We start from the raw sequence: 57138 nt of genomic DNA, 5'->3' as shown, positions 1-57138 counted from the left end.
CGTCCGCCCGTGCGGCCGGGCGTGTCCACGACGTGATGATCATGGTGGAGCTCGGCGACCTCCGCGAAGGCGTGATGCCGGCCGAACTGCACGGGGTCGTCCGTCACGTGCTCGATCGACCGTCGCTTCGGCTGCGGGGGATCGGCGCCAATCTGGCGTGCCGCAACGGCATCGAGCCGAGCGTCGAGAACATGGCCCAGCTCTCGGACATGATCGACGGGGTCGAGGCCTCGTTCGGCGTCGAGATCGACGTCGTGTCGGGCGGCAACTCGGCCAACCTCGTCTGGGCCCTCAGCGGCGAAGCGCCCGGCCGCATCAACGACCTACGCCTCGGCGAAGCGATTCTCCTCGGCTGCGAGCCGCTGCACCGACAGCCCCTTCCCGGGCTGCACACCGATGCGTTCACTCTCGTTGCCGAGGTGATCGAGTCGGCCCGCAAGCCGACCAAGCCGTGGGGCCGGGCCGGTCAGAACTCCTTCGGAGAGACCCCGGCCGCCGAGGACCGAGGTGACATCTGGCAGACGATCCTCGCCATCGGTCGCCAGGACACCGACGCCACCGACCTCGCCCCGCCCGCCGGCGTCGACATCCTCGCCGCCAGCAGCGATCACCTGATCGTGCAGACCCGAGATCGGATGACGCCGGGTGACGAGATCCGGTTCACACCGGGCTACTCGGCCCTACTGCGGTCGACGACCTCACCTTTCGTCGACCACGGGTGTCGCTGAGGTCTGCACTCGGAGGTCGTCGAAAACGTCCCCGCGGGGACGCTTTTCCACTTGTGTGTCGGCGAGACTCTGTCGGCCCTTCTGCGACAAGAAGGCTGGCGACGACGGTCAGCGCCCGAACGAGCGTCCCGGCTGCGCTGAGCGCGTTCGCGGCCAAGTTGTCTGTCGAGGTCTCGATCTGGCGTTGTCCACACCTGTGAACAACATTGTTGAAATTACAACGATGGCGGAGGGAGGGGGATTCGAACCCCCGGGGCCGTGAAGCCCGCTGGTTTTCAAGACCAGTGCATTCGTCCGCTCTGCCATCCCTCCAGGCGACAAGGGTAGCGGCGCGGGTCACTCGGCGGTGGCGACTTCGATCCGGTCCTGGTGCCATTCGCGGGCCGAGACGAGGGCGGCGTCGGCCCGTTCGATCAGGGCGCCGACGTCGAATGCGTGGGCGGGGTAGCAGGCCACGCCGGCCCACAGGGTGAGGTCGGGGTTGTCCTCGACGAGGCGACGACGCACGCGTTCCATGGTCCAGATCGCGCCGTTCTCGGGCGTGTCCTCGAGGACGACGCCGAAGCGGCCGTCGGCGAGGCGGGTGGCGGTGTCGGATTCGCGCAGCGTCTCGCGCAGCGCGTTGGCGATCATGCGCGCATTGGCCGGCGGACGTGAGTCGCCCTCGCGCCCTTCGACCACGTCGAGCAGGGCCACGGCGACCGGGCGGAGGTGACGGCGAGCGGCCGCGATGCGACTGTCGAGGGTGACGAGGAAGTAGTCGTGGTTGAACAGGCCGGTGTCGGGGTCGGTGAGCCCTTCGCTGGTGCCGTCGTCGCCGAGCACGATCGGAGCGCGGGACGAATCGCCGGCGCGCCGTTCGGCCTCGGAGAGCTGCCCGCTCAGGCTCTTGACCGCTTCTTCGGCGGTCATGCGGCCCTGGACCTGGGCGGCGACGGCGTTCTCGAGCTGACGGATCTGCTCGTTCATCGAGGCGACCCGGCGTTCGAGGTCGCGGGCTTCGTCGGCGTCACGGCGAGCGAGGAGCGCGGCGGCCACCGCGGCGCCGGCGCTGAGGAGGGCGAACTTCCGGCGACCGGTCATCGCGCTGAGCAGCCCTGTGCCCAGGCCGAGGAAACCGACTGCTGTTGCGATGTCACTGCCAGACCCCATGCGCTGCTCATTCATCCGAACTCCATCGGCCACTCGACCCCTCGAATCAAGCTTCCGGAATGCTATGTCCTGCGCCCGAGAACACGGCGGCAGCGGGTGACGCGAGGACCACGGGGAGCGCGTCGAGATAATGCCGTCGCGACCACTCCTGCACGCCCAGTGACGCAAGATGGTCGGTTCGCCACTGCACGTCGATCAACCGCGGCTCGTGACCGTTGAGGGCCGTGTCGCGCAGGGCCTCGACCAGGGCGACGAGGGCGACCTTCGAGGCGTCGGCGACGCGATGGAACATCGACTCGCCGGCGAACAGGCCGCCGATGGCCACGCCGTAGAGCCCGCCCACGAGCCGGTCGTCCTGCCACGTCTCTACGCTGTGGACCCATCCCATCCGGTGGAGGCGGAGGTAGACGGTGCGGATCCGGTCGTCGATCCAGCCGTGGGGGCGAGTGGGGTCGGCGCACGCCTCGAGCACCGCCGGAAAGTCGTTGTCGATGCGGATCTCGAAGTCGCGACAGGAGCGGCGCAGCGATCGGCTGACCCGCAGCGCGTCGAGCGGGAGCACACCGCGGGGGTCGGGCGACCACCATCCCATCGGTCCGTGCGGGTCGGTCGGCATGGGGAAGATGCCGTGGCGGTACGCGGCCAGGACGGTGCCCGGTTCGGTGTCGGCGCCCACCCCGACCAGGCCGGACTCGTCGACCGGCTCCTCGTCGAGCTGGTCGGCCGACGGGAAATGCCACGGTGTCGCAGGCGGTTCGACGGGCACTCCTGCAATCTATTTGGATCGATGACGTAGGTTGCAGGGATGGCGAGCACGCCCCTCGTGGCCTGGATGAATCCGCTGCCGATGGAGCTGGCTCCGGCCCTGCGCAGCCGCCGACGGTCGGTGGCGTCGCGCACCAGGGGCCGGGTGCTCGATCTCGGTGGCTGGGCCGATCATCTCGATGCCTATCGCCTCGGGGCCGAGGTGGAATCGGTGGTGATGCTCGACCGTCTCGGCGACGTGCGGGCGGGGACCGGCCGCGGCGACCCCGAGGGCGTGACCCGCCTCGACACGGGTATCGATGAACTCGAGGCAGCGGGCGAAGGCCCCTTCGACTCGATCGTGTCGCTCATCCGTCTTCCACTCGTGGAGAACCTCGACCGGTTCCTCCGGACCGTCATCGCGCTGATGGCCGACGACGGCTACGCCTACTTCGTGGAACCGGTGCGTCGTAGCGGCAACATCGGCCGCATGCTGGCGCTGAGTGGGTCGATGCGTCGTGCCGCCGGTGGGCTGCATCTCGACCGCGACCTGCCGGCCGACATCCGGGCCCGTGGGCTGGTCATCACCGAACTCGACCGCTTCGACGTGCCGACGCTCAGCGCGCCGATGCGTCCGTTCATCGACGCGACGGTGCGGCGTCCGACCGTCGCGGCGCCGACCGACGAGGGGTTCTAGGCCTCGACGATGGTCACCGAGTTGACGGTGACCTCTCGTGACGGGGCCCCGCCGAGACCGCTCGAGGGGTCGTCCTCGTGCAGACCGATGATCGACTGGAGCACGTCGATGCCGGCGTCGTCGGTGGTGCCGAACACGATGTAGACGCCCTGACCGTCGAGCGCGGCGGCGTTCTCGCCGGTGACGAAGAAGAACTGGGCGCCCGAGGCGTCGGGGCCCTGCGAGCGGGCCATGACGAGCTGCCCGGCCTCGTAGGAGTAGGGACCGCGGAGCTGGCCCGTCGTCATGTTGAGCGTCGGCTCGTCGACGATCGTGTAGCCGGGACCGGGGTCCGATGGCGACTCGGTGTGGGGCGACCCGCCCTGGATGATGTCGATCGACGGGTCGGTTCGGAAGATCGTGGTGCCGTCGTAGTAGCCGTAGCGGGCGAGGTACACGAAGCTGTTGACCGTGCCCGGCGTGGTGGTGGTGTCGAGCTCGACCGTCACCTCGCCCTCGGAGGTGTCGAAGACCGCGGTGTAGGACTTGGTCACGTCGATGCAGGTGGGCGGCGCGGCCTCGAAGTCGATGGTGCGCTCGGCCGAACCGTCGGCGGGCGGGCAGTCGTCGCTGATCTCCGTGTCGAACTCGGGGTACACCCAGTCGACCGTGGTGGGATCGAACACCGGTGCCGTGGTCAGCGGGTCGAGCGTGTCGGTGGGGTCGGCTGCGTCGGTGGGATCGGTCGCCGTCGCCGCGTCATCGTTGTCGGCAGCGTTGTCGTCGTCGTCGGAGGTCAGCACGGCGATGCCGATGATCGCCACCACGATGGCCAGCGCGCCGATGCCGTAGGTCATCAGCCGGCTGCGCATCCGGGCTTTGGCGTCGGCCGCTTCGGCCGCCGCCACGCGGGTCGCACGGTTGGCCTTCTGGCGGGCTCGCTTGTCGGTCGTCACGGCGTCAGACGATAGCCAAGTTGCTCAGCGAGGCGTGGTCAGGCGACCGGTTCGACGAGGACGCTCTCGATGAGCAGGAGCTCGTCGGACTCCGATGCGTCGTACACGGTCTGGAGTTCGGTGAGATCGTCGATCGTGCCGACCGGGACGTAGCGGGGGTCGGTCCGCAGCAGCTGGGCGCCGGCGTCGTCGAGCACGACCACCAGGGTGCCGGTGATGCCACCGTCCAGGCCCGGGATGGCGACCACCGACCCGACCGGGTACAGCTCGTCGATCGGGTCGGTCGGCGGCGCCACGGGCAGCGTGAATCCGGCATCGCCGGCACTGCCGATCAGCAGTAGGCCGCCGGTGGCCGCAGCGACCGGTGTCTGCTCGTAGGCCCGGTACCAGCCCAGCACCGCCGCGAGATTGGCGACCTCGGCGTTGACGGTGCTGTCGACGGGCACGGTGAACGACCCGGCGGCCGTGTCGAACGTGAGGTCGAAGGCGTCGCCGGCCTCGATGCACATCGGCGGCGGTTCCGCGAACTCGGTGGTGCGTTCGGCGGTGCCGTCGGTGGCCGGACACGGGGTCGGCCCGGTGAGTTCGGCGCCGGCGGCACCGTCGGTCACCCACGGAATGCCGCCGAACGTGGTGGTGGGGGCCGACTCGTCGCCGTCGTCGTCGCCCACCAGGAGACCGGCCGTGAGCGGGGCGATCAGGGCGAGGGCGAGAAAGCCGACGACGCCGCCGACCAGCAGCCGTTTGCGGCGCTCGGCCTTGGCTGCCACGGCCTGTTGGCGGGCTGCCTGGTTGGCCGCGGCAACGCGACGCTTCTTGGTTTCCTGCTTGTTGGCCACCCCCGGAACCTAACCCGGTTTCCCTGCGTGCCGACTGGCAGGGAAGCGCATGTCTCCCAATCCCGATCTCGAGGGGCGCGAGGCCCCCGACCCAGAGGTGTTGCGGGCTGTCGTCGACCGCCACGCCGCCGCGGTGTACCGCGTCGCGCGCTCGATCGTCCACGACCCGGCGCTGGCCGACGACGTCGTCCAGGAGACGATGCTGAAGGCGTGGCGCAACTCGCCCGTCGGTCCCGGCGAGGAGATTCCCCGCAACTGGCTGCTGAAAGTGGCGCGCAACACCGCGATCTCGCTGCTGCGGACACGTCGCGAAGACCTCCATGGCCACGACACCCTCCCCGAGGGGCCGGAGGGAGTGTCCACCACCCGCACGGTCGAGGGGCGGGCCCAGCTCGACGACCTCCTCGAAGCGTTGCATCACCTCGACGAGGACTCGCGTGCGCTCATCGTGTTGAAAGAGGTCCACGACCTCTCCTACGAGGAGATCGCCGCCGCCCTCGACCTTCCGCTGCCGACCGTCAAGACCCGCCTGTTCCGGGCCCGCAAGGCCCTGAAGAACAGCATGAAGGAGTGGCAATGAGTGCCCGACATCCGAACCCCCAGCGGCTGCAGCGCTGGCTCGACACAGGCGAACCCCGTCGTGTGTCGAACCACATCGAGGGCTGCCTTCGTTGCCAGGAACAGCTCGAGAAGCTCAGTGAACTCGACGAGGAGATGGTCGCCGATCTGCAGGCGGCGACCACCCCTCCCGACGACCTCCGCGAGCGCACCCATGGCGGCATGGACGTCCGCCTCCGCAACGAGGCGGCCTTCGGTGCCTTCCTCGACCTCTTCGCGATCGGCTGGGACGTCGCCCGGTCGATTCTCGACCCCGAACTCACCGAGGGTGACGACCCTCATGGCGCGGCCCCAGCGGCCGACGATGCCGATGGAGACCTTTCATGATCGATCCCTGGATCTACGCCACCGGCGCTGTCATCGTCGGACTTCTGTCCGGTGTCGTCGGTGCCGCGCTCGTGCGCGTCATCATCCTGAAGGGCCGCGAAGAGCGGGCCGAGATGCACGATGCCGCCCGGGCCACCGCCACCTTCCTGTTCCTGTTCTTCACCGCGCTGGGCGTGATCGTGGCCATCGGGTTCGTCAACCCCGAGACGCTCGAACCCATCCCGGCCGACATCCTGCGCAAGTCGCCGCGGATCCTCGCGGCCGGACTGATCCTCATCGCCGGCCGCGCCATCGCCTACGCGCTCGCCGGCGCGGTCAACACTGCGTTCGCCGGCTCGACGCAAAGGGTGCGCAGCCAACTGGCCGCCTCGGGGGCGTTCCTCGTCTACGCCGTGGCCACCGTGCTCGCGCTCAGCCAGGTGGGGGTCGACACCACGATCCTGAGCATCATCGCCGGCGCCGCCACCTTCGGTCTGGCCGGCGCGTTCGCGCTGCTCGTCGGCCTGGGCGGTCGCGAGATGGGCGGCGAACTGGCGGCCGGTCGCCACCTGGCCCGACTCGTGCGGGTGGGCGACGAGATCGAGGTCGACGGTGTGGCGGGACGGATCGTCGCGCTGCATCCGGCATCGGTCGAGATCGACGCCGACGGTGCGTCGCTGCACGTACCCAACACCCGCCTGTCACGAGGCGATCTGCGGGTGCAGCACCGCTGACGGGCTGGGTCATGGGCTGGGTCATAGGGCCCATTCGCGGAAGAATCCGAGAAATCCCGCGACTCAGCGGCTTCTCGTGCGTAGTACGGGTGTAGCCGCTCAGCGGCAACGGATCACCTGTCGGATTGGACTCCCGATTGTGAATCTGGAGATGGACCGCCCCAAGGGCGGTCCATCTCTCGTTTTGGCGTGTGGTTAGCCTTGGCGGATGCTTCGCCGCCTTCTCTTTCTCGTGTATGCCGCGGGCGTGTTCCTGGGCGGTTGCTCGGTAGAGGACGGTCCCGTCGGCGAGCGGGCCCCCACCACCACCCCGACGACGTCGACCGCGGGCGCGACCGATCTCACCGCGCCGACCACGTCGGTCGGGCTCACGTCCGTGGCCAGGATCGAGATCGGACCGGCGACCTACGAGCTCGACGCCCTGTGCGCGGCGGGCGGTGCGGGCGAGGTCGAGGTTGCGGTCGAAGGGGTCGACGTCAACGGCCGGCGGGTCATCGGGTTGATCCGGGCGTACCTCGGGGAGCCCTACATCGGGCTCCAGGTCGGCGAGGGCGCCAATGCGGTGCTGTTCGAACCCCGCCTCGAGGGCGTGCTGCCGTTCGAACTCGTCGACGACGTGCTCGAGTTCGAGGAGGTCGACTTCGTCACCGCGCTGGACCTGGAGACGGGCGAGTTCACGCCCGCCGGATTGGGCACGGTCGTCGTCGAGTGCCGAAGCTTCGTGCGCGAGCTGCCGGCCGTGATCTTCGATTGAGTCAGGTACAGGCCTCGGGTTCGGACACCAGCGGCACCCGCCCGGCGCGCATCGACTCGACGACGCCGTCGACGGTCGTGAAGGCCACTCGGAAGTCCTGGTCGTTCTCGTCGGTGGGCACGTAGAACACGTCGACCTGCCCACCGCCGAGATCGACCCGCTCGAGGTTCTCGCCGAAGAGCTGGTCGAGCTCGTCGCCGGTCGTGCCGATGCCCGCGCCGGAGACGGTGGTGACCGGACTCTCGCCGACGATGTCGACCCGTTCGATCGTGCCGGCGTCGACCACGAAGCTGATGCCCACCGGTGCGCCGTCGGGGGTGACCCGGTAACACTCGCTGACCGGCTCGCAGTTGATCATCGTGTGGCCCGACGCCTCCTCGGCCTGGGTCACGGTGAGACCGAACGTCACGGTGTCGAGACCGACCGTGCTGAGCGATGAGTTGCGGCCGAGGGTGGGACCGACGGCCGGGGGCGGAATCTCGGTGTCGGGATCGGTGCCGCAGTCGACCGGGATCTCGACGGCGACGGGGGCGACGGTCGTCGTCGTGCTGGTGGACGTGGTCGTCGCGTCGTCGGGAACGGTCGTGGTGCCGTCGGTCGCGTCGGTGTCGTCGTCGTCGCCGTCCCAGCTCAGCACCACCAGCGCGGCGAGCAGGATGGCGATCAGTGCGAGGAGCACCACGAAGATCTGACGGAACGGCACGACAACGATGGTAGAACGCCACGTGCTTTCCAGTGGGCCGCCCGGGGCTCGAACCCGGCACCTTGGGATTAAAAGTCCTTCCGGCCAATATTCCAAGCATCGCACAGGGTGCCATAGAGCCGCCGTTTCTAGGGGCCGGCAGCGGTTGAAGGCCACACCGTGTCGGTCGATCTCACGAGTTCCCGCAGCGCTTGAGCAACGAGTGAGCAATCAAGCTGTGCTCCTGGCCCGAGCTTGTTTCTCGAACCGGGGTACTGCCGAGGTGGTCCCCCTCCTTGGAGGGAGGTCTCCTGTGAGAAATTTCGTATACAAAACCGTCAGTTCCCGCTGAGAGCTTTCCAGTCCGCTCGGGGTGGCCATCGAAGGGGCTAGGTGGAATCCACCGTCCTCCGAAACGAGAACTCCATGGGGCTGCAGAGATGCGCCATTCACCCGGCCTGAAGGAGTGGAGATGCTCAGCCGCCTCGCGAACAACTGGCGCGAACCCGTAGAACTCCGGTGTCGAATCAACTCGCTGCCGAGACGGTTCCCGACGCTGTGCAGTAGCGCTTCTCAGGAAGGGCTGGAGGTCCGTTGAAGAGGTCGTCGCTGTCTTCGATCTGAAGGAAGTAGTCGAAGCCGACCAGGCTCGTGCCGGGCGTCGAGTATTCGAAGGTGTCGGTCAACCCAAGAGGGAACTGCAGCCCAGAGAAGGCGTCAGCGGAAAAAGTGGTGCTGTCGAAGTTAATGAATGCGCCGAGCGTTGCGTTGTTGGGCACGGGTGTAGAGAGAGAGTCTTCCTGAAGCATCACGTCGAATACGAGGTAGCCGAGTTCGGGCAGGGACGCGTCAGAAAGCTCCGCACTGCATGTCGGGGTCCATGTGACAACGAACGCGGTGACGCATTCGACCTCGGCTGATCCGACCAACGAGCACACCTCGGCCGAGACGGTATCTCCGGGTGTAACGGACAGCGATAGGGAAAAAGTCGGCCCACCGGTGAAGAAGTATTCGGTGGTTGTGGATTCATCGGAGGATGTGAGTGTGGCTCGGTGTGCCGTGACCGAGGGGTCCGTGGCTTCGGTGAAGACGAGGTCGACTCTACGAATCCCATCCTGCCTCAAGTCTGTGATGACTGGTGCGAGCGACGTCGGCGCGGTGGTCGTCGTTGTCGGGGATACCGTCGGGTAGGGATTCCACTCCGTGGTGGGCGTCGGAATCGTCGTGCCTGAACTCGCACTAGTCCCTGCGAGATCAATCGAGACAAGCTCCGCCACAAGCCGCTGCGATCCAGAGTTGAACTGATGACCGGTGCAGGCAAATACGCCGAACGAGAACTCGTTCGAGGCGGCAGTCAATGGCCCGAAGGTACCGCCGTAGATCGCTGTTCCCTGAGCTTCGCCGTTAACGAGCATGGTCGTGTAGCAGATCTCAGCCGGCTCATAGAACGAGGGACCGTTCGGGTCCGGGTGCGGCAGCGGGGCAAAATCGGCATCGAGCGGACAGAACGTACCCAGGTCCTTCTGCTGCAGTTCGCTCGTCCACTCTGCGCGTACGAAAGCGCCGGCACTGTTGGAGAAGTCCGCCTTGAGCGGTCCGACTGCCGTCGGCTCTAGCCCACGCAACTCGTGCGCCGCCTTTGGCGCGTAGCACTGCCACGAGAACGGCGTGACGCCGTCCCAGCTGTAGCACGGAGCGGACTGACTATTCGCCTCGGCGACCGAGAAGCAGAATTCGCCCAGTGAATTGATGAGTTCGCTAGGAGGCGTGTGGTCGGATGGATCGATTGTCATCGGGAATACGATCGGTTCGTCCTCAACCCATCCGATCTGCACCGACGAGTGCGAACCGACGGCCCACTCGCAGCCCGCCGCGAGAACGAGAACCGCTAGCAGCACCGCGAGTGTGCCTATCAGCGTTGTTCCCGCCCGCCGCTCTGACTCGCCCATGGCCCCCTCCGTAGATATCAGTGGCCAGTCAACCACATCGGCGCCGGTGCGATAGCCAGGCGTTAGTCTGGACGTCCCCGTTTCGTCAGACGGGAGTGGCTGTCTCGATCCAAGATTGCTACGCCTTGCCATTGGACACTCTCTTGGGAGACCGCCATCCTTGTCGTCCATGCGGCGAATCCTGAGTGTGGTGGTGACGATGTTGCTGGTGGGCAGCGGGTGTGAATGGGCTACAAGTGAGTCCTCAACTATCGACCTCGGCTGGACTGACTTCGATGAGCCGGTCGTATTCCCAATCACGGTGGACCCGTCAGACCACGACGTGCCGCCCGAGTTTCTGGACGTGTGGGGCTATGTCGAGGGATGGGATGGTCAGCCGTTCTCTTGGCAATGCTACGACCCATCTGTGGCCGCGGACCTTGGCGTTGACGTCGGCCCACAGGACATCGAACCGCTGGAGGTAACCAAGAACGTTGCCGAAGGCGACGTCCTTCGCATCGAGTACGAGACCTTCGTGAACTCACGAACCGATAGTGATCCGATCTGGTCTCCCTACCCGATCTGCTGGGCCGACACCGACTTCCTACCTGCGCAGATGGGAGAATCGTCGCTTCTTCCCATCCCGGCTGAACTCTGCTTCGTTGGGATCGCAGTCGACGGCGAGATCCTCGGCTCAGTGGAGGCGTCCAGGGCCATCAACCTTGACGTGACGACAGGAAGACTCTCGGGCGGAAGCCACACGGTGAGCATCCGCAGCGTCGACTGCGTCGGCTACCAACAGGGTCTCGGCCGCCAACAGCTCAGAGTCGAGCACTTGGAAGTGGCGCAGGGCGGCTCGACACCGCATCCTCCGATCAGCACGGTTTCGGTGCCAATTCCCTACCCAACCGTGCAGCCCTAGGGGCAGATCAGACGATCTCCTCGGCGAGCCAGAACGTAGAGAGCAGACGCGGGAAAGAAGCCGTCGATGTCGATTCGTGTGGCGAACGTTTCGTCGCCAATCTTTGGGAAGGAAATCGGCACGATGTTTGTCGTGTTCCCGTCGGCATCGATCTCTCCGTTGCAGGAGGCAAATACATCAGGGAGGGCATAGACAAACCAGCAGGTCAGGTTGGTGGGCCGCCCGGGGCTCGAACCCGGCACCTTGGGATTAAAAGTCCCCTGCTCTAACCCGATGAGCTAGCGGCCCACCGGCGAGGATAGCGATCAGCGGGGGCGGGGCACGCCGAGAATGCGGCGCTTGCGGAGATCGGCGCGACCGTGGCGGATGACCCGTCGCCACGCCTGGCCGACGTCGACCGCGGCGGCCGTGTCGCCCCTGAGCAACCGGACGACGACGAAGCCCACGTCCTGGGTGGCCGCGAAGGTGCTCACCAGCCACCAGGCGCGGGGGCCGTGGCGGACGATGTTGCGCTGGCGGTTGGCCAGCGTCGACACCCGGAACCGGCCGCGGCGGTTGGCCACCTTCGGTGCGGTGCCGTAGGAGCGCACATGCTGGGCGACGGCCGCCGGCTCGTAGTGGAAGCGCCAGCCGAGCCGGCCGAGGGTGAGGGCGAGATCGACGTCCTCGCCGTACATGTCGTAGGTCGGGTCGTAGGGACCACCGAAGAGCTCGATGACCTGGTCGAGGGCGGTCCGTCGGAAGAGGGGGGTGGCGCCGTTGAGCTTGTCGCAGGTCGTTGCGTGGTCGGTGGGCAGCGATCGGGTCCGCATCGTCGAGGTGATCTCGATCGGGCCCGACACCCCGGCCCGGGTCGACTCGACGAGGCCGCCGGCCGCCGCGGCGCGGGGTTCGCGGTGCAGCACGTCGACCAGAGTTGCGACATAGGTGGGGGACAGGGTGGCGTCGCAGTTGAGGGGCAGCACGAACTCGCCGGTGGCGACGGCGATGCCGGAGTTCATCCCCCGGGCGAACGCGAGATTGGTGTCGTTGCGGACGACGGTCACGTCGGGGTGCTCGGCCAGGATCCGGTCGAGCGAGTCGTCGGTGCTGGCGTTGTCGACCACGACGATCTCGATGTCGGGCCAGGTCTGCGCGACCGCCGAGGCGACGGCGTCGGCGCCCATGCCGTCGCTGTTCCAGTTCAGGACCACGACGCTCACGCGGCCGGCGACAGAGGGCACGGGACGGGTCATGGGGCGAGGATCGCCCGTAGCGCGGCGACCTGGTCGCGATCGCCGAGGAGGGACCCGCCGCCGAGGGCGGGAAGGAGGAGCAGGACGAACTCCCGGGCCGCCTTCCGACGCTGTGCCTCGGTGGTGCGCGGGCTGCCGAGAATCCATGCGGTGTGACGAACGAGCGCCGCGGCACCGGTCATGTCGACGCGTACCGCGCCGGCCCAGCGCAGGGCACCGACGCGGCTCGGCGCGGTCACGAGCGCGGCGAGTCCGGGCACAAACGAGAGGGTCTGGTTCGCCGTTGCCTGCTCGACCAGCTCCGGTGTCTCGGGCAACGGCCCGATCGGCACGGCGTTGCGATGCTGCACCGTGAACGGGCCTTCGGGGTCGCCGGCGAACTCCGGCGCGAACGGCGCATCGGGCAGATCGAGCGTGTCGGTGAACGCGGCGTCGAGGCCGTCGTCGAGACGCGAATAGTGGCCCCGCTGCCATTCGGTCGCGGCCCGGTCACGGGCCCGCTCGAGCAGCTGGGCGGGGTCGCGCTCGTTGTATCCCGTGATCACGTAGCCGTCGACGAGGGGGCCGTTGCGAAACGAGGTGGGGATGACCTTGCCGTGGTGCATCACGTCGTAGTCGCGGTCGCCGAAGTCGTGGAAGAAGCGCGCCTCGGGGACGCCCGGCCACATGCAACGGGTCAGGCGTTCGCGCACGGGAAGTTCGGCGTTGGTGGCCCACTCGGCCCGGTCGGCCGTGTGCAGGAACGTGTGGACGAGCCGCACCCGCAGCGACGGGTCGAGCCCGGGGTTGTGCGCGGCCAGCATCGGGCGGGGGTCCTGGTCGAGGAACTCGTCGGCGTGGAGGATGCCGATCCAGTGACCCGTGCCGAAGCGGCGGCGGGCTTCGGCCAGGAGGTGCTGGCGGGCGCCGTCACGCACCGGATGGTCCAGGTCCTCGTCGCGTAGACGGAAGACGACCTCGGGTGTGCGGTCGAGGATGGCGTCGGTTCGGTCGCGGGCGGGCCCGGCCGGGGTGCCGTCGAGCACGAGGATGCGGTCGAACCAGCGGGTCGCGGTGGCGAGCATCTCGTCGAGGATGTCGTCCTCGTCGCGCACCATGAGCAGGCCGATCAGGCGGGAGTCGTCGCCGAGTCGTTCCGCGCTGCGCACGCGGTCGACGGCCCGCCCGAACAGGCGAGGGTCCCGTCGCAGCTCGCGGAGGCGCTGTCGTCCCGGCAGACGGGTGCGCCGGCGGGGCCACCGATAGCGATCCACGATCTCACTGAAGAGGAACAGGGCAGGTATCTCACTGGTGGGCGGACGAGGGACGCCAGACTGACGGCCATGACCGGCTCGACTCGCGCAGCGCTCACCGTACTCCTGTCGACTTTCGATGGGGAGCGTCACCTCGGCGAGCAGTTGGACTCCCTGAGGGCGCAATCGTTCGACGACTGGACGTTGCTGTGTCGGGACGACGGCTCGACCGACGGCACCCGCGCGCTGCTGGCCGCCCACGCGGCGGCCGACGACCGCGTCCGCATCGTCGACGACGATCGGGGGCGATTGGGTCCGGCCGGGTCGTTCCTCGCGCTTCTCGCCCGGGTCGAGACCGACACCTTCGCATTCTGTGATCAGGACGACATCTGGGAGCCCCACAAGCTTGCGTGGTCGCTGGACGAACTCGCCGCCGCCCGCAGTCCGATCGCGGCGGTCTACACCGACGCGTTCGTGGCCGACGCCGCGGGAACCGTCGTGGGCGCGTCGGCCCTGCACGATCGCGGTGTGCGTCGGACTCCCGAGTTCGGGGAGCTGTTGATGATCAACGCGGCGATCGGGGCGACCATGGTCGGCACCCGCGCGCTGGCGGACGCCGTCGTCGCTCTCGACCACGACACGACGATGCACGACTGGTGGACGGCACTCGTCGCCGGCTACGCGGGCGAGCTCCGGCTCCTGCGCGCACCGACCATGAGTTGGCGGCGGCATCCGGCCACGGCGACCGGCGGCGCCGGCGCCACCGGCTCGATCGGCCGAACGCGACGAAACGACTACGTAGAGTGGTCCATCGCTGCCGCGACGATCCTGTCGGAGAGTGACCTCCCTCCGGCCAACGATGAAGTGTCACGGGCTGTGGACGCTCTGCGTGACCTCGGTGCGTCGGGATTCACCCTCCGAAACTCGCTGACGGCCGATCGTCGCGGGGCTCGCGCGTGGCCGCTCCGTCGCCGGTTGGCTGCGCACTGGGCGGTCGCCCGTCATCGGTGAAGTGGGAGGGACATTTTTCCCCAGCTCTTGCGCATCTCACGAACAGTGGCCACACTCAGTGTGAATCATGGCACAGCAACCACTCACCACCGATCGTCGTGGAGCCGCCGAAAGGGCGCCGCTCCGGCTCGACGGGTTGGCGCGGACCCGCACGAAGTACGAGCGTTTCGTCAAGCGTCCGGTCGATCTCGTGGGCGGCGTCGTGCTGTTGCTGGTCTTCTCACCGCTGCTCATCATCCTCGCCATCGCCGTGGCCATCGCTCTCGGCCGGCCGGTGATCTTCCCCCAGCGGCGGCTCACCCGGGGTGCGGTGCCGTTCACGATGTACAAGTTCCGGTCGATGAAGCCGGAGGAGCCGTGGGACGAGTCCGTCCTCGGCCCCCGGCCGCACCATGCGCCCGAAGACGACCCGCGCCACACCAGGTTCGGTCGCCTGATCCGGCGCCTCTCACTCGATGAGCTTCCTCAGCTCATCAATGTCATCCGCGGCGAGATGAGCCTCATCGGCCCGCGACCGGAGATGCCGCAGGTGGCGGCCGAGCACGACATCGTCCACCACCCCCGTCACCTGGTGCGGCCGGGAATGACCGGCGAATGGCAGGTGTCGGAGCTGCGGGCCGGGTTCGTGCACATGAGCGTGCATCTCGATGCGCTCTACGTCGGCGACCTCACCTTCCGTCGTGACGTCGGCATCGCGCTGCGCACCGTCGGGCTCTTCCTCGGCGTCGGTCCTCGTTCGGCTCCCACGTCATCCGAGGCAGCCGACGAATCGATCGACCCGATCGATCTCGAGCCCCGGCCCTTGCGGGTCCTCCATGTGCTCGAACCCGAGTTCTCGGGCGTGCCCGCCTACGTCCACCAGTTGGGGCAGGAACTCGCCGCCCGCGGCCTCGATCAGGTCGTCCTCACCTGTGACCGACAGACGTGGGACTTCTCGTCCTGGGCCGAGAGGGTGGTGCAGGTGCCGTGGCGCCGGCGCCCCCGCTCCGTCGTGGAGGTGGGTCGGGCGATCCGGCACACCGTGGCCGATGCCGACATCGATCTCGTGCACGCGCACGCCACCTTCGCCGGCTTCTCCTCACGAGTGCGGTCGATCGACGTGCCGGTGCTGTATCAGCCCCATGGCTGGGGTCACCTCTCCACCCGACACCCGCTCGCCCGCACGGTTGCTCGCTCGGTCGAACGCGTCCTCGACTCACGCGCCGACATGTTGATGGTGCTCAGCGACCAGGAGGCCGCCGACGCCCCGAAGCAGCGAGCCACCGAACGAGTGCGTCCCATCGTCGACCTGACCGGATTCGAGCCGCTGTCGGTTGCCGCCCGCAACCGGGCCCGTCTCGAGTTCGGTTGGCCGGTCACCGAACGCGTCTTGTTGTGTGTCGGCGAGCTCAGCCATCGCAAGAACCAGATCGCCCTCCTGCGGGCCTGGGGCAACCTCGACGTCGAGGGTCATCGGCTGGTCCTGGTCGGCGACGGCACGATGCGCGCCGGGGTCGAGGAGCTGGCCACCGACGGCGTCGAACTGCTCGGGTGGCGCGACGACGTGCATCGGTTGATGGCCGCGGCCGACGCGCTGGTCGTTCCCTCGCTCGGCGAGGGCTTCAGCCTCGTCATCCTCGAGGCGCTGGCCTCGGGCATTCCCGTGTTCACTACCCCTGTCGGTGGATCCGAGATCGTGCTCGGCGACGACGGCGCGGTCCGCGCCGACGCCGAAGGGGTGCTGCGGGCCGCCCTCGGTTCATCGCAGCTCAACCAGCCGCTCGCAGCCCGGATCGAACGGTCGGCCCGCCACGTGCAGGCGGCCTCGGTCGAGACAGTGGCCGAGACGTTCATCGAGCTCTACATGGCTGCGGTCGGTCGGCCGGGCGTCATCGAGTCGGAAGTCGCCGAGGAGACCGTCGGCGACATCCTCCAGCTCTCCTAGTTGCATGCGCGTCCTCGTCACGGGTGGTCTGGGCTATATCGGCGGTGAGGTCGTCCGGCGGCTGCTGCAGCGCGGCGACGAGGTGAGCGTCATCGACCTGGCGCGACGGCCGGCCACGGCGCCGCCGCCGCCGCACGACAACATGACGGTGCATTTCGCGAACATCACGAAACCCGAGAAGATCCGCCCACTCTTCGACGATGTGGACGCGGTCGTCCACGCCGCCGGGATCCACCATGCCGACGAGGTCGCCCGCCAGCCGAATCGCCATGTCAACGTGAACGTCGGCGGCACGCTCAACGTGCTGCGGGCCGCGGAACAGGCCGGTGTCAGGCGGGTGGTGCAACTGTCGAGCGCGAAGGTCTACGGCCAGACGGAGGTGGCATCGACCGAGAGTGATCTCGTCCGGCCCACCGATGAGTACGCGCTCGGGAAGTGCGTCGCCGAGGCCTACTGCGCGCACTTCGCGGCGAACACCACGCTCGAAGTGACCTCACTTCGCCCGTTCTCGGTCTACGGGCCGGGGATGGACCTTCGCACAGGCTACTGCGGGGCGCTACTCGATGCGGTCGTGACCGGCGCCCCGGCGGTACTCTCGGGGACGCCGGACTTCTCGCGTGACTTCGTCCATCTCGACACGGTGGCCGACGTCATCGTGGCTGCGAGCACCTCTGCGGTGCCGCCTCCACTGCTCCTGAACGTAGGCAGTGGCCGGTCCACCACGTTGAGCGAACTCGTCGAGGTGTTCGACGACCTCACGTGCCGGCGGTTGGCTGCAACGTATTCGACCCCGCGGGGAGGTACCTTGGAACGAACATTGGCCGATATTTCACTGATGAATGACGTTGCATGCCCCGAGATCCCAGATCTGCGAACCGGAGTAGAGGCGATGATCCGCTCTCACTTCACCAACCGGTAGACCCGCACACGCCGGTCGCGCTGGTCCTTGCCGCGGGCACCGGCTCCCGGGTGGGTGCCGATCGGCCGAAGCAGCTCCTCGAACTCCTCGGCCGACCGGTGGTGATCCACGCGCTCGAGCAGCACCACCGCATGGGCCACCATGTCGTGGTCGTCGTCTCCGACGGCACCAAGGGACCGATCGTCGAGATGATCGACGAACATCTCCCCGACGCCGACATCCAGATCGCCATGGGTGGCGACACGCGGCGGGCCTCGGTCATCGCCGGGGTCGAAGCGATCCCCGACGAGACCGACCCCACGACCGGTGTGATCCTGCGCAACGCAGCATCGCCCAACACGCCCGACTCGTTGATCGAGGGGTGTCTCGAGAGCGTGAAGCAGCACGACGGTGTCCAAGCCTTCGTGCGGAGCAACGAGACCACCTTCATCCGGGCCAACGACAACCTGGATTGGCTCATCGCCCGCGACATCACCGGGTTCACCGCTGATCCCACCGTGTATCGGCGTGAACTGATGGAGAGCGTGGCCCAGGAAATGAGGGTCGGCGATCTCGGGGAGACCACGCTCGACATCGCCCGGCGGCTGCACGCCAACATCGGACTCGTCGAGAGTCCGCGGTCGAACTTCAAGCTCACGACCGCCGGCGACCTCCACCGGCTCGAAGTGGCGATGACCGACCCGGCGGCCTACGACTGATCGGCCCGCGCCGCGGCGTCGGGCGGTGGCGGCAGCGTCTCGTGGAGCCCGGCCGCCTCGCCGTCGGCGACATACTCGTAGCGATACGGAAGGTTGGGATCCTGCCGCCCGTGGACGAGCGTCTCGAGCACGGCGTCGACCACGCGAGCCGATGCGTGCCCCGGCCGGTAGGTGTGGAAGTGGTCGCGGATCTGCTCGTATCGGGCCCGGTAGGCGTCGATCACTCCGCGACGAGACGCCCGCAGTGCCTCGGACAGGGTTGCCGCGTCGTGACATATCGGGCCGACCGCGATCTCCTCGAGGGTGAACATGAGGGGTCGCGCCGCCTCGAACGCTGCGCTGTCGGGCGCGTAGTAGATGATCGGGCGATCCAGCAGCATGAAGTCGAACGGTGCACTGGAGAAGTCGCTGATCATTCCGTCGGCGTGGGGATACAGACGCGATGGATCGACCGTCGGATCGACGATGCGCAGATTCTCGGCACGTTGCGCCCGCTCGATGCCGAGCACCCCACGAGTGGCGTCGACGAAGTGCAGCTTCACGGCAATCGTGACCCCGGCTCGACCGGCGGCCTCGTCGAGGGACTCCCAGTCGAAGCCCTGGCGGCCGAGTCCCTCGCGAAATGTCGGTAGATAGAGGAATACGGGCCGATCGACCGGAATCGGCTCGCCCTGGGTGGGGATCGCCGCCCGATCCTGGGGCGGCACGGGGACCAACTCGTCGTGTCGGGCGAAGCCGGTGATCCGGATGCGATCAGGTGGCACCCCGAACAACTCTCTGCCCTGATCGGCATGCGCCGGGGAGCACGACATCAGGAGATCGGGCGTGGGCACGTGCCAGGGGAGCAGGAGGCGCCAGAACGCCCGCTGCAACGGGCGCCCGTGGAAGAGTTTGTAGAGACGGTGGTCGGGCGCGTCGATGGCCCGCTCGATCTTCTTCATCCCGATGCCGTGGCGCAGGTGGACGAGGAGGGCCCCGCGGGAGAGCCAGAAGTTGATGTCCTTCGGGAGTGAGTCGTAGATGTAGATGCCGGCGCGTGCGGCGAACCACATGCCGGGAGGGGACCACGTCGTGTAGCACCGGTGGCCATCGCTGCGGAGCTGTCGGCGAATCTCGCGTTCGTTGGTGATCCACGCGGTGCGGACACCCTCGATGGGATTCAGGGCCACGTGGAGGAAGACTGCACCGGCGTTGTCGCCGAAGCGATGGCCGTCCCAGCAGCCGAATGCCCACTGGTCGCGGCGCCGAGGGATCAATCCGACCAATGCGTAGCCGAGGAACTGGACGGGCCGCAGCAGGGTGAGGAGCGCGCGTTGAGCGAGTGACCGTGTCATTGCCGCGGTCAACCCGTCGAAAGGGTCCCGTAGCTCACCTGAACAACCTCTGCGCCTCTCTGTCGATGGAACGCCAGTGCACCCAACCGAGTGTGTGGAGTCCCAGCTTGGTCGCCGCCGCCCGGATACCTTCACGTTGCGGTTCGCGCTGGCGGAGTTCCTTGTGGCCGCGAAGCGCCCGTTGTACCTCGTCGAGCGTGGTCATCGGGGCGACAGGCTCGGAGACGCCGCGGAGGATCCGTCGTTCTGGTGCGATCAGGTGCAGTCCGGGACGGGCGACCCAGCGAGAGAGCAGTCCGGCTGCGACGACGAGCGCCGCCGCATCATGAAGGGTCGTCTCGACCGTGGGTCCGAAGTCGAACACCCACAGGCGTCCGTCGGGCGACCACCCGATGTTCTTGGGATCGAGGCCCTTCCACACCAGCACTCGTTCGGGGTCGTCGTCGACCGCTCGGGCGCGAAGGATGGCGGCCATTGCATCGCCCACGCGCGTCGCAGCGTCGCTGCGTGTGGCGTCGCGTCTGGTCATCGAGTCGATCGTCGTCATCTCGATATAGGGAAACACCATGAACAGGCGCTGTTCATCACGCAACACCGGCCGCAAGACGGAGACGCCGGCCAGGTCGTCGCCCAGCGACTCGACGGTGTGGCGGTCGCCCTCGAAGCCGCGTCGGTGCCATTTGCCGACCCGATCGACGAACTGCTTCAGGAAGTACTGCTCGGTGTCGGTGGACACCTTGGCCACTCGCGACCAGTTCCGCTGAGTGACGCGTCCGACACGCGCAACTCCGAGAGGGCCCAGATCGATCGAATCGCCTCTGTTGATCGGCCTGTGGGGGGCTGCACCCATCGGCTGCCGGTGATCGCTCATCTGGAACAACAACCCCCGGACTGGGAAGGCTACGGACAGGTACAGTACGGACAAGAAAAAGTACGGACAGAGTGGGAAGGCTACGGAGTGTAGGGTGCCGCCCGCTGGTGGTCGAAATGCGGTCGGCGGGACGATAGCCCTCGGGATCGGCCCGCGCCGCGTTCCGGGGCCGGCTCGCTTTCCTGGGAATGGGCAAAACGCCCCCTGTTAGTAGGTTTCCACAGGCTGGTATCCTTCGGCGGCGAGGCGACGCGATCGAACTCATAGGAGCCCGAGTGCCTGAATCGAATATCGAAGAGCTGGCGTTGGGTGACTACCTGGCGTTGTTCCGGCGTCGGTGGCGCTGGGTGGTCGGCACAATGCTCGTCATCGTCGGTATCGTGGCGGTGGCCACCCTGATGCGCGACAAGGTCTACGCGTCGTCGTCATCGGTCCTGATTCTCACCGACGCCAACGAGGCGCTCTTCAACCAGACCAGCGATGACCTCAAGCGTCAACCGCTGGCCGAACTCGCCTATGTCGGCAGCGATCGCTACCTCAGGGCAGTCGAGGAAGCGGCGGGATTCGAGGTGGAGGTCGACGGCTCCGTGAGGACCCAGGCGCCCGACCAGGACATCGAGGATGCGTCGGTCCTTCTCCTCGAGGTGGAGGCGGATTCGGCGGAGAAGGCGCAGCAGGGGGCGACAGCCGCGGCCGAGGTCTATCTCGCCGAACGCACTGCCGAGTTCCGCCGCTCCTTCGAGAGCCAACAGGAGGCGCTCACCACGCGCCGGGACCGGCTGGTTCAGGAACGGTCCGAGGTCAACGCCGAGATCGAGGATGCCCGAAGTCGCCGCGAAGCGGCGACCGGTGCTCTCGAACAGCTCGCGCTCGACTCCGAGTATCAGCTTCTCGTCGCGGAGCGGCAGCCGCTTCTCAACAGCCTCAGCACCCAGATCGGCGAGGCCGAGCTCGAGTTGGGCCGTGTGTCCCGAGTCCTGGGTGTTCTCGACCAGCCCGAATCGATAGGACGGGTCAGCGTCAACGCCCGGCTTCCGGCCGATCCGGTCTCACCCGATCTGCCCGTCGCCATCATGTTCGCGATCTTGGCGAGCCTCATTCTGGGCGCCGTCCTCGCCGTGGTCCGTGAGTTCCTCGACAGGCACCCCTTCGACGGTGCAGAGCTTTCCCGGCTGGTCGACACGCCGGTGATGGCGACAATCGGGGAGATCCGCAGGGATCGCGCGGCCCCTGGCCGTGTCCGACGGTTTCGCGACCTCTCACCCGCTGAACTCAGCGGCTACCACGTACTGCTCAACAGCCTTTGGCTCAGCAATGTCTCGGAGCCGCTCCAGAGCATCGTCTTCAGCTCGGACCGGGCAGGCGTGGGCAAAACGCAGACCGTGGTCAACCTCGCGCAAGCCGAAGCGTCCCGAGGCACCCGGGTACTGCTCATCGATGCCGACTTCGCCAACCCGTCGGTGGTCGACCGGCTGGAGCTCGACCACCCCAGCCTGACCCTCAGCGATCTGCTGGCGGGGACCGCCTCGGTCGAAGAGGTCGCGATCTCGACCGACCTCCCCACCCTGCAGGTCGTCGACTGCGAGCAGTCGGAGTCCGCCAGCGACCTGCTGCGTTCCGACCGGTTCGGTCTCATGCTCGGACAGCTGCGCAGCGTCTACGATCTGATCGTCATCGATGCCACACCAACGCTCGGCGCGTCCGATTCCCGGCTGGTCGCGCACCACGCCGACACCGTCGTAGTCGTCTACGACCCCGCCTACTCTCGACGCGAGGAAGTACAACTCACGATCGACCTGCTCCGGAATTCGGGGGCCAATCTCGTCGGCCTGGTGGCCAACCGGACCCGGTCCTCGCATCCTGTCTATCTCGCCGGTCAGCCCCGGCGGGAGGGCGAACGAGCGCTGGCCTGACCAGGCTTCCGGACCGCGACATGCGTCGTGGTCTCGCGTGCGCGGACCGCGGCGCGGGGCTTCGCCAGAGAAGAATGGGCGTGGTACCGTCCGCAGCCTGATGCCAACGACGGAGCGACGATGGCAACCCGAATAGCAGTGACCTCCGGGTACTACTCACAGAACATCGGCAACGCTTTCTTCCAGCTCGGTGGTCGGGCGCTCATCGAGCGGGCTGCCCCCGAGGCCGACGTCTTCTTCGTCCCTGACAGTCCCGGCAACTGGACCCTGTGGCGAAAGTCCAGCGGTCGCCCTCGTGCCAGCCTCGACATCATCCAGTGGTACGACCCCGATCTCCTCGTGTTGCAGGGGCCAACGCTGCGTCGAGGATTCGACGAGATGTGGGCGAGCACGTTCGAGGAACTCAAGGCAAGGGGCACGCGGGTCCTTCTGTTGGGAATCGGACTGTTTCGCTTCGACTCTCACGAGCGGTCACTCGTTCGCGACCTCGCCGACTCAGGCCTCGTCGCTGGTGCCTGTGCTCGCGACGAGGTGACCCACCAGGTCCTCACCGACGCCGGGATCGAGTCGGTGTCGGGCCTCGACTCGGCGTTCTTTCTCCCGTGGGCATACCAGCCGAACTCGCTCGATGGCTCCCCGCACTACGTGGTCGTGAACTTCGACCGGTTCCCGGAGCCCCGTATCAGCGCTCGGACCGACGAACCATCGGCCGGTCTCGGGGCGACGTCGGCCGGCTATGCCCTCCCGGATGCCACGATCATGGTCCGGCCGGCGGCCCGGGTGCTGGGTCGCCTCGCGGGGTTCGGGCATGTCGCGAGCTACGCCGGCCAAGCGCTGCGCCGGCGTCGAACGAACGATTCTGTCGGTCCCTACACGATCGTCCGTACCTCGAACCGTGCGAACCCGCCGCTCCACCGGCTGAACTACCGCCATCCGAACTCGTTCGTGGCCGACGAGCCCTTCTCGTACCTCGACCTGCTGGCCAACGCCGAACTCGTGATGGCCGACCGCGTGCATTCGTGTGTGGCCGCCGCGGCCTACGGCCGCCCGTCCTGGTTCCTCGGCGACACGCCGCGGGCCGGGCTGCTCGATCAGGTCAACGCCGAGCCCCCGGTCGACGGAAAGCTGGTACCGAAACCGGGCTTGCTCGAGGAACGTCGCGAGACGCAGTGTGAATGGTTGCACCAGTTGCTGTCGGATCTCGCCGACTGAAGGGTGCACGCCCGGGGGAGCTGCGGGGGCGACACTCAATTGCACGCTGTTCGGGTCGATACTAGAGATGATCTTGCTCTGATCCGGAGGATGCGAGCCATTGGCCCCCAACAGCATCGTCACTGCCGCGGACGCCGCGCACCTGCTACGACGCGCCGGGTTCGGTGGTACGCCGGCCGAGATCGACGCGCTGACCGGACGGACGCGCCGCTCGTGCGTGGATGCCCTGATGGGGTTCACCGATTCGGATCCCGCACCTGAGGGTCCCGATGTCGGGGAACCCGCGTTCGTCACCCTGAGCGATCAGTGGAAGGCACAGTCCCAGGCCACCAACTGGTGGGTGGCACGGATGGCGAACCTGCCGAACCGTACGGTCCTGCCCTCGGCCGTCGGTGCCGTCGCGGCCCCGTCTGCGCTCCAAGAGAAGATGGTGCTTTTCTGGCACGGCCATTTCGCATGTGCACAGGACAAGGTCGGGGACTTCCCCGTCATGTGGGACCAGTTGCGAATGTTCCGACGAATGGGACTCGGGAACTTCAGCGCCCTCGTCAAGGCCGTCGCTGTCCATCCGGCGATGCTCGTCTATCTCGACAACGAGACCAACGTCGCCGGGCTGGTCCAGGAGAACTTCGCGCGAGAGCTCATGGAGCTCTACACCTGCGGCGTCGGCCACTACAGCGAGGACGACGTGGTTGCGATGGCCCGGGCATGGACCGGCCACAACACCGTCGGTTGGAACGGCTCGTTTCGCGACACGTCCTACGTCTACCGGCCGGAGATGCACGACCACGGCGACAAGCGACTCTTCGGTGTCACAGCGAACTGGAACGGCATCGCCCAGAACGCGGGCGAGAGGGACACCGTCGACGAGCTCGTCGACGGCTCACGACGTACCGCCACCGCCCGTCACATCGCCCGGAAACTGTTCCGATTCCTGGTCCACGACAGGCCGTCGGATGCCGTTGTGTCCGATCTGGCCGGCGCGTTCGTCGCGTCGGACATGCAGGTCGCAGCCTTGTTGCGGGCTGTTCTCCTGCACGACGAGTTCTGGAGGTCGACCACGCGCCATGCGCTCCCGAAGTCGCCGGCCGAGTACGTGGCCTCCGTCGTCAAGCGAACGGGAATCCCCGCCGCCACGATGGGATTGCGGTGGCGCATGATCCCCATGGGGCAGGTCCTGTTCGACCCGCCGGGCGTCGAGGGGTGGGGAGGTGGCGACACCTGGATCTCCACTTCCTCGCTGTGGGCGAGAGGCTCGCTCATGAACCAGGTGGTTCGTTGGGAGGCGGCTGATCGCGGGCTGCTCTCCGACATCGCGTCGCTCACTCCGGCCCAGGCCACACAGGCGATTCTCGATCTCTTCGGACTCGAGACCGTGAGCGCGAGCACTCGGCGTGAGATGGAGCGGTGGCACCGACGCGCCACCGAAATGGGCACGTGGCCCATGCCGATGCAGGGGTTCCTCCTGGGCGTGTTGTCACCGGAGTTCCAAGTCCAATGAGGCGACGATGATGGTCTCTTCCCAAAGCCGGCTCCTCCCGACGTCCGAGGCCTCGGGAATCGCGCGGCGCCGGTTCCTCCAGGGTGCTCTGGCCGCGGGCGGTGCCGCCGCGCTCGTGCCCGGATGGCTCGACGCCGCCGCGTCCGCCGCAGCACCCCTCCACCCCTCCGCTCGCCTGCTGGTCGTCGTGTACCTCAATGGCGGCAACGATCATCTGAACACGCTCGTTCCCGCAGAGGACGGCGCATACCACCGTCAGCGAGGGTCGATGGCGGTGAGCGTCGACGACTCGACCGCAATCGGGGAAGGGCTCTTCCTCAACCCGGTCATGCCCCGATTGAAGGCCCGCTATGACACCGGACGCGTGGCGTTCGTCCGGGGGGTCGGCGAGGCGTCCGACGATCGCAGCCATTTCACCTCGGCGGCCACCTGGATGAGCGGAAAGCCGGGGATGCTGAATCCGACCGGTTGGCTCGGGCGATTCGTGGATGGCGTCGACCGCGGCGGACTGCGGGCCGTGGCCATCGAGCGGACAGCTCCGCTCCTGGTCGTCGGGGACGCGAGCAAACCCACCGTCCTTCCACCCGAGGGCTCGCTGTTCGGTTCGGACCGCCACCTTCGTCACGAGCGATTCGTCCATGAGGCGCTCGCGGGCCTTGCCGGTGGCGGCCGCGACGTGAGTCCCGCCGTCGGTGCGTTCAGCGACATCTACAGCGCGGCCATCGACCGCGCCCTCGACGTAGGGCCGGCCTTCGGCGGCGCCCTGCCGGCCGAGGGATTCGCGCGCGAGATGTCCCTGGCCGCACGGGTGGCCAACCTCGATCTGGGTACGCAGATCATCACGACCACGCTGCGCGGGTTCGATCACCACGACGCCCAGCGGCCCGACCACGAACGGCTTCTCGGCGACCTCGACGCCGGGATCGAGGAGTTCTTCGCCGAGCTGTCGCCGGCGCTCGTGAGCCGCACCGCCATGCTCGTGTTCTCGGAGTTCGGTCGTCGCGTGGTCCCCAACGCCTCCGGCGGGACCGACCATGGCACGGCCGGCATGGTGATGATGATCGGCGAACGGGTCAAGGGTGGCCTGAAGGGCATCCAACCATCGATCACCGACCTCGACCGTCGGGGTGACATGAAGCATCACCTCGACTTCCGAGAGGTCCATGCCACCGTGTTGTCCGAGTGGTTGGAAGCCGATGACCGTGAGATCCTGGGCCAGAAGTTCGGGAAGCTCGATCTCTTTTCCGCTGGAGCGGGGTCCCCCGGGCAGTCGGGTCAGGGCGTGAGCCCAACCGGCCACGGCCCGCTCGTGTTCTCCGACGTGCCTGCCGACGCGTACTACGCACACGCAGTCGCGTGGCTGTCCGCCCGCGGAATCACCACCGGCACCGGGCCCGGGGTGTTCTCGCCCGACGCCGTTGTCACCCGCGGGCAGATGGTCACGTTCCTGTGGCGCTACCGCGGGTCGCCCACCGGGTCGCCGAACTCCGGATACTCCGATGTCGCTCGGTCGGCCTTCTACGCGAAGGCCGTCGATTGGGCGAAGGCGGAGGGGGTGACGACCGGTACCGGTGGGAACCGATTCTCTCCGGAAGATCCGGTCACCCGGGCCCAGGTCGCCACGTTCCTGTGGCGCTTCGAGGGTGCGCCCGGCGACGCGCGGCGGTCGGCCTTTCGCGACGTCCCCCGCGACCAGTACTACACCGAAGCAATCGACTGGCTCTCGGAGCGAAACATCACGACCGGGACCGGACCCGCGGCCTTCTCGCCGGAGGATCCGGTCACCCGGGGCCAGATGGCCACGTTCCTCTGGCGGCTGGCGGGAAGCCCCATGGTATGACGGCTACGGAGAAGGGCCCCCGAGGGGAGGCGTGGTAACCTCTGGTCGCATGCTCGACCGAGCGTTCGCGCCTCGAAGTCCACTTGCAGAACACTCTCCGTACGAGAAAACGCGCTCCTTCTCGCGTCGGCTGTTCCTCCTCGCCGTCTTCTGCATGCCCCAGCAGCTCGAGCTCGACGCGTTCAAGAGCGTCAGCGAAACGCGCTTTGCGCCCGGCGACATCCTCTTGGTGCTCTCGGTCCTCGCCGCTCCCGGAGTGCTGCGGCTGCGCCGTGAACCCGTGTCCCTCCTGCCACTGTTCATGGTCGGAACGCTCGCGTATGGCCTGATCGTCACGTTGTTCAGGGCTGGTGAGGTGACGGCCTGGGCCATCAACGTGAAACTCTTCGGTGCGCTGCTGCTGGGCGTCTGGTTCTTCGTCACTGCCCATCATGTGAGTGAAGGGTGGGGGCCGAAGATCATCCGGGTCTGGCTGATCGGGATGGCGGTGAACGGGGCGATCGCCTATGTCGACTGGAAGTGGTTCGACGTTCTACCGTTCCTCGATGCCAAGATCGACCCTCGGTTCGGTGGCATGCAGTACGACCCCAACAACGCGGGGGCGGCGTACGCAGTGGCGTTGGTCGTGCACTGGCGCTACGGCCACCGGGTCTTCCGGTCGAGCGCCGTTCGTGGCTCCCTCAGCGTGTTGTTCCTCCTGCTGCTCGTCTTCACTCGTTCGCGCGGGGGGCTCATCGCCTTCGGGATCGCTGCGTTGGCGATCTTCGCCGCGACCCACATCAGCGTCGCCAAGCTCAGCCGGTTCGCCTTCATCGCCTTTGCGGCGCTGCTCATCGGTGCCAGCTCGGGGATCCTGGGTGACACGTTGTCGGACTGGGAGCGACGACCCGACACCGTCGCTGCCCGTGAGGGTCAGATCGATGAGGCGCTGCGCTGGTTCCCGGAGTCGAACGGACTCGGGCTCGGGCTCGGGGAGAGCCGCGAACGCCGGGGAAAGATCACCCACAACACGGCGGTGTGGTTGACCTCTGAGATGTCGGCGGTCGGGCTCGCGATGTTCGCCGTGGCGGTTGCGCTGCCCATCCACGCCGCACTGCGGAGAAAGCGCGATGACGACGATCTCGCGATGGCTGTTCTCGGGGCGAACGTGGCCATGGTCGTCGCGTCGTTGGGGATCGAGGCGCTCTATCAACGCCAGTGGTGGCTCTTCATCGCGCTCTGCATTCCGCCGACGATGTCGAGCCGTACCGCCGCGAGCGCGCCGCCGACCGTCGAGCTCCGTTCCGGATGAGCGTGCCCTCGCTCGTTCTCGTCGGCGGCGCCGCTCGCTCCGGCACGACCGTCCTCGCCCGCACACTCGCCGAACACTCCGACGCTGCGGTTCCGCCGGAGCTCTACTTTCTCGGACCGCTCATCCACTCGGTGGAGACGGGCTCTGTCGCGGGGTTCGTTCGGTCGCGGTTCGGGCGTCGCCGTCTCGACAGCGTGGGGGTGCAGATCCCCGAGTCGCTGCAGACGCCGCAGACCGACCGCGCTCGTCAGGCGGTCGAGATCTGGGTTCAGGTGTGTGAGCAGCTGGGGGTCGCCGACTCGCCTTTCGTGATCGAACACTCGCCGTCAAACACCGTGAACGCCTCGTTTCTCGCAGAGCGCCTTCCGGTGCACGGAGTTGTACACACCGTCCGAGACGGTCGAGCCGTGCTCAACTCGATCCGTCGCGCGGACTTCGGACCGCAGCATCCGACAGTCGTCGCGCAGTGGTGGATGGCCATGATCGCGGCGGGACAGGCAACCGAACGGTCGCTCGTCAGTACCCGTGTGCGCTACGAGGACCTGCTCCGTGATCCCGCAGGTACGGCCGACGAAGCCCTGGACGCGCTCGCCGTGCCGACGATCGACCAGCGTTCCGTTCCGGTGCCACACAGCACGATCTCCCGCACGACCCACGCACTGCTCGATGCCGATGCGTCACCTGCCCGCGCCGACGCATGGCGTGATGAGCTCGACCCGGCGATCGTCGCCACCTTCGAGTCGATGGCCGGTCCTGTGTTGCGTGACCTCGGTTACGACTGCCCGGCCGGTGTCCTCCACGGCGGCCACGCCGACACGATGGCGCTGGCCGATGCGCTGACCCGGCTGACGACCAAGGCCCCCCGTCGGCTTCTGCGATTCGTGCGCGCGTCGCGCGCTCTTTCCTAGGTGGATCTGTGCCGTCCAAACAGACGATTGGGCTCTCGGTCGTCACGATGGGCGCGCAGTCCCTGTCGAGCGTCACCAACTTCGTCATCGTTGCGCTCGCGTTGTCGGCGGGAGCGCTCGACGAGTTCGGCCGTTTCTCCATCGTGTTCCAGCTCTGCCTCGTTGTCATCGCGGTCGGCCAGGGATCGCTTGGCAACATCGCCCTCATCCACTCCGATCAGTCCGACGCGGCTCGTGGGCCGGTACTCAGTTCGGGTTTGGCGAGCATGGCTCTCCTGCTCGGGATGGTGCTCGGTCTCGGACTCGCGGTTGCGGGCCTGGCCCTCGGTGGTGAGATGCGTCTGCCGTTGTTGCTGGCCGCGGTCGGTTCACCCGCTCTCGTCGCGCAGTACTGCCTCCGGGCCGGGTATTTTGCTCGAGGTCGACCGCAGGGCGCGCTCATCGCCGACGCGGCGTGGTTGGGCGTGGTGCTCGCCGTCGCGGCAGTCGACGTCTCGACCGGTTGGGAACCGTCCACGAATGCGTACCTCGCAGCCTGGCTTGCCGGCGCAGTCGTGGGTGGCGCCCCTGCCATCGGTCTCGGACTCCGGTTTCGCAGGTCGGATCTGATCGAGGTCTGGCGGGCCACTGGGCCGCAGACCATTCGGCTCGGGGCCGAAGGAATGCTGGCCCGGAGTGTGTTCGTCGTCACCCTGATCTGGGCCGGCATCCTCGTCGGCGACGACGCCAGCGGCTCGTTGGCGGCTGCCGTCGTGGTGTTCTCGCCGCTCACGGTCGTGCACACGTCCTCGTTGGCGCTCGTGGTTCCGGGCGAGGTGCGCCGCCGCGGGATCCATGTGGTTCGTCGAAGTGTTCCGTTTCAGGTCGGTGGATCGATCATGGTCGTCAGCGCACTCTGGGGCCTGTTGCTGTGGATCTTCGACGTCTCGGGATTCTCGTTCGGGCCGTTCGACCTCGATGCGAGCGAGGTCACCCTCGGGTTGTTTCTCGCCACCCTTGTCCGGTTCCTCGCGATGGCGGCCTGGCGGGGTCCGATCACGGCGTTGCTCATCGCCGACGCGGCCGGAGCGAGCCTGGAGACGCGGTTCGTCGGCACGGTCGTGCAATGGAGCCTCCCCGCCGTCGGCTTTGCCTGGTGGGGGGTCGAGGGGGGCGCTTGGGCCCTGGCGGTCGCGACCTGGGTCGGCGCCGCGGTCGCCTGGCGTCGCTACGAGAAGCTCCGCATCCCAGCCGGCTGATCGCGGCTAGGCGCCGGCGAGATAGCCGGCGATGACCTGGCGAGTCTCGGCGATCACCTCGTCGTCGGTGCGCGTTCCCACCTCGACGAGTGTGCCGGTGTGGACCTCGATCATCGGTCGACCTCGCCACGGGATGCGGGGGAGCTTTCCCCGGCTCGCCCAGATCTCGTCGGTGTGGACGAGCGCGATGGGCAGGATCGGTGCATTCGCGGCGCGGGCGATCTCGACGAAGCCGGGACGGATCTCGCCGAGTCCGTCGGGTTGACGACGGTCGGGGGGAATGATCCTTCCCTCGATCATCACGGCCACGGGTCGGCCCGAATCGAGGGTTTCCTTGGCCGTCGCGATGGATTCCCGTTTGCCGTCGCCGGCGGGAATGCACCCGAGCGAATGCAGCCACTTTCCCATGACCGGTGCGTCGAAGTACTTGGCTCGTACGAGGCAGCGGGCGGGTAGCCCGTAGTGGCCCAGGGCTTCGACGGCGACGAACAGGTCCGCGAGGCTGCGATGGTTCGCGACCATCACCACCCGTTGCGGAACGGCATCGCCCATCGACTCGGGGTGGTAGGTGATGCGGCGCAGGACGTGGCCGGTCAGACGAATACGTCGCGCCCAGCGCTCGAAACGGCGACGGTCACGTAGTTGGTCTTCGCTCTCGACGGTCATCGTGGGCGCGGTCAGCCGCGGTGCGCGGTGGTGACGATGTCGATGGTGTCGCCGTGCAGCACGAGCGGAACGAAGAACGCAACGGCCGAGAGCAGGATGAACACCGCAAGCACGTTACGGCCGGAGTCGGGCCCTGACGCGATCGTGAGCGCCACCGCGGCGATGAGGCCGATCACCGCGAGCCAGGTCTTGAAATCGATGCTGTCGCGGTCGAGCCGGTCGCCGTCGGTGTTGGCCGCGATGGTCGCTCGGTCCTCGGGCTGGCAGATGCCGCAGTTGGCGCCGACACCGGTGGGATAGCGCTCCGGATTCTCGTTCACGACCCGCTCGATCACGTCGTCGGCGTCGCGGGCTTCCACCCAGGTGAAGACGCCGTCGAGGGTGATCAGGGTGAGTGCCACCACGATCAGCGTGAGGAAGATGCTGCGGCGGGGCCCGTCGAGAAGCGGCGTTTGGCTGACGGTCGAAGTCATGTGACCCCAAGGGTACGACGCCGACGCGGAGGGTGGGCGAATCCCGGTACGGTCGGCCGATCATGGAGGTCGCAACCGACACACCGCCGGCCGACGTGCCCCGCGACGCCTGGCTCGCGCTGGGCGTCGCCACCTCTGCCGCCTTCCTCGTGGTCATCGACGTGTCGGTGGTCAACGTGGCCCTTCCGTCGATTGCCGACGATTTCGATGCCGGCACCACACAGCTCTCGTGGGTGATCTCGGGCTACAACGTGGCCCTTGCCTCGCTGCTGTTGTTGTCGGGGCGTCTGGCTGATCGCCACGGGCGACGCCGGATGTTCATGTTCGGGTTGGTCGGGTTCCTGATCGGCTCGGCGCTGTGCGGTCTGGCTCCCGGCGCCAATGCGCTGATCGTGGCCCGAGTGGTCCAGGCGGTGGGTGGGGCGTTGCTCACCCCGGCGTCGTTGGCGATGGTGTTGCCCCGGTTCCCGTTGGCGAAGCGCGGTGTCGCGATCGGCGTGTGGGGTGCAATGGGCGCGCTCGGCGCCGCGTTCGGGCCGACGGTCGGTGCGCTGCTGATCGAAGCATCGGGGTGGCGCCTCATCTTCCTGATCAACATTCCGCTCGGCATCGCGGTGCTGAGTGCAGCTCGCCGGTTCGTTCCGGAGAGCCGCGACGAGGACGCCCACGGTGGCCTCGACCTCGTGGGCGTACCGGTCGGGATCGTGGGTGTCGGGCTCGTGATGACGGGCATCGTCCGTTCGGAGTCGCACGGGTGGAGTGACACGTTCGTGCTGCTCCCGATCGTGGTCGGTCTCGCGCTGATGCCGGTGGTGGTGTGGCGCTCGGCGCACCATCCGTCGCCGCTGCTCGACCTCTCGCTGTTCGAGAAGCGCTCCTTCTCGGTCGCCATCGCTGCGGTGTGGGTCTTCTCGCTGGCCTTCACCGCCGGTTTTCTGCTCAACAGCTTCATGCTCCAGCGCCTCTGGGGGATGAGCGTGCTCGGGACCGGCCTCGCGATGTCGGCCGGGCCGGTGGTCGGCGCACTGTCGTCGGCACCCTTCGGCGGACTGGCCGATCGGATCGGACATCGCTGGGTGATCTCGATCGGTGCCCTGCTCGCCGGCGCGTCCTACCTGTCGTTGCTCCTTCGCATGACGGAGGAACAGCAGGTCCTCACCGTCTTCCTCCCTGCGATGCTGGCCCTCGGCCTGGGGGTCGGGGCAACGATCGCCGGGCTGCAGAGCGCGGCGATGGCCGAGGTGGAGCCACGACAGTTCGCGAGCGCCAACGCCACCACGCGCACGACCCAGCAGGTCGGCTACGCGATCGGCATCTCTGTCGTGCTGACCCTCGCGGCCGACCTCGACCTGCCCGGCTTCCGCGCCGGCTACACGTGGGTGACCGTCTGCTACGCGAGCGCGGCGGTGATCATGGCCGTCTGGTACCCGTCGGGGTCAGCGGCCAGCCGTCAGGCGACGATCTCCCCTCAGGTGAAGACGTAGTCGTCGGGGTTCGGCGCCTTCGTCCACTGCTGATAGTTGTGGATCGGCCACGGCGAGAGCGTGAAGATCTGCCCGTTGGCGTTGCGGAAGTGCGTGTGCTGGATCGACCAGTGCGACCACACCATCTGATGGATCTCCGAGTGACGGCGGGCTTCGAACTCCTCGTGGACGTCCTTCTTCGGTTCCATGGTCGTGTGGCCTTCGGCCAACAGCTGTTCGATGCAGCCCATGATGTAGGTGATCTGGCATTCGGAGTGGAAGATCAGGCTGCCGCCGTGGGCGAGATTCGTGCCCGGGCCGTACATGCAGAAGAGGTTGGGGAACTCGGGGACGGTGATGCCCAGGTAGGCCGACGGCTCCTCGCCCCAGTGCTCGGCCAGGGTCTTGCCGCCTCGGCCGGTGATCTCCATCGGCCACAGGAACCGGTTGTGGTGAAAGCCGGTCGCGTAACAGATGATGTCGACCTCGTGGAGCACACCATCGGTCGTGCGCACACCATCCGCCTCGATGCGTTCGATACCGGTGCGGATGAGGTCGACGTTGTCTCGTTGCAGCGCCTTCAGCCACGACCCGTTGTCCTGGAGCGTGCGCTTGCCGGTGGCCGGGTAGTCGGGGATGACCTTGTCGAGCAGTTCGGGCGCGCCGGCGAGCTGCTCGCGGATCCACCCCTCGAAGAACTGGCGGGTCGCCGCGTTGCCTGCGCTCACGGCGAGGCCATCGCTGTCGTCGTAGTCGGGGTCGATGCGCGAGTTGGAGAGATCGCCGCCGGAGCCGGGCCAGAACTGGAGGAAGCGGAACCAGCGACCGAAGAACGGCAAGTGCCGGATCGCCCACTTCTGCCCCTCGGGCACCTTCTCGTGATAGTTCGGGTTGGGGAACATCCACTGCGCGGTGCGCTGGAAGACCGACAGGTGAGCGACGTCGGGGGCGATGGTGGGCGCGATCTGGAACCCGCTCGCCCCGGCCCCGACCAGGGCGACCCGCTTCCCCGCGTAGTCGACAGTGGGGTCCCAGCGCGTCGAGTGGAACGACGGGCCGTCGAAGTCCCCGATGCCGGGGATGTCGGGCATCTTCGCGCGGTTCAGGGAGCCGACCGCGCTGATCAACGCGCGCGCCTCGAGGGTCTCCTGGTTGCCGTCGGTGTCGCGGACGACGACCGACCATCGACCGGTCGCCTCGTCGAGAGTGGCGCCGATGACCTCGGTCTCGAAGCGACAGTGTTCGTCGATGCCGTGGTTCTCCATCACGTTCTGGAAATAGCGCTGGAGTTCGGGCTGCTGGGCGAAGTACTCGGTCCAGTGGTCGGACGGCTCGAACGAGTAGCAGTAGAAGTGGCTGCCCACGTCGACGCGGGCGCCGGGGTAGCTGTTCTCCCACCAGGTGCCGCCCGGTCCCGCGTTCTTCTCGACGATGGTGAACGGGATCCCGGCCTCCTGGAGTCGCAGGCCGGCCAGCAGCCCGGACTGTCCGCAACCGATGACGACCACGGGGAATTCGGCCCGAACCTCGGTCGGCACCGAGTCGGCCCACGCGACGCGGTTCACGTCGGTGTCGCCGAGTCCCATCTCGTCGAGCATCATCGGGACGACTTCCTCGGGGATCTCGGCGCAGCCGATGAAGTTCATCATCTCCTGGAGCAGCGCGGCGTCGGGCTGGTCGGCCGGTGGGACGCATCCGTTGTCTCGGTACGCGATGATCTCGGGAAGCGCCCGCCGTCGCACCTCGGCCTTGGACTCCTCGTCCATGTAGCCCTGGTACTCGTTGAGGAAGAGTCCGGCCGGTCGGAGGTCGCCGCGTACCCACGCGGGGTCGCCGGTGATGTGGACCATCGTGCACAACAGGGTGGGAATGCTGACTTCTTCGAGGGCGGCGGCGATTGCCTCGTCGCTGTCGGTGAAGGGCAGGCCGGCGTGGGGATGCCGGGCGTCGTCGGAGGCGAGGGTCATGGGTGCCACTGTGCCCCGCTCGGTCGGGTCGTGGCCAAACCGTCGGGGCCGATGCCGAGTGACCCGGGTGCTCGCTAGTCTCGCCGGGATGCAGGAGCACGAGGTGTCCAACTCCCAGTCCGACGACGTGCCGGCCGCCCCCGCCCTCGCCGGCGAGGAGACGCTCGACGGGTTCGAGGCCGACCTCGACAGCGTTGCCGGGGCGCTGGAGGCGCTCGACGCCGACGACCTCGACGCCGCCGAAGCCCTCGTGGCCGGTCTGGACACTGTTGAACCAAGCAGCGATGTCCCGACCGACCCGGTCTGACATGAAGCGGCTGGCCCCCGTCGCTGCGCTCATGGGTGTCGTGCTCGGCGCCCTGGCGTGGCGGCGGGTGCGACAGCCGGCCGGCGAATCGCCGATCAGCGCCGTCAGCAAGGGCCGCCGCCGCGTGGCGATGGGACGTCTCGTCGCCCGTCGCGCGACGGACCGCGGCGTCACGAGGGCTCGTTCTCGTCTTGCCTCGGACGAGACACGGCGTCGGCTCCAGGCCGAACTCGAACGGCGCGAGGCCGACGACGTGGTCGGCGCTCTCGGCGAGATGAAGGGTGCGTTGATGAAGCTCGGCCAGATGGCGAGCTATCTCGACGACGGCATGCCCGAGCCGATGCGCGTGGCGCTGGCCACGCTGCGCGCCGACGCCCCGCCGATGCCGTCGGATCTGGCCCTCACCGAGATCGAACGCTCGCTCGGTCGCCCCCTCCACGAGCTCTTCGCCGATGTGCAGCCAGAGCCGATCGCAGCTGCGTCGATAGGACAGGTCCATCGGGCGACGACCCTCGATGGCCGCGAAGTGGCGGTGAAGGTCCAGTACCCGGGCATCGCCGAGGCCATCGCGGCAGATCTCGACAACACCGAACGGCTGGCGATGCTGCTCGGGATGGTCTACCCGGGCCTCAACCCCGACGAACTGGTCGCCGAGCTTCGGGATCGCATCAACGAGGAGCTCGACTATCGCCAGGAGGCCGCCAACCAGCGACTGTTCTGCGACTACTACGCGGGCCACCCCCACGTCTGGGTGCCGGCCGTGATCGAGGAGCTCTCGACGGGCAACGTGCTCACGACGGAGTTCGTGGCCGGGCGACCGTTCGAGGACGCGTTCACCTCCGAGCTCGAGGAGCGCCAGCGGGTCGCGGAGATCGTCTACCGCTTCGTCTTCCGCAGCCTCAATCGCCAGTACGTGTTCAACGGCGACCCGCATCCCGGCAACTACATGCTGGCCGACGACGGTCGGGTCGCCTTCCTCGATTTCGGGTTGGTCAAGCACTTCGCCGCCGAGGAGGTCGATCAGTTCGCGGTGCTCATCAGGGCGATGATCGACCGTGACCCCGCCCAGTTCCGCGACGCGGCCGAGTCGCAGGAAGTCCTGCGCCCGGGTGCGCCGTTCACCGACCAGGAGATCTTCGACTGGTTCGCCGCCTACTACGAGCTCATTCTCGACAACGAGCCGGTCACGGTCACACCGGAGTACAGCGCCCGCCTGTTGCGGCAGACGTTCGACGCCAAGACCCACGAGATCCTTCGCCACACCAATGTGCCGCCCACGTTCGCGCTGATCCAGCGAATCAACCTGGGACTGTTCTCGATCCTCGGTCAGCTGAGGGCCACCGCGAACTGGCGGGCGATCTCCGAGGAACTCTGGGTGTGGACCGATGCTCCGCCGAGCACACCGCTGGGCGTTGAAGAGGCCGGCTGGTTGGCCGGCCGCCGCGATGATCAGCCGGCGGCGTCGAGTTCGTCGTAGTCGTCGGCCCCGGCCTGATCAGCACTGGCCGGGGCCGCACCGGTCTGATCGATGCGGTCGAGTCGTTCGCTCACGGCGAGGAGATAGCCGGTGGCCCGTTCGGCGAGCGGGTTGCGGTTGACGAGCGCCTCGAACGCGGGGGAGTGGTCGGCCACGACGAGATGGGCGAGCTCGTGCACGATGACGTGATCGAGCACCCAGGGCGGCACGTCGACGAGACGGTCGGAGATGCGGATGTCGCCGCGATGCACCGAGCACGACCCCCAGCGCTGGCGTTGGGTCTTGGACCACCGGATCGACTCGGGGGTGGGGAGCTCGAAACGCTCGGCGAGCGCCGCGGCCCGGGTGGTCAGGTCGATGGCGTGCGACCGACGCTCCTGCTCGATGCGCTCGACGACGTCGGCCACGAACTTCTGCTCATCGGCGGCCGACATCCACGACGGGATACGCACGCGGATGACCCCGTCGACGATGCGGGCCGAGACGGTCTTGACCCGCTTCTCGGACCGGATCACCTCGACGGGATAGCGAGACGACATCATCGCTAGAGGATGTCCTGGTTCTCGATGGTGACGTCGTCGGGCGAGAGCTGGACGCGCTCGCCGAGGCGCCAGCCGCGGTCGTCGTGGTGGAACCAGCGGGCGCCGAGGTTGGCGATGCGTTGGTAGGGCGCGCCGTGGTGGCCCTCGAGGCTGTAGATCACTCCGCCGTGCGACACGATCAGCACGTCGCCGCTGCCGATCTCGGCGCGGACCCGCTCGAGGGCATCGGCCACGCGCGCGTGCACGTCGGTGTCGAGCTCCCAGCCCGGCGGCCAGATGCCGTTGTCGAGGTTGCCGGGGAAGCGCTCGTCGATCTCTTCGCGGGTGAGGCCCTCGTACTCGCCGGCGTGGCGTTCGCGAAAGGCGGGCTCCACGAGCACCGGGCCGACGCCGAGGCGGTCGGCGATGATCATGGCGGTGGTGAGGGCCCGGTCGAGGTCGCTCGCGATGATCGCGTCGAAGCTGCCGAGCTGGTCGGCGGCGCCGGCGGCCTGGGCGCGGCCGAGGTCGGACAACGGGGGGTCGGCCTGCCCCTGCCAACGGCCGGCCGCGTTCCATTCGGACTGCCCGTGTCGGGCGAGGAGCACGTTCAACATGATCGATGCCGACCGTATCGGCGCGCACTGACACCGGTGGGGATGGCGCCGCTACCGTGGCGTCCGATGGCACAGCTTCGCTTGTTCGCATCCGCCCGCGAGGCGGCCGGTACGAAAGCCGACGAGTTCGCCGGTGCCACCGTGGGGGAGGTGCTCGACGCGGCAGTGGCCGAGTACGGCGAAGTGTTCGCGGGCGTGCTCGACACCGCCGCGGTGTGGTGCAACGGGGAAGCCACGGAGCGGAGCCACCCCGTTTCCGACGACGACGAGGTGGCGGTGCTGCCCCCCGTCTCGGGCGGGTCCGGCGGGCCGCGCCGGTCCCGGTAGGCTGCCGCCGACAGTGATCGAAGACAGAGAATTCGACGACAGAGAATTCGACGACGCAGAAGGTCGAGAGCCGAAGAATGATCCCTGATCTGCAACACGTGTTGGATCCCGAGTTCCTCTCGGGTCTGGCCGATGTTGCGACCAACGACCTCCGGGCCAAGCGAGCGAGGTGCACCGACCTCGAGAACGGCGTCTCCTATGTCCGTCGGTTGACCCAGGGTCGCCTCGACGTGATCGTCGCGGAGACCCAGCGCCGAGCCGACGGTGGCGGCGGCGACCTGGCCGACCTCGTGGCGCGGCTCCCCGAACTGCTGAGCGACGGTGTCCGCGCGCCGGGCTCGGGCCGCGTGGAGCAGGAGCTCGATCCGCCCGACGACGTGGTCGTGCCGTTGAGCGCCGTGCTCGACGACGTCGTCAGCGCGTCGGTCATGTCCGACGTCGTCAGCCTGAGCGACGACGATCTCGCGACCGCCATCCACGGCCTGCGGGACTTCGAGAAACGACTCTCGAGCAGCCGCCGGTCGCTCCACACCACCATCGACGCGCTCAACGGCGAACTCGCCCGTCGGATTGCAGCGGGAGAGCCGCCCGCCACCCCGGCGTGATCATGCTCGACCTGCGACGGGGCCGGGAATGTCGTCCCGGTCTCGCGCGTTGGAGCATGACGTGAGTCGAGTCGCGGTCCTCTCCCTGCACACGTCGCCCCTGGTCCAGCCGGGCCACGGCGATGCCGGGGGCATGAACGTCTACATCCGCGAGCTCGTGTCGTCGCTGGCGCAGGCCGGCACCGACGCAACCGTCTACGTCCGCCGCTGGACCCACGATCTGCCCGAGGTCGTCGACGTGGAACCGGGGTTCCGCGTGGTCCACATCGACGCGGGCCCGATCGGGATGGCCAAGGAAGAACTCCCCGACATCGTCGACGAGTTCACCGACGCGGTCGGGCGCGACCTGGCCGAGCGTCCGGCCGACGTGATCCACGCGAACTACTGGCTCTCCGGCGTGGCCGGTCACCGGCTCAAGCATCAGCTCGACCTGCCGCTGGTCACCACGTTCCACACGCTGGCCCGAGTCAAGGCCGAGACGGGCGACGCCGAGCCGCAGCGCCGAATCCACGCCGAGTCCGAGGTCATCCGCTGCGCGGACGTCATCACCGCGAATTCGGTCACCGAACTCCACGAGCTCGTCACCCACTACGGGGCCGACCCCGACCGCGTCGAGGTGGTTCCCCCCGGTGTCGACCATGCATTTTTCTCTCCGGGTGCCCGTGACGGCGCCCGCACCGCACTCGGTCTGGGCGCCGAGCCCCTGCTGCTGTTCGTCGGTCGTATCCAGCCGCTCAAGGGTGTCGACGTCGCCGTCGAGGCGTTGGCCGAGCTCGGACACGACGACGCGCGCCTGCTGATCGTCGGCGGTGCGAGCGGCAACGACGGCGACGACGAGGTGCGCAAGATCGAGAAGCTCATCGCCGATCGGGGCCTCACCGATCGTGTCGACATGATTCCGCCGCAGCCCCACCATGTGCTGTCGACCTACTACCGGGCCGCCGACGTGTGTCTCGTGCCGTCGCGCAGTGAGTCCTTCGGCCTCGTCGCCCTCGAGGCCGCCGCGTGTGGCACACCCGTCGTGGCTGCCGACGTGGGCGGGCTCCGCACGCTCATCGAGGAAGGGCGCACCGGATTCCGCATCAGCGGCCGCGATCCTCGCGACTTCGCAGCGGCCACGCGCCGCATCCTCGATTCGCCGCTGCTGGCCGACGAGATGTCCCGTCACGCGGCCGACGCGGCGCTGTCCTACACGTGGACCACGATGGCCGCCCGTCTGCGGCGGGTCTATCTCGACCTCGGCCGACGCGCGCCCGTCGACTGTCTGGCCTGACGCGTGCAGTCACCGCCCGCGAGTCCCGAGGAACTCGCCACGCTCGAAGCGCACATCGACGAATGGCTCGCCGGCGAGATGGCGGAGAATCCGGCGCTCGAAGCGGTCGAGCGTTCCGAGGACGACATCGTCCGCTGGTTCGTGCGCCTGCGGGGCGAGGAGAAGGACGTGTGGACCGCGTGGTGGACGCTCGGTCAGCGCACCCTTTCCTACGAGACCTTCCTCATGCCGGCGCCGGAAGAGAACGAGGTCGAGTTCTACGCCCACCTGCTGCGCCGCAATCGCAAGCTGACCGGCCTTCATCTCGAGATCGGTGAGGAGGAAGCCGTCTACCTGCGCGGCTCGCTCCCCGTCGCGGCGGTGAACGACGCCGAACTCGACCGCATCCTCGGCTCGATGTGGGCCGCCGTCGAACTGATCTTCCGACCGGCCATGCGGCTCGGCTATGCATCCCGGTTCAAGGGTTGAACAATGCGACGGTACTTCGCAAGAGGGGCTTGCTTTTCAGTAAGTTTCGTGTAGTTTCGTTTCAGACCCGGTGGGGGTGCGAGGCGCTCGGGGAAGTGCGCTGATCTTGCTCCCACCGGGTCGTTCACGTTCTGGCCTACGGTGCGCCGTGTGACGAAGCTCCAGATGATCGGCGGCGGAAAGATGGCCGAGGCGCTCCTCGGCGGAATGATCGAGCAGGGTCGGGCACGAGCCGACGAGTTCCATGTCGTCGAACCGCGCGCCGGCCGGCGGGCCGAACTCGCCACGTCATGGCCCGACCTCTCGATCGGCGAGACACCGCTTGCCGGCGTCGACGCAGTCATCGCGGTGAAGCCCGATGTGGTGACGGCCGTGCTGCCCGGGCTGGCCGACGCCGGCGTGTCGCGGGTGCTGTCGATCGCGGCCGGCGTGCGCATTGCCGCGATCGAGGCGGGGCTACGTGACGGCGTCGCGGTGGTGCGGTGCATGCCGAACACGCCGGCCCTCGTGGGCAAGGGCGCGGCCGCCATCGCCGGTGGCACCCACACCACGGATGACGACATCGCCTGGGCGTCGGGCATCCTCGCCGCCGTCGGGCTCGTGGTGACCGTCGACGAGGAGCAACTCGACGCGGTCACCGGTTTGTCGGGTTCGGGGCCGGCCTACGTGTTCCACCTGGCCGAGGCCCTGATCGCCGCCGGCATCGCCGAAGGGCTGCCGCCCGCGACGGCCGACGCCCTGGCCCGCCAGACGCTGCTGGGTGCGGCCGCGCTGCTCTCGGAGACGGGCGAGGATCCGGCCGTGTTGCGGACCAACGTGACCTCGAAGGGCGGCACCACCGCGGCCGGCCTGGCCGTGTTCGCCGCCGCCGACTTCCTCGGACTCGTCGGTGAGGTGGTGAAGGCGTCGGCTGCTCGCTCGCGTGAGCTCGGGGCCGACTGACCACCGTCGCGGTCCCGCCGGTAGCGTCGTGGGGGTGAATCCGCGATTCGACACCGTCTCCTTCCTGTCCGACTTCGGGCACGGTGACGAGTTCGTCGGCGTCGTTCACTCGGTCGTGCGGTCGATCGCCCCCCACGTGACCGTGGTCGACGTCACCCACGGCATTGCGCCGTTCGACACCCGCGCCGGTGGGCTCGCGCTCGCCCGCGCCGCGAACTACCTGTGTCCGGGGGTCGTCGTAGCCGTGGTCGATCCGGGGGTCGGCACGAGCCGCCGGCCGATCGTGATCGAGGTGGGCGACGGTGCGTCCTATCTCGTCGGCCCCGACAACGGCCTGCTCGCACCGGCGGTCGGACTCGTGGGTGGCGCCACGCGCGCCGTGGAGCTCACGTCGCCCGAGCACCGACTCGACACTGCGGGCGGCGCCACGTTCGACGGACGCGACGTGTTCGCCCCGGCCGCGGCCCATCTCTGCAACGGAGTATCGATCACCGATCTCGGCCCCGAGATCGAACCGGCCGGACTCATGCCCGGTCTCCTGCCTGTCAGCCAGGTCGAGAACGACAGCCTCGTGTGCGAAGTCCTGTGGGTCGACCGCTTCGGCAACTGCCAGATCAATGTCGACCCGATCGACGTGGCCCTGTTCGGCGAACACCTCATGGTGAACATCGGTGGCGATGAGCGCGTCGCCGTGTTGGCCGCCGCCTACGACGACGTGCCGACCGGCCGCGTGGGCCTGGTGGTCGACTCGAGCGGCCTTCTGTCGATTGCGGTCGCCCGGTCATCGGCGGCGGCCGAGTTCGGTCTGGCCGAGGGCGACGAGGTGCGCATCTCCGCGCTCGACGGCAACCCGAATCCGGGCGCCGTCACATCGGTCCAACTGGGAAAGCGACCGTCATGAGGGGACTGGCATGAGAAGTGGCACGACGCTGGTGATCGCGTTCTTGCTGTTCGCGATTCTCGCGGCCGGCGCGCTGCAGTTCTTCCTGCTGACGCGCTAGTTGTCGCCCGCCACCCGATCGCGGGTGAAACGGGTGGCACCGCGAACCACGAGCAGGAGGGCGACGACCCAGATGCCCGCGCCGATGGTGAACGCGAGGGCGGCGTCGACCAGGAGGAGTCCCGTGGATTGACCGACCGCCACGAACACCAGCGGCAGGATCACGGCACCGCCCAACTGGTTCGCTTCCTGGGTGGTGCGGCACCGGGCCGACACGCGCACCATGATGCCGAGTCCCAGCGTGGCGACGGCCGGCGCGACCCAGAAGATCACGATCAGCCACAGCCCGTTGGGCACCACGAGGCCGTCGACGATGCCGTAGGACACGGTGTTGGCCACGACGGTGAAGGCGGCAAAGCCGATCCACGAGATGGCGACGGCCGGGAGGAAGCCGGTCAGGAACTTCGCGATGAACATGTCGCGGTCGGCGATCGGAAGGTGCAGCAGTGTTTCCATGGTCCGCCGCTCCTTCTCGCCCGCGAACGCGTCGGCGGCCAGGACGGCCGACACCATCAGCGGCACGATGAGGAAAAGGGGCGCGAGCAGAAAACCGAGCACGAGCGTGAGCAGTTGCTCCTCCTGGGGCAGCGAGGCGATCGGCTCGGCCAGTTGCGAGGGCAGCGAGTCGAGGAACTCGATGCGGCCACCCGTGCGGCTGGCCCGGCGCGCCGCGTAGCCGACCACGAGGGGCAGCACGACCATCAGGATCACCGGCACGGAGAGCATCGGGATGATGACCGCCTTGCTGCGGCGAACGGCTCGCAGGTCCCGCGCGATGATCGCCCGGATGGCGTGGGTGTCGGGCGCGACGAAGGTGCTCATGCGCGCTCCGCGACGAAGCTGGATTCGAGGGCGAAGTACACGTCCTCCATCGAGGCCTGGCGCACGGTCGCCCCGAACACGTCGATCTCGTGGGCGGCCAGGGTGGAGAGGATCGCGGCCATCGTCCGGCGGTCGCGGATGGCCACGGTCGCGCCGGTCGCGCGGGCCTCGGTGCGCAGGACGCCTTCGACGCTGTCGACGAGATCGAGGATGGTCTGGGCCACCGGTCCGCCGAAGTCGAGATCGGCGGGCACGCCGTCCCACAGTTCGGCGGCGAGGTCGTCGGGCTTGCCGAGGGCGCGGAGGCGGCCACGGTCCAGCACCGCCATCCGGTCGGCCACCCGGCCGGCCTCCCCGAGGAAGTGGGTGGCGAGCAGCACGGTGCGACCGTGCTCGCGGGCCAGGCTGCCGATCAGGTCGGTCACGTCCCGGGTGGCCGCGGGGTCGAGGCCCGAGGTGGGCTCGTCGAGAAAGAGGATCTCCGGGTCGTGCAACAGCGCTCGCGCCAGCGCCAACCGCTTGCGCTGACCGGTCGAGAACCCGGCGGTGCGGAGGTCGGCCATGTCCGACATGTCGAAGCGGCCGAGCTGGGCGTCGACCCGGCTCCGGGACTCGGCGTTCGAGTAGCCCCGCATCCGGGCGGTGTACTCGAGGTTCTCCCGGGCGGTCAGTCGGTCGTCGAGCCCGGCGTTCTCGGTGAGCACGCCGGTACGGCGGCGCACCTCGTCACCGTCGACGGTGGGGTCGAGGCCGAGCACCCGCACCTCGCCGCGATCGGGTGTGAGTACGCCGTTGAGCATGCGGACGGTCGTCGTCTTGCCGGCGCCGTTGGGGCCGAGCAGCGCGAGGACCTCGCCACGGTGCACGTCGAGATCGAGGCCATCGACCGCGATCCGATCGTCGAACGAACGGGAGAGGGCGCGGGTGGTGATCGACGCGTGGTCCGACGCCGTCATGGACTCAGGTGCCGACCTGATCGAGCATCGCGAACAGGGCGACGACCCGTTCCGCGGCGATCGACGGCCGAGGCAGGGGCGCAACCGTCGTGGTGGTCACGACGGGCAGGGTCGTGGTCGGGACAGTGGGCTCGGTCGTCGACGGCGGAGCGACCGTCGGCGGTGGCGCGGTGGTGGCCGGCGGCGGCGCCGTGGTGGTCGGTACCGCGCTGGGCGGCTGGAGGAACCGATGGGTCGTGTAGAGCGCCGAGTCCTTCCAGACCACGCCCACGCCGATCTCGGTGAACGCGGGATCGATGATGTTCGCGAAATGACCGGGGCTCGCGACGAAGGCGTCGACAAGGACCTGCACATTGGCACCGACGCCGACGTTCTCGCCGAACTTCGACCAGTCGCCGCTGTAGCCACCGCTGATCGGGTTGGCGTGGAAGATCTCGCCGGCGTCGGCCATCACCTGGGCGTGACCGCGGGCGAGGTTCGAGAGCTCGGCGTCGACCGTGAACGGGGGGAGCCCCTCGTTCGCCCGGACCTGGTTGAGCGCCGCGACGAACGCGGCTTCGTCGTCGGCCGACGCGGCGACCGGATCGGGGCCCGACCAGAGCAGTGAGCCGACCACCGCGAGGGTGACGGCGACGACGAATGCAACTCGGCGCCGGATGGGGTCGAGGCGGGGTTCCTGGGCGCGGTTCATGTCACTGATCCCATCGGCGCCCCTGAGCGATCCTTGAGGCCCACCGAGGGCCCGACGGCATGACCGTGGCATCATTCCCACCGTGAACTTGGCGACCCTTCTCGAAGACCATCCCGGCGACCGGACGGCGCTCGTCGCGGGCGGCGACCGGATCAGCTACGGACGACTGCGTGACGAGATCGACGCCACCCGGGGCGTGCTCAGCCGCCTCGGCCTCGACGAGGGTGATCGCATCGCGATCCTGTGCGGCACGAATCCCCGTTTCGTGCGGGCCTGGTTCGCCATCATCGGCGCCGGATTCGTCGCCGTGCCGCTGAACCCGCAGGCCCCGGCGGCCGAGGTCGAACGCGAGCTCTCCGCGGCGGCGGTGCGCGTGGTGATCGCCGGTCCGGCCGGTGTCGCGGCGCTCTCCACCCTCGATCGAACGAAGGTCCCGACGCTCGAACACGTCTTCGCCCCGGCCGGCAGCGAGCTCGAGGGTGCGGTCGACCTCGACGAGGCGATGCAGCTCGACAACGGTGCCGCCATCGTCCCTCGCGACGACGATGACCTCTGCGCGCTGCTCTTCACGAGTGGCACGGCCGGCAGCCCGAAAGCGGCGATGCTCAGCCACGGCAACTTCGCCGCGAATCTCCGCCAGCTGATGTCGCGACCCGATCAGGTCACCCGCCCCGACGATGTCTCGGTCTGTGTCGTCCCCATGTTCCATGTGCTGGGGCTGAACTCGATTCTCAACCTGGCCATGTGGGTCGGGTCCACCCTGGTGCTGGTCGAGCGCTTCGACCCCATGTCGATGATCGACGTGCTCGAGCACGAGAAGGTCACCGTGCTGGCCGGTCCACCCACGATGTGGGCGGCACTCACGCAGATCGACGATGTGTCGGCCTCGTCGTTCGCCACGCTGCGGCTCGCCATCTCGGGGGCCGCCGCGATTCCCGATCGCATCGTCGAGGACGCCATGGGTCGGTTCGGTTTCCGTATCCACGAGGGCTACGGCCTGACCGAGGCCAGCCCGTCCGTGTCGGTCGCGTCGGGCGACGATCCCGTCGGGTCGATCGGGCGACCGATCCCCGGCGTCGAGGTGCGCCTCGTCGATGAGGTCGGCGACGACGTGTACATCGGCGACCCGGGCGAGATCCTCGTTCGCGGTCCCAACGTGTTCCTCGGCTACTACGACGACCCGGAGGCCACGGCCCGCGTGCTCGACGACGACGGTTGGCTGCGCACCGGCGACATCGCGGTGGTCGACGAAGAAGGACGGCTGTCGTTGGTCGACCGGGCGAAGGACCTCATCATCGTCAGCGGATTCAACGTGTACCCGGCCGAGGTCGAACGGGTGCTCGTGGCCCATCCCGCAGTGGCCGAGGCGGGTGTGGTCGGCCTTCCGCATCCCCACAGCGGTGAAGCGGTGAAGGCGTTCGTCGTGGCCGAACCGGACCGTGCCGTCGAAGAGGACGAGCTGATCGAGTGGTGTGCCACCGAGCTCGCCCGCTACAAGTGCCCGACGAAGATCGACGTGGTCGACGAGATCCCCCGGGGCATGAGCGGCAAGGTCCTGCGCCGCGAGCTCCGGTAGATCCCGACCGGAAGAACCGAACAACCTGCTCGTGCGCTTGTGAAAACGTTCACGAGTTCCGTAGCTTAGGGCCGTGGCAACCGGACACATTCCCGAGGCAACCGTGGCCCGTCTGCCCGTGTACCTGCGCAGCCTCACCGATCTCGCGGCAGCGGGCGAAGCCACCACGTCGTCGGATGTCCTGGCCGAACGAGCGGGGGTCAACGCGGCCAAGGTGCGCAAGGATCTGAGCTACCTCGGTACCCACGGCACACGGGGGGTGGGCTACGACGTCCGTCACCTCACGTTCGAGGTCAGCCGCGCGCTCGGCGTGGCCAACACCTGGCCCGTCGTGGTGTGTGGGCTGGGAAACCTCGGTCGTGCGCTGGCCAACCACACGGGTTTCACCGAACGGGGGTTTCCGATCGTGGCGGCCGTCGATGTCGATCCCGACCTGATCGGCACGACGGTCGACGGGGTGGCCATCCACGCGCCCGAGCGGCTCGGCGACCTGGTCGCCTCGCTCGGTGTCGCGATCGGTGTCATCACCACCCCGGCCTCCGCTGCGCAGCAGACCGCCGACCTTCTCGTGGCCGCGGGCGTGCGCTCGATACTCGACTTCAGCCCGACGGTCGTGAACGTGCCCGACCACGTCGAGGTGCGCATGGTGGACCTCTCCACCGAGCTCCAGATCCTCGGCTTTCACCTGCAACGCGACGTGCTCCCCGGCGGCCCGATGTGACACTGGTCGCCACGTCGTCCCAGAGGTTGGCAAAAGGGTGGGATATCCGTCACTCTGGAGTCAGGTCGGGGGCCTTCCCCGCATCCCTGTCGCAGCAAGGTTCACGTCGTGTCGATCGTCGCCATCGGTTGTAACCACCGGTCGACCCCGCTCGCCAAACTCGAGCGGATGACCATCGCGCCCGACGACATGGCCAAGGCGCTCTCCGGGCTCGGCGAGGCCGACCATCTCTCCGAGGTCGTCGTCGTGTCCACGTGCAACCGCATCGAGGTCTACGCGTTCGCGGAACGCTTCCACGGCGGCTACCAGGACGTGCGCGAGTTCCTGGCCCGTCAGGCCGGACTGGCGCCCGAAGAGGTCGCCGACCATCTCTACGCCCACCACGACGCCGAGGCCGTGCGTCACCTCTTCTCGGTCGCCGCCGGACTCGACTCGGCCGTGGTCGGCGAACACGAGATCCTCGGTCAGATCCGCGATGCGTGGGAGACCGCCCGCGACGAAGGCACGGTCGGTTCGGCGCTCGGCGGGCTCTTCCGTCACGCGGTCGAGACCGGCAAGCGGGCCCGCACCGAGACGGCCATCGCTCGCGGCATCGCATCGGTCTCGCAGGCTGCCGTGGCGTTGGCCGACGATCGCACCGGCGGCATCGAAGGACGCACCGTGCTGGTGGTCGGGGCCGGCGAGATGGCCGAGGGCACCGTGAAGTCGTTGGCCAAGGCCGGTGCCGCCGAGGTGCTCGTGGCCAACCGCACCTGGGAACGAGCCGTTTCGTTGGCGGGAGCGTGTGGCGGGCGAGCCGTGCCGCTCGACGAGCTGAGCGACGCACTCGCGATGATCGACGTTCTCGTCACCACCACCGGCGCACAGGATCTCATCCTCGAAGCCGCCGATGTCGACGCGCTGGCTGCTCGCCGCGATCGGCGCGGTCTCGTGATCGTCGACGTGGCCGTCCCTCGCGACGTCGATCCGGCCGCCCGGCAGATCCCCGGGGTCACGCTGCTCGACATGGACGACATCGGGGCATTCGTCGATCGGGGCCTCGAGGGTCGCAACACCGAGGTCGCCAGCGTGCGGGCCATCGTCGATGCCGAGGTCGAGCGCTACCAGGCGATGGTCTCCGCTCGCGAAGTCGCGCCGCTCATCGCCGACCTGCGGTCGAGCGCCGAAGCGACGCGCGAGACCGAGCTCGCCCGGTTCGCGGCCAAGCTCTCCGAGCTCGAACCCGGCGAACGGGCCGCCGTCGAGGCACTCACCAAGGGCATCGTCAACAAGCTCCTCCACGAGCCCACAGTTCGACTCAAGGACGCGGCAGGTCGCGCCCGCGGCGATCGTCTCGCCGAATCGCTCCGTGACCTCTTCGATCTCTGACCGCCCACCCATGACCGCATCGATCGGTCCACGCTGATGCTGCGGGCCGCAACCCGGGGCAGCGCACTCGCGCGATGGCAGACGCAACACGTGAGCGCATTGCTGGCGGATCGACACGGCGAGGGGGTCGACGAGGTGATCGTGTCGACGCTCGGTGATCGGGACAAGTCCACGCCGCTGCACGAGATCGGTGGCAAGGGCGTCTTCGTGAAGGAAGTGCAGGCCGCAGTGCTCGACGGCCGTGCCGACATCGCCGTGCACTCGGGCAAGGATCTCCCGGCCGAGACACCTGAGGAACTGGTGCTCGTCGCCGTGCCGGTTCGGGGTGACGCCCGCGACGCGCTGGTCGGATGCACCTGGGACGGGTTGCCGCCGGGTGCTCATGTCGCCACCGGTTCCGTCCGACGGCGTTCGCAGATGGCCTGGCTGCGTCCCGACCTCCGCTTCTCGGAGCTGCGGGGCAATGTGCCCACCCGTATGGAGAAGGCCGTCGACTTCGATGCGATCGTGGTGGCTTCGGCCGCCATCGACCGGCTGGAGATCGACGCGCCGGTCATCGATCGACTCGACCCGTCGGTGATGGTGCCGCAGGTCGCGCAGGGCGCGCTCGCCATCGAGTGCCGCGCCGACGACTCGGCGACGATCGAACGACTCCGCGCCATCGAGGATGCCGCCTCCCGGCGCGCCTTCGATGCCGAGCGGGCCTTCCTCTCGGAGCTGGGCGGCGACTGCGATCTTCCGGCCGGCGCGCACGCCGTGTTGCACGACGACGAGATCGAACTCGTCGGCATGCTCGCCACCCTCGACGGACGGGTGTTGATCCGCGAGCGACGCACCGGCACCGTCCCCGAGGCCCTCGGCCGCTCGGTGGCCCGGTTCCTGCTCGACGACGCCGGCGGCACCGATCTCCTGGCGGACGCACGATGAGTGGCGGACGACTAGAGGGTGTGCGCGTCGTCGTCACCCGCCCACGCGAACAGTCGGCCGCGCTGCTCGACGCGCTCGAAGCCGAGGGAGCCGACACCGTTGCGGTGCCGGTGATCGAGATCGCCGATCCGCCCGACGGTGGGGCGGCGCTCCGGGCCGGCCTCGCCGAGCTGGGCCATGGCGACTGGGTCGTACTGAGCAGCCCCAACGGTGCGGTACGGGTGGCCGACGCGCTCGACGGGCGTCCGTTGCGACCGGGCGTCTCGCTCGCGGTGATCGGTCCAGGCACGCGAGCACGCGCCGAGGAAGTCGGCCTGTCGGTCGACGCGATGCCCGAGGACTCCATCGCCGAGGGCCTGCTCGAGTTCCTGCCGGGTCCGCCCGGCGCGGGCGGTGGACGCATGCTGCTGGCTCGGGCCGAAGAGGCGCGCGCGGTCCTGCCCGAGGGTCTGCGCAAGCGGGGGTGGACCGTCATCGACGTCGCCGCCTACCGCACCGTCAGCGTGCCCGTATCGGCCGAGGATGTCGTCGCCTGTCGCCACGCGGATGCGGTCGCCTTCACTTCCGCGTCCACGGTGCGGCACCTGCTCGCCGGCGTCGGCCGAGACAGCCTCCCGCCGGTACTGGCCTCGATCGGGCCGGCCACGAGCGAGCAGGCCGTCGAGCTCGGTCTCCACATCGACATCGAGTCGCGAGAGCACACGATCCCCGGCTTCGCCGAAGCCATCGCGACGGCGATCCCCCAGACGGTCCTGTTGCGACCCGAGCCCGCCGCGGCCGCTGATTCGCAATGGATGCTGGAGCAGTACTTCGTCGAACTCGACGCACGGTTCGAGTCCGGGCTCGACCGAGCCGCCGCACTCACCACGGAACCGGCCGAGATCAGCCCGCCCAACGGACTTTTCGTCGCCGGTCGTCTGGCCGGCGCGCCGGTGGCCTGCGGGGTGCTGAAGATCGTCGAACCCGGCGTGGCCGACATCAAACGCATGTGGGTCAGCGACCGGGTGCGTGGGCGCGGCGTCGGTCGTCGTCTCCTGCGCCGCCTCGTCGCCGAAGGGCGCGCCCTGGGTCTGCGGCGCGTGCAGTTGGAGACCAACCGGGCCCTCACGGAGGCGGTCGCCCTGTACCAGGCGGAGGGCTTCGTGGAGGTGCCGGCCTTCAACGAGGAACCCCACGCCGATCACTGGTTCGCACTCGATTTCGACTGACTGCCGCCCACGCCGCGACGCGATGCGCCACTCTTGTGCATGGCCCGCATCGACGCCACGCCCGAGCGCGACGAGTTGCTCCGAGTTCTCGACGAGCTCTCCGGTCTACTCCGCGCCTGGGACGAGGCGCGTTGGGCCGAGTGGATCGAGCGTGACCGCCGTCTGATCGAGAACGGCCATCCGGACTCCCTCGGGCACCTGCTCGCCGCGTTCGGCGGTGCCGGCAACCTCCGCGACCTGACGATCCACCCGGTCAACGGACACGACATCGACGAGTCGCGGGTGCGGTCCGTGAACGATCGGCTGCGCACCCTGCGCGGCGCGGCGTTCACTATGGCCACACAACTCCGGGCCGAGACCGACCCGCGGTTCTGAGTTCGTAGGCCCGACACAGGGCGGGTCGGGATCGCAGTCCTCGGTAGCCTCTCGGAGTGACCTTTCCCCAGCGGCGTCTCCGGCGTCTCCGTCGAACTCCTGTGCTCCGGCGCATGGTGACCGAGACCCGCCTCCATCCCGACGACCTGATCGCACCGCTCTTCGTGCGCGAGGGAGCCGACGAGCCCCGCCCGATCGAATCGCTGCCCGGCCAGTTCCAACACTCGCGGGCGTCGCTGCGAGAAGAGGTCCGCCAGCTCGCCGACCTGGGTGTGCCCGCCGTCGTGCTGTTCGGCATTCCCGAGCGCAAGGACGCCGAAGGCTCCGAGGCCTGGAACCCCGACGGCATCGTGCAGGTCGCGTTGCAGGACCTTCGTGACGATCACGGCGACGATCTCGTACTCATCGCCGATCTGTGCGTCGACGAATACACCGACCATGGCCACTGCGGCGTGCTCGACGACACCGGCCAGCCCGACAACGACGCCACCCTCGAGCTCTACGAACGGATCGCCGTCGCCCAGGCCACCGCGGGGGCCGACATCGTGGCGCCGTCGGGGATGATGGACGGCCAGGTGTTCGCGATCCGCGAGGCGCTCGACGACGCCGGCTTCGACGACACCGCGATCCTCGCCTACGCGGCCAAGTACGCCACCGCGCTCTACGGCCCGTTCCGCGACGCCGTCGACGTCACGATCGTGGGCGGTGGCGACCGCAAGGGGTACCAGCAGGACGTGGCCAACGCCCGCGAAGCGATGGAGGAGATCCGCGAGGACATCGCCGAGGGCGCCGACATCGTGATGGTCAAACCCGCGTTGCCGTATCTCGACGTGATCGCCCGGGCCCGGGCCGAGGTCGACATCCCGATCGCCGCCTATCACGTGAGTGGCGAGTACGCGATGGTCCACGCCGCCGCCGAACGAGGGTGGGTCGATCTCGACGCCGTCGCGTTCGAACACACCCTGGCCATCAAGCGAGCCGGCGCCGATCTGATCCTCACCTACTTCGCCCGTCTGCTGGCCGAGGGCATGCAGTGAGCGCAGCGAACGAAATGACCCCGCGAAAGGGCATGCAGTGAGCGCGCTCACCAACGACGAGCTGTTCGCTCGGGCCCAGGCGGTCATCCCGGGTGGGGTGAACTCGCCGGTGCGGGCGTTCGGATCGGTCGGGGGCACGCCCTACTTCGTGGACCGGGCCGAGGGCCCCCACATCTACGATGTCGAAGGCAATCGCTACATCGACTACGTGATGAGTTACGGCCCGGGCATTCTCGGCCACGCCCATCCGACCGTCACCGCGGCGGTGCACGCAGCGGCGGTGAAGGGCACCAGTTATGGCGCCCCGACCGAAGCCGAGGTGTTGCTGGCCGAGGAGATGTGCGCCCGCATCGACGGCATGGAGATGGTGCGCATGGTGTCGTCGGGCACCGAGGCGACCATGACCGCGATCCGTCTCGCCCGCGGCGCGACCGGTCGTGATCGCATCGTGAAGTTCGCCGGCAACTACCACGGCCACTCCGATGCGTTGCTCGTGGCCGGAGGGTCGGGCGTCGCGCAGCAGGGGCTCAAGGGTTCCGAAGGCGTCACCGCCGGCGCGGTGGCCGACACGGTCGTGGCGCCCTACAACGTGGTGCCGGATCTCGACGAGACGGTCGCCGCGGTGATCGTCGAACCGGTGGCGGCCAACATGGGTCTCATCGCACCGAACCCCGGGTTCCTGGCCGGACTGAGGGACGCCTGCGACGCCGTGGGCGCGCTGCTGATGTTCGATGAGGTCATCACCGGCTTCCGGCTGTCCCGTGGCGGCGCGGCCGAGTGGTCCGGGGTGCAGCCCGACATCTGGTGCTTCGGCAAGGTCATCGGCGGGGGACTGCCGGTGGGCGCGTTCGGTGCGTCACGCGAGATCATGTCGCACCTGGCGCCGCTCGGGCCGGTGTACCAGGCGGGCACGCTGTCGGGGAACCCGCTCGCGATGGCCGCCGGCCTCGCCCAGCTGAGCGAGCTCACGCCCGCGGCCTACGAGCAGCTCACCGCAACGGCGACGACCCTGCAGGACGGCATGCGTGGCGCGTTCGCCGACGCCGGGGTCGTTGCCCAGGTGCCGCGGGTCGGTCCGTTGCTCGGTCTGTTCTTCGGTGAGTCCCTGCCGACCGACTTCGATTCGGCCAAGGCGATCTGCGAGAACGGGGTGTACGAACGCTTCTTCCACGGGATGCTCGAGGCCGGTGTGGCCCTCGCCCCTGGTGCCTACGAAGCGCTGTTTCCGTCCCTTGCCCACGATAGTGACGTCGTAGCGGCCACAATCGGTGCGGTTCGCCGGGTGGCGGCGACCCTCTGATCCCTCGATCGGAAGACCCCGATCGGCAACGAGGAGCAGCAATGAACAAGAAGTACCTGGCCGGTGGCGCACTCGTGGTGGTGATCGCGGTCGCGGTTGCCGCATGGTTCGTCTTCTTCAAGGACGACGCACCCGACGCGGCGACCAACGACGCAGCCAACGACGCGGTCGATCAGGTGCTCGCCGACGCCGCCGACACGGACGATGCCGTCACGGACGATGCGGATGCCGGTGCGGACCCCGCTGGTGACGAGCCGGCGCCCGCGGTCGACGGCATCGACGGTGTCTGGGTGATCGACGACGAGTTCGGCGAGCTCACGTTCGAATCCGCCACCGGGAGCTTTGCCGGTTTCCGCGTCGCCGAGGAGCTCACCGTGGGAGAGGTCACCGCAGTCGGCCGTTCGGGCGATGTGAACGGCTCGGTCACGATCGCCGACGGCACGCTCACGGGCGCCGAGGTCACGGTCGGCATGGACTCGATCATCTCCAACGACAGTCGCCGCGAGAGCGCGATTCGTCGGGCCGTCAACGCGAGCGAGTTCCCCGACGCCACCTTCACCTTCGACGGTGGCGTCGACGTGTCGGCCATCGAGGTGGGTGGCGCCTCTCAGACGTTCACCATCGAGGGCGACCTCACGGTGGCCGGCGTGACCAACCCGGCCACCTTCACCATCGATGCCAACGTCCGCGACGACGGCTTCGGCGTCATCGTCGGCAGCACCGAGATCGTCTGGGAGGACTTCGGCGTCACCCCGCCCTCCGCCCCGATCGTCGTCTCCATCGCCGACGAGGGCACCGTCGAGTTCCAACTCATCGTCGCCCGCTGACCCGGTTGACCCTGGCCAGCGGGGTCAGCGGGCTCGATAACGGGCGATGAGGGAGTTCGTGGATGCGTCGTGGTCGAGCGGCGCATCGGTGTCGGTGAGCTCGGGGACGATCGCCCGGGCGAGGACCTTGCCGAGTTCGACGCCCCACTGGTCGAACGAGTTCACGCCCCAGACCACGCCCTGTGTGAAGACCTGGTGCTCGTAGAGCGCGATCAGCTGGCCGAGCACCGACGGGGTGAGCGCGGGCGCGAGGATGGTCGTGGACGGTCGGTTGCCGGGAAAGGTGCGATGCGGCACCAGGGCCGGGTCGGTTTCGGTCTCGGCCACTTCGTCGGTCGTCTTGCCGAAGGCGAGCGCCTCGGACTGGGCGAAGCAGTTCGCGACCAGCAGGTCGTGGTGGGCCTCGATGCCCGGGAAGTCGCCATCGCGACGGTCGGGCCGGGCCATGACGATGAAGTCGGCCGGCACGATGGTGGTGCCCTGGTGGAGGAGTTGGTGGAACGAGTGTTGGCCGTTGGTGCCGGGCTCGCCCCACACGATCGGTCCGGTCTCGTAGGTGACCGGGGTGCCATCGGCTCGCACCCGTTTGCCGTTGCTCTCCATGTCGAGCTGCTGGAGGTAGGCCGGGAAACGGTGCAGGAGTCGTGAGTAGGGGAGTACCGCCCGGGTGGGGAGGTCGTTGAAGGTGCGGTACCAGATCTCGATCAGACCGAGCAGGACCGGCACGTTGTGGTCAAGTTCCTGCCCGGCGAAGTGGTCGTCGACGATGCGGAATCCATCGAGGAAGTCGGCGAACGCGTCGGCGCCGATGGCGACCATGAGCGACAGACCGATGGCGGAATCGACCGAGTAGCGGCCACCCACCCAGTCCCAGAAGCCGAACATGTTGTCGGTGTCGATGCCGAACGAGCGGACCTCGTCGGCGTTGGTGGAAACGGCCACGAAGTGCGCGGCCACGGCATCGTCACCGAGGACGCCCGTGAGCCAACGTCGGGCCGAGCGGGCGTTCGTCAACGTCTCCTGGGTGGTGAAGGTCTTCGATGCGACGACGAACAGGGTCGTCGCCGGGTCGAGGTCGCGCAGCGCCTCGTAGAGATCACTGCCGTCGACATTGGAGACGAATCGGCAGCGCACCCGGGGGTGGTGGTGGGCCGCGAGCGCCTCGTAGGCCATCACCGGGCCGAGGTCCGAGCCACCGATGCCGATGTTGACCACGGTCTCGATCGCTTCGCCGGTGTGGCCCTTCCACTCGCCGTCGCGTAAGCGGTCGGCGAACACCGCCATCTGGGCGAGCACCTCGTGCACCGCAGGGACGACGTCGACCCGTACGCCGCCGTCGTCGTCGACCTCGATCGTCCGGTCGCTCGGCGCGCGCAGCGCGACGTGGAGCACGGCGCGGTCCTCGGTCGTGTTGATGCGGTCGCCGCGCAGCATCGCCTCGATGCGCTCGGGGAGTCCGGCGCGCCGGGCCAGTGCGACGAGGTCCTCGAGCACGGCGTGGGTGACGCGGTGCTTCGACATGTCGACGACGAGATCGCCGACCGTGTGCGTCAGGGTCTCGGCGCGAGCGGGATCGTCGGCGAACAGCGCCCTCAGTTCGAGCTGCTCGAAGTCGGTGGCCCGGGCGGTGACGGCCGCCCATTCGTCGGTCAGGGTGATGTCCACCATGTGGGTCTCCGGAAGCGTTCCCGCAGGGTTGAGATGCGGGGTCGGGAAGTCGTGCGCATGCAGTCTGGCTGGTGGAGTGGTGCGTCTGGCCCATACGAGCACGCGGCCGAGTCTCTAATCTCGGAGGCGGACGGAGATGATGCTCAGTACACGCGCTCGAATCGCTGCACTATCGGTGGCCGTGGGCCTCGTCGCGACGGTGAACATCGTGCGTCCCTGGGACGACGGGGTGCCGCCCACTCGGGTCGGCACGGCCGGGATCGCCCTCGGTGACGACACCGCAAGAGCGGTCGAACGGGTCACCTATCGCCAGGAAGTCGAGCGTGTGGGTGACGTCATCGTGGACGACGGCCGACCAGTTGGCGAACTCGCCCCGGAGCTGGCCGAGGTCTGGGAGATCGTCGACGCGGTCTGGCCCGACGATCTCCGCGGCGAACTCGCCCAGCTCTCGGTGGTGCGCGAGGCCCCGCGCGGTCTGGTCGGTGTGGTGCACCCCTCGGGCACCGCTGGGTGGATCCTCAGCCTCGACCTGGCTGACCTGCCCGATCGGGTGCTGATCGAGGAGACGATCGTCCACGAACTCTCCCACGTGGTCACGCTCGACCGGGAGGTCTTCACGTTCAACCAGGTCGACGGCTGTGCCGGCACGGCGATCGAACTCGGATGCGCGGCGCCCGACACGGTCCTCGCCGACTTCGCCGACCGCTTCTGGCCCGATGGCACTGCGGTCGGCGCCGACGGCGACTTCGTCAACGTCTATGCGATGACGGCGGCCCACGAGGATCTCGCAGAGACGTTCACCGCGTGGACCCTCGGTTGGCCGGTCGAGGGCCCGGTCATCGAGGCGAAGATCGAACTGTTGGCCGCCGACCCGCAGCTGTCGTCGTTGGCCGACGCGCTGCGGACGCGGTTGTTGGCCCGGACGGACGAACCGGGAACCTGAGCGTCAGCCCTCGGCGCCGCCGAGTTCGGCTCGGGCGGTCTCGAGTGTCTCGTGCACCGTGTCGTAGGTGATGCCGACGATGTCGACGCCTTCTTCTTCGACGACCTCGATCCACGTTTCGATGAGCTCGAGCTCCGCGATGACGGCGTCGGGCTCGAGGTTGCCGAACTGGGCACGTTCGTGGAACGTGACCGCGCCGAGGGTCTCGACGTCGAGGCCGGCGGCGAAGCCGGCCATCACGCCGCCGCCACCGATGACGTGGGCGCCGCCGGGACGATCGGGATCGCCATAGTTGGGTCCGCCCTCGAGATCGCGGGTGCCGGTGGAACCGTTGGCGATCCAGGCGATCTGACCGGCGAGGCCGTCGTAGCCGCCGTCGGTGATGCCGGTGGGGAACGTGAGGGTGACCTCGCCGTTGTTGAGCTGACGGCCGGTGCCGCCACCGCC

Annotated in this window: 57 protein-coding genes and 2 tRNA genes (2 of these 59 only partly in view); 37 read left to right on the top strand and 22 right to left on the bottom strand. The window is 68.2% G+C overall.

Annotated elements, in window-relative coordinates:
- A protein-coding gene (locus RIB98_19630; GenBank protein MEQ8843193.1) for an alanine/ornithine racemase family PLP-dependent enzyme crosses the window boundary here: on the top strand, positions 1–728 show its 3' portion. It extends 328 nt beyond the left edge of the window; only the last 728 of its 1056 coding nucleotides appear in the window; its start codon lies beyond the left edge, outside the window; it ends in the stop codon at positions 726–728.
- Between the two features lie 224 nt (positions 729–952).
- Here RIB98_19630 and RIB98_19625 read toward each other — a convergent pair.
- The 3 genes from RIB98_19625 to aat all read right to left on the bottom strand — a co-directional run bounded on the left by RIB98_19625 (position 953) and on the right by aat (position 2646).
- Positions 953–1040 (bottom strand) — tRNA-Ser (locus RIB98_19625).
- A gap of 24 nt (positions 1041–1064) precedes the next feature.
- Positions 1065–1880: a GGDEF domain-containing protein gene (locus tag RIB98_19620; GenBank protein MEQ8843192.1), complete on the bottom strand. Its 816-nt coding sequence runs from the start codon at positions 1878–1880 to the stop codon at positions 1065–1067.
- Between the two features lie 46 nt (positions 1881–1926).
- Positions 1927–2646: a leucyl/phenylalanyl-tRNA--protein transferase gene (gene aat, locus RIB98_19615; protein MEQ8843191.1), complete on the bottom strand. Its 720-nt coding sequence runs from the start codon at positions 2644–2646 to the stop codon at positions 1927–1929.
- A 39-nt stretch (positions 2647–2685) separates the two neighbouring features.
- Between aat and RIB98_19610 the strand changes: the two genes are divergently transcribed.
- The gene (locus RIB98_19610; GenBank protein ID MEQ8843190.1) at positions 2686–3321 is read left to right on the top strand and encodes a hypothetical protein; all 636 of its coding nucleotides are present in this window, start codon (positions 2686–2688) and stop codon (positions 3319–3321) included.
- On the opposite strand, the gene RIB98_19605 is transcribed toward RIB98_19610, so the two are convergent.
- The gene (locus RIB98_19605; GenBank protein MEQ8843189.1) at positions 3318–4256 is read right to left on the bottom strand and encodes a peptidylprolyl isomerase; all 939 of its coding nucleotides are present in this window, start codon (positions 4254–4256) and stop codon (positions 3318–3320) included. The two genes, RIB98_19610 and RIB98_19605, sit on opposite strands and share 4 nt — an antisense overlap.
- A 38-nt stretch (positions 4257–4294) precedes the next feature.
- Positions 4295–5095 carry a hypothetical protein gene (locus tag RIB98_19600; protein MEQ8843188.1) on the bottom strand — a complete coding sequence of 267 codons (801 nt, stop codon included), beginning with the start codon at positions 5093–5095 and terminating at the stop codon, positions 4295–4297.
- A gap of 49 nt (positions 5096–5144) precedes the next feature.
- On the opposite strand from RIB98_19600, the gene RIB98_19595 reads away from it, so the two are divergent.
- The 4 genes from RIB98_19595 to RIB98_19580 all read left to right on the top strand — a co-directional run bounded on the left by RIB98_19595 (position 5145) and on the right by RIB98_19580 (position 7507).
- Entirely contained in the window at positions 5145–5675 is a 531-nt protein-coding gene (locus tag RIB98_19595; protein MEQ8843187.1) for an RNA polymerase sigma factor, read from the top strand.
- On the top strand, positions 5672–6040 hold the full coding sequence (locus RIB98_19590; GenBank protein ID MEQ8843186.1) for a hypothetical protein: 369 nt from the start codon (positions 5672–5674) through the stop codon (positions 6038–6040). The genes RIB98_19595 and RIB98_19590 overlap by 4 nt, the downstream gene beginning before the upstream one ends.
- Entirely contained in the window at positions 6037–6753 is a 717-nt protein-coding gene (locus RIB98_19585) for a hypothetical protein (protein MEQ8843185.1), read from the top strand. The genes RIB98_19590 and RIB98_19585 overlap by 4 nt, the downstream gene beginning before the upstream one ends.
- Before the next feature lie 208 nt (positions 6754–6961).
- Positions 6962–7507 (top strand): hypothetical protein, encoded by a 546-nt coding sequence (locus RIB98_19580; protein MEQ8843184.1) that lies wholly within the window; start codon positions 6962–6964, stop codon positions 7505–7507.
- 1 nt (position 7508) lies between these two features.
- Here RIB98_19580 and RIB98_19575 read toward each other — a convergent pair whose 3' ends face one another.
- Positions 7509–8210, bottom strand: coding sequence for a hypothetical protein (locus RIB98_19575; protein ID MEQ8843183.1), 702 nt, complete (start codon positions 8208–8210; stop codon positions 7509–7511).
- A 506-nt stretch (positions 8211–8716) separates the two neighbouring features.
- Positions 8717–10138: a hypothetical protein gene (locus RIB98_19570; protein ID MEQ8843182.1), complete on the bottom strand. Its 1422-nt coding sequence runs from the start codon at positions 10136–10138 to the stop codon at positions 8717–8719.
- 169 nt (positions 10139–10307) lie between these two features.
- Here RIB98_19570 and RIB98_19565 point away from each other — a divergent pair, with 169 nt between their 5' ends.
- Positions 10308–11039, top strand: coding sequence for a hypothetical protein (locus RIB98_19565; protein MEQ8843181.1), 732 nt, complete (start codon positions 10308–10310; stop codon positions 11037–11039).
- A gap of 211 nt (positions 11040–11250) precedes the next feature.
- On the opposite strand, the gene RIB98_19560 is transcribed toward RIB98_19565, so the two are convergent.
- From RIB98_19560 to RIB98_19550, 3 genes are all read right to left on the bottom strand, one after another.
- Positions 11251–11327 (bottom strand) — tRNA-Lys (locus tag RIB98_19560).
- 17 nt (positions 11328–11344) lie between these two features.
- Positions 11345–12274, bottom strand: a complete 930-nt coding sequence (locus tag RIB98_19555; protein ID MEQ8843180.1) for a glycosyltransferase family 2 protein — start codon at positions 12272–12274, stop codon at positions 11345–11347.
- Complete coding sequence (locus tag RIB98_19550) at positions 12271–13527, bottom strand: glycosyltransferase family 2 protein (GenBank protein ID MEQ8843179.1); 1257 nt, start codon at positions 13525–13527, stop codon at positions 12271–12273. Before RIB98_19550 ends, RIB98_19555 begins: the two co-directional genes overlap by 4 nt.
- A gap of 69 nt (positions 13528–13596) precedes the next feature.
- Here RIB98_19550 and RIB98_19545 point away from each other — a divergent pair, with 69 nt between their 5' ends.
- The 4 genes from RIB98_19545 to RIB98_19530 all read left to right on the top strand — a co-directional run bounded on the left by RIB98_19545 (position 13597) and on the right by RIB98_19530 (position 18058).
- Positions 13597–14517, top strand: a complete 921-nt coding sequence (locus RIB98_19545) for a glycosyltransferase (GenBank protein MEQ8843178.1) — start codon at positions 13597–13599, stop codon at positions 14515–14517.
- 67 nt (positions 14518–14584) lie between these two features.
- A complete protein-coding gene (locus RIB98_19540; protein MEQ8843177.1) occupies positions 14585–16441 on the top strand; it encodes a sugar transferase in 1857 nt (618 codons plus the stop codon).
- Between the two features lie 4 nt (positions 16442–16445).
- Positions 16446–17360 (top strand): NAD-dependent epimerase/dehydratase family protein, encoded by a 915-nt coding sequence (locus RIB98_19535; GenBank protein MEQ8843176.1) that lies wholly within the window; start codon positions 16446–16448, stop codon positions 17358–17360.
- Positions 17291–18058: a 2-C-methyl-D-erythritol 4-phosphate cytidylyltransferase gene (locus tag RIB98_19530; protein ID MEQ8843175.1), complete on the top strand. Its 768-nt coding sequence runs from the start codon at positions 17291–17293 to the stop codon at positions 18056–18058. The genes RIB98_19535 and RIB98_19530 overlap by 70 nt, the downstream gene beginning before the upstream one ends.
- Here RIB98_19530 and RIB98_19525 read toward each other — a convergent pair.
- On the bottom strand, positions 18049–19392 hold the full coding sequence (locus RIB98_19525) for a CDP-glycerol glycerophosphotransferase family protein (protein ID MEQ8843174.1): 1344 nt from the start codon (positions 19390–19392) through the stop codon (positions 18049–18051). The two genes, RIB98_19530 and RIB98_19525, sit on opposite strands and share 10 nt — an antisense overlap.
- Before the next feature lie 34 nt (positions 19393–19426).
- Entirely contained in the window at positions 19427–20128 is a 702-nt protein-coding gene (locus RIB98_19520; protein MEQ8843173.1) for a hypothetical protein, read from the bottom strand.
- Between the two features lie 410 nt (positions 20129–20538).
- Here RIB98_19520 and RIB98_19515 point away from each other — a divergent pair, with 410 nt between their 5' ends.
- The 7 genes from RIB98_19515 to RIB98_19485 all read left to right on the top strand — a co-directional run bounded on the left by RIB98_19515 (position 20539) and on the right by RIB98_19485 (position 30166).
- On the top strand, positions 20539–22176 hold the full coding sequence (locus RIB98_19515) for an AAA family ATPase (protein ID MEQ8843172.1): 1638 nt from the start codon (positions 20539–20541) through the stop codon (positions 22174–22176).
- 120 nt (positions 22177–22296) lie between these two features.
- Positions 22297–23388 carry a polysaccharide pyruvyl transferase family protein gene (locus tag RIB98_19510; protein ID MEQ8843171.1) on the top strand — a complete coding sequence of 364 codons (1092 nt, stop codon included), beginning with the start codon at positions 22297–22299 and terminating at the stop codon, positions 23386–23388.
- A 100-nt stretch (positions 23389–23488) separates the two neighbouring features.
- Entirely contained in the window at positions 23489–24889 is a 1401-nt protein-coding gene (locus RIB98_19505) for a DUF1800 domain-containing protein (protein ID MEQ8843170.1), read from the top strand.
- A gap of 10 nt (positions 24890–24899) precedes the next feature.
- Positions 24900–26729, top strand: coding sequence for an S-layer homology domain-containing protein (locus RIB98_19500; protein MEQ8843169.1), 1830 nt, complete (start codon positions 24900–24902; stop codon positions 26727–26729).
- Between the two features lie 49 nt (positions 26730–26778).
- A complete protein-coding gene (locus tag RIB98_19495; protein ID MEQ8843168.1) occupies positions 26779–28020 on the top strand; it encodes a hypothetical protein in 1242 nt (413 codons plus the stop codon).
- Entirely contained in the window at positions 28017–28928 is a 912-nt protein-coding gene (locus tag RIB98_19490) for a sulfotransferase (GenBank protein ID MEQ8843167.1), read from the top strand. The genes RIB98_19495 and RIB98_19490 overlap by 4 nt, the downstream gene beginning before the upstream one ends.
- A gap of 47 nt (positions 28929–28975) precedes the next feature.
- Positions 28976–30166, top strand: a complete 1191-nt coding sequence (locus RIB98_19485) for a hypothetical protein (protein MEQ8843166.1) — start codon at positions 28976–28978, stop codon at positions 30164–30166.
- 6 nt (positions 30167–30172) lie between these two features.
- Here the strand turns inward: RIB98_19485 and RIB98_19480 are convergent, their stop codons facing one another.
- Together RIB98_19480 and RIB98_19475 are read right to left on the bottom strand one after the other, a co-directional pair.
- Entirely contained in the window at positions 30173–30832 is a 660-nt protein-coding gene (locus RIB98_19480) for a lysophospholipid acyltransferase family protein (protein MEQ8843165.1), read from the bottom strand.
- 11 nt (positions 30833–30843) lie between these two features.
- Positions 30844–31305 carry a hypothetical protein gene (locus RIB98_19475; protein MEQ8843164.1) on the bottom strand — a complete coding sequence of 154 codons (462 nt, stop codon included), beginning with the start codon at positions 31303–31305 and terminating at the stop codon, positions 30844–30846.
- Positions 31306–31367: 62 nt separating this feature from the next.
- Between RIB98_19475 and RIB98_19470 the strand changes: the two genes are divergently transcribed.
- On the top strand, positions 31368–32789 hold the full coding sequence (locus RIB98_19470; GenBank protein ID MEQ8843163.1) for a DHA2 family efflux MFS transporter permease subunit: 1422 nt from the start codon (positions 31368–31370) through the stop codon (positions 32787–32789).
- Here RIB98_19470 and RIB98_19465 read toward each other — a convergent pair.
- Entirely contained in the window at positions 32774–34735 is a 1962-nt protein-coding gene (locus RIB98_19465) for an NAD(P)/FAD-dependent oxidoreductase (protein ID MEQ8843162.1), read from the bottom strand. The two genes, RIB98_19470 and RIB98_19465, sit on opposite strands and share 16 nt — an antisense overlap.
- An 88-nt stretch (positions 34736–34823) precedes the next feature.
- On the opposite strand from RIB98_19465, the gene RIB98_19460 reads away from it, so the two are divergent.
- Complete coding sequence (locus RIB98_19460) at positions 34824–35042, top strand: hypothetical protein (protein ID MEQ8843161.1); 219 nt, start codon at positions 34824–34826, stop codon at positions 35040–35042.
- Positions 35020–36519: an AarF/ABC1/UbiB kinase family protein gene (locus RIB98_19455; GenBank protein MEQ8843160.1), complete on the top strand. Its 1500-nt coding sequence runs from the start codon at positions 35020–35022 to the stop codon at positions 36517–36519. Before RIB98_19460 ends, RIB98_19455 begins: the two co-directional genes overlap by 23 nt.
- Here the strand turns inward: RIB98_19455 and RIB98_19450 are convergent.
- Together RIB98_19450 and RIB98_19445 are read right to left on the bottom strand one after the other, a co-directional pair.
- Complete coding sequence (locus RIB98_19450; protein MEQ8843159.1) at positions 36492–37061, bottom strand: M48 family metallopeptidase; 570 nt, start codon at positions 37059–37061, stop codon at positions 36492–36494. The genes RIB98_19455 and RIB98_19450 overlap by 28 nt on opposite strands.
- A gap of 2 nt (positions 37062–37063) precedes the next feature.
- On the bottom strand, positions 37064–37657 hold the full coding sequence (locus RIB98_19445; GenBank protein MEQ8843158.1) for a histidine phosphatase family protein: 594 nt from the start codon (positions 37655–37657) through the stop codon (positions 37064–37066).
- 66 nt (positions 37658–37723) lie between these two features.
- On the opposite strand from RIB98_19445, the gene RIB98_19440 reads away from it, so the two are divergent.
- The 6 genes from RIB98_19440 (at position 37724) to RIB98_19415 (ending at position 42173) form a co-directional block, all read left to right on the top strand.
- Complete coding sequence (locus RIB98_19440; protein MEQ8843157.1) at positions 37724–37984, top strand: MoaD/ThiS family protein; 261 nt, start codon at positions 37724–37726, stop codon at positions 37982–37984.
- Positions 37985–38061: 77 nt separating this feature from the next.
- Complete coding sequence (locus RIB98_19435; GenBank protein ID MEQ8843156.1) at positions 38062–38589, top strand: hypothetical protein; 528 nt, start codon at positions 38062–38064, stop codon at positions 38587–38589.
- 61 nt (positions 38590–38650) lie between these two features.
- Positions 38651–39862, top strand: a complete 1212-nt coding sequence (locus tag RIB98_19430; protein MEQ8843155.1) for a glycosyltransferase — start codon at positions 38651–38653, stop codon at positions 39860–39862.
- A gap of 3 nt (positions 39863–39865) precedes the next feature.
- On the top strand, positions 39866–40330 hold the full coding sequence (locus RIB98_19425) for a YbjN domain-containing protein (GenBank protein MEQ8843154.1): 465 nt from the start codon (positions 39866–39868) through the stop codon (positions 40328–40330).
- A gap of 150 nt (positions 40331–40480) precedes the next feature.
- Positions 40481–41272, top strand: a complete 792-nt coding sequence (proC, locus tag RIB98_19420) for a pyrroline-5-carboxylate reductase (GenBank protein ID MEQ8843153.1) — start codon at positions 40481–40483, stop codon at positions 41270–41272.
- A 34-nt stretch (positions 41273–41306) separates the two neighbouring features.
- Positions 41307–42173, top strand: a complete 867-nt coding sequence (locus RIB98_19415) for an SAM-dependent chlorinase/fluorinase (GenBank protein MEQ8843152.1) — start codon at positions 41307–41309, stop codon at positions 42171–42173.
- 96 nt (positions 42174–42269) lie between these two features.
- Here the strand turns inward: RIB98_19415 and RIB98_19410 are convergent, their stop codons facing one another.
- The 3 genes from RIB98_19410 to RIB98_19400 are packed head-to-tail and all read right to left on the bottom strand — an operon-like array spanning position 42270 to position 44741.
- Complete coding sequence (locus RIB98_19410; GenBank protein MEQ8843151.1) at positions 42270–43094, bottom strand: ABC transporter permease subunit; 825 nt, start codon at positions 43092–43094, stop codon at positions 42270–42272.
- The gene (locus tag RIB98_19405; GenBank protein MEQ8843150.1) at positions 43091–44050 is read right to left on the bottom strand and encodes an ABC transporter ATP-binding protein; all 960 of its coding nucleotides are present in this window, start codon (positions 44048–44050) and stop codon (positions 43091–43093) included. Before RIB98_19405 ends, RIB98_19410 begins: the two co-directional genes overlap by 4 nt.
- A 4-nt stretch (positions 44051–44054) precedes the next feature.
- A complete protein-coding gene (locus RIB98_19400) occupies positions 44055–44741 on the bottom strand; it encodes a CAP domain-containing protein (GenBank protein MEQ8843149.1) in 687 nt (228 codons plus the stop codon).
- An 82-nt stretch (positions 44742–44823) separates the two neighbouring features.
- Between RIB98_19400 and RIB98_19395 the strand changes: the two genes are divergently transcribed.
- From RIB98_19395 to RIB98_19355, 9 genes are all read left to right on the top strand, one after another.
- The gene (locus RIB98_19395; GenBank protein MEQ8843148.1) at positions 44824–46317 is read left to right on the top strand and encodes an AMP-binding protein; all 1494 of its coding nucleotides are present in this window, start codon (positions 44824–44826) and stop codon (positions 46315–46317) included.
- Between the two features lie 73 nt (positions 46318–46390).
- Positions 46391–47038, top strand: a complete 648-nt coding sequence (locus RIB98_19390) for a redox-sensing transcriptional repressor Rex (GenBank protein ID MEQ8843147.1) — start codon at positions 46391–46393, stop codon at positions 47036–47038.
- Between the two features lie 108 nt (positions 47039–47146).
- Positions 47147–48406: a glutamyl-tRNA reductase gene (locus RIB98_19385; protein MEQ8843146.1), complete on the top strand. Its 1260-nt coding sequence runs from the start codon at positions 47147–47149 to the stop codon at positions 48404–48406.
- 36 nt (positions 48407–48442) lie between these two features.
- Positions 48443–49333 (top strand): hydroxymethylbilane synthase, encoded by an 891-nt coding sequence (gene hemC / locus RIB98_19380; GenBank protein ID MEQ8843145.1) that lies wholly within the window; start codon positions 48443–48445, stop codon positions 49331–49333.
- Between the two features lie 20 nt (positions 49334–49353).
- Entirely contained in the window at positions 49354–50541 is a 1188-nt protein-coding gene (locus RIB98_19375) for a uroporphyrinogen-III synthase (GenBank protein ID MEQ8843144.1), read from the top strand.
- A 39-nt stretch (positions 50542–50580) separates the two neighbouring features.
- Positions 50581–50916 (top strand): hypothetical protein, encoded by a 336-nt coding sequence (locus RIB98_19370; GenBank protein MEQ8843143.1) that lies wholly within the window; start codon positions 50581–50583, stop codon positions 50914–50916.
- 56 nt (positions 50917–50972) lie between these two features.
- Positions 50973–51953, top strand: coding sequence for a porphobilinogen synthase (gene hemB, locus RIB98_19365; protein ID MEQ8843142.1), 981 nt, complete (start codon positions 50973–50975; stop codon positions 51951–51953).
- A gap of 37 nt (positions 51954–51990) precedes the next feature.
- A complete protein-coding gene (gene hemL / locus RIB98_19360; protein MEQ8843141.1) occupies positions 51991–53253 on the top strand; it encodes a glutamate-1-semialdehyde 2,1-aminomutase in 1263 nt (420 codons plus the stop codon).
- 41 nt (positions 53254–53294) lie between these two features.
- Positions 53295–54080, top strand: a complete 786-nt coding sequence (locus tag RIB98_19355; protein MEQ8843140.1) for a YceI family protein — start codon at positions 53295–53297, stop codon at positions 54078–54080.
- 24 nt (positions 54081–54104) lie between these two features.
- Here the strand turns inward: RIB98_19355 and pgi are convergent, their stop codons facing one another.
- The gene (gene pgi / locus RIB98_19350) at positions 54105–55748 is read right to left on the bottom strand and encodes a glucose-6-phosphate isomerase (GenBank protein ID MEQ8843139.1); all 1644 of its coding nucleotides are present in this window, start codon (positions 55746–55748) and stop codon (positions 54105–54107) included.
- A 181-nt stretch (positions 55749–55929) separates the two neighbouring features.
- Here pgi and RIB98_19345 point away from each other — a divergent pair, with 181 nt between their 5' ends.
- Positions 55930–56691 (top strand): hypothetical protein, encoded by a 762-nt coding sequence (locus RIB98_19345; protein ID MEQ8843138.1) that lies wholly within the window; start codon positions 55930–55932, stop codon positions 56689–56691.
- Positions 56692–56694: 3 nt separating this feature from the next.
- On the opposite strand, the gene RIB98_19340 is transcribed toward RIB98_19345, so the two are convergent.
- Positions 56695–57138, bottom strand: partial view of a hypothetical protein gene (locus tag RIB98_19340; GenBank protein MEQ8843137.1) — the 3' portion only. It continues 378 nt past the right edge of the window; 444 of the gene's 822 nt are visible here — the last part of the coding sequence; the start codon falls outside the window, past its right edge; it ends in the stop codon at positions 56695–56697.

This window comes from Acidimicrobiales bacterium (genome assembly GCA_040219515.1).
Taxonomy (GTDB): Bacteria; Actinomycetota; Acidimicrobiia; order Acidimicrobiales; family Aldehydirespiratoraceae; genus JAJRXC01.
This window is presented reverse-complemented; position numbering and strand designations above follow the sequence as displayed.

Coding starts and splice junctions, on each gene's coding strand:
- RIB98_19620 (MEQ8843192.1), bottom strand. CDS start 1,880: ATGGGGTCTGGCAGTGACATCGCAACAGCAGTCGGTTTCCTCGGCCTG.
- RIB98_19610 (MEQ8843190.1), top strand. CDS start 2,686: ATGGCGAGCACGCCCCTCGTGGCCTGGATGAATCCGCTGCCGATGGAG.
- RIB98_19595 (MEQ8843187.1), top strand. CDS start 5,145: ATGTCTCCCAATCCCGATCTCGAGGGGCGCGAGGCCCCCGACCCAGAG.
- RIB98_19590 (MEQ8843186.1), top strand. CDS start 5,672: ATGAGTGCCCGACATCCGAACCCCCAGCGGCTGCAGCGCTGGCTCGAC.
- RIB98_19585 (MEQ8843185.1), top strand. CDS start 6,037: ATGATCGATCCCTGGATCTACGCCACCGGCGCTGTCATCGTCGGACTT.
- RIB98_19580 (MEQ8843184.1), top strand. CDS start 6,962: ATGCTTCGCCGCCTTCTCTTTCTCGTGTATGCCGCGGGCGTGTTCCTG.
- RIB98_19570 (MEQ8843182.1), bottom strand. CDS start 10,138: ATGGGCGAGTCAGAGCGGCGGGCGGGAACAACGCTGATAGGCACACTC.
- RIB98_19565 (MEQ8843181.1), top strand. CDS start 10,308: ATGCGGCGAATCCTGAGTGTGGTGGTGACGATGTTGCTGGTGGGCAGC.
- RIB98_19555 (MEQ8843180.1), bottom strand. CDS start 12,274: ATGACCCGTCCCGTGCCCTCTGTCGCCGGCCGCGTGAGCGTCGTGGTC.
- RIB98_19545 (MEQ8843178.1), top strand. CDS start 13,597: ATGACCGGCTCGACTCGCGCAGCGCTCACCGTACTCCTGTCGACTTTC.
- RIB98_19540 (MEQ8843177.1), top strand. CDS start 14,585: ATGGCACAGCAACCACTCACCACCGATCGTCGTGGAGCCGCCGAAAGG.
- RIB98_19535 (MEQ8843176.1), top strand. CDS start 16,446: ATGCGCGTCCTCGTCACGGGTGGTCTGGGCTATATCGGCGGTGAGGTC.
- RIB98_19530 (MEQ8843175.1), top strand. CDS start 17,291: ATGCCCCGAGATCCCAGATCTGCGAACCGGAGTAGAGGCGATGATCCG.
- RIB98_19525 (MEQ8843174.1), bottom strand. CDS start 19,392: ATGACACGGTCACTCGCTCAACGCGCGCTCCTCACCCTGCTGCGGCCC.
- RIB98_19510 (MEQ8843171.1), top strand. CDS start 22,297: ATGGCAACCCGAATAGCAGTGACCTCCGGGTACTACTCACAGAACATC.
- RIB98_19500 (MEQ8843169.1), top strand. CDS start 24,900: ATGGTCTCTTCCCAAAGCCGGCTCCTCCCGACGTCCGAGGCCTCGGGA.
- RIB98_19495 (MEQ8843168.1), top strand. CDS start 26,779: ATGCTCGACCGAGCGTTCGCGCCTCGAAGTCCACTTGCAGAACACTCT.
- RIB98_19490 (MEQ8843167.1), top strand. CDS start 28,017: ATGAGCGTGCCCTCGCTCGTTCTCGTCGGCGGCGCCGCTCGCTCCGGC.
- RIB98_19485 (MEQ8843166.1), top strand. CDS start 28,976: ATGGGCGCGCAGTCCCTGTCGAGCGTCACCAACTTCGTCATCGTTGCG.
- RIB98_19480 (MEQ8843165.1), bottom strand. CDS start 30,832: ATGACCGTCGAGAGCGAAGACCAACTACGTGACCGTCGCCGTTTCGAG.
- RIB98_19475 (MEQ8843164.1), bottom strand. CDS start 31,305: ATGACTTCGACCGTCAGCCAAACGCCGCTTCTCGACGGGCCCCGCCGC.
- RIB98_19470 (MEQ8843163.1), top strand. CDS start 31,368: ATGGAGGTCGCAACCGACACACCGCCGGCCGACGTGCCCCGCGACGCC.
- RIB98_19465 (MEQ8843162.1), bottom strand. CDS start 34,735: ATGACCCTCGCCTCCGACGACGCCCGGCATCCCCACGCCGGCCTGCCC.
- RIB98_19460 (MEQ8843161.1), top strand. CDS start 34,824: ATGCAGGAGCACGAGGTGTCCAACTCCCAGTCCGACGACGTGCCGGCC.
- RIB98_19455 (MEQ8843160.1), top strand. CDS start 35,020: ATGTCCCGACCGACCCGGTCTGACATGAAGCGGCTGGCCCCCGTCGCT.
- RIB98_19450 (MEQ8843159.1), bottom strand. CDS start 37,061: ATGATGTCGTCTCGCTATCCCGTCGAGGTGATCCGGTCCGAGAAGCGG.
- RIB98_19445 (MEQ8843158.1), bottom strand. CDS start 37,657: ATGTTGAACGTGCTCCTCGCCCGACACGGGCAGTCCGAATGGAACGCG.
- RIB98_19440 (MEQ8843157.1), top strand. CDS start 37,724: ATGGCACAGCTTCGCTTGTTCGCATCCGCCCGCGAGGCGGCCGGTACG.
- RIB98_19435 (MEQ8843156.1), top strand. CDS start 38,062: ATGATCCCTGATCTGCAACACGTGTTGGATCCCGAGTTCCTCTCGGGT.
- RIB98_19410 (MEQ8843151.1), bottom strand. CDS start 43,094: ATGAGCACCTTCGTCGCGCCCGACACCCACGCCATCCGGGCGATCATC.
- RIB98_19405 (MEQ8843150.1), bottom strand. CDS start 44,050: ATGACGGCGTCGGACCACGCGTCGATCACCACCCGCGCCCTCTCCCGT.
- RIB98_19400 (MEQ8843149.1), bottom strand. CDS start 44,741: ATGAACCGCGCCCAGGAACCCCGCCTCGACCCCATCCGGCGCCGAGTT.
- hemC (MEQ8843145.1), top strand. CDS start 48,443: ATGCTGCGGGCCGCAACCCGGGGCAGCGCACTCGCGCGATGGCAGACG.
- RIB98_19370 (MEQ8843143.1), top strand. CDS start 50,581: ATGGCCCGCATCGACGCCACGCCCGAGCGCGACGAGTTGCTCCGAGTT.
- RIB98_19355 (MEQ8843140.1), top strand. CDS start 53,295: ATGAACAAGAAGTACCTGGCCGGTGGCGCACTCGTGGTGGTGATCGCG.
- pgi (MEQ8843139.1), bottom strand. CDS start 55,748: ATGGTGGACATCACCCTGACCGACGAATGGGCGGCCGTCACCGCCCGG.